Origin of the sequence: Cellulophaga sp. L1A9, assembly GCF_009797025.1 — a bacterium.
GTDB lineage: Bacteria > Bacteroidota > Bacteroidia > Flavobacteriales > Flavobacteriaceae > Cellulophaga.
Genome location: NZ_CP047027.1, coordinates 2,710,559 through 2,768,229, shown reverse-complemented (window position 1 = coordinate 2,768,229; position 57,671 = coordinate 2,710,559). Strand labels below are relative to the sequence as shown.

Sequence of the window (57,671 nt, the reverse complement as noted above, 5' to 3'; positions counted from 1 at the left end):
AAAGGGTTATGGTACAAATCACCCACTGGTAAAATAGTTGAAGCTGATGAATTAGCTAAAAACTTTTATGTAAGCCCAGAAGATGATTACCATGTAAGAATAGGAAGTAAAGAGTATTTTGAAATTTTATTTGACGACAATAAGTTTAAAGAAATTGACAGCAAATTAACGTCTAAAGACCCTTTAAAATTCGAGGATACTAAAAAATACGCAGACCGTTTAAAAGCAGCACAAGCAAAAACAGGTCTAAATGACGCTGTTAGAACCGGTATCGGTAAATCTTTCGGGAAAGATGTTGTCGTTTGCTGTATGGATTTCGCTTTTATTGGCGGATCTATGGGAAGCGTTGTTGGAGAAAAAATTGCACGTGGTATTGATTATGCTATCAAAAAGAAATTACCATTTGTAATGATTTCAAAATCTGGTGGTGCACGTATGATGGAAGCAGCACTTTCATTAATGCAATTAGCAAAAACATCTGCTAAACTAGCACAGTTAGCAGAAGCCGGTTTACCTTACATTTCATTATGTACAGATCCTACCACTGGTGGAACTACCGCTTCTTATGCAATGCTTGGTGATATTAATATTTCTGAGCCAGGTGCTTTAATTGGTTTTGCAGGCCCAAGAGTTGTTAAAGAAGCTACAGGAAAAGAATTGCCTGAAGGTTTCCAAACTGCCGAATTTGTAATGGAACATGGCTTTTTAGACTTTATCGTTCACAGAAAAAATTTGAAAAAGAAAATTAATCTGTATATCGATTTAATTCAAAACAACCCAGTTCGCAAAGAAGAGTTGAAATCTGCTTAAAAAAAATATCGCTATTTGTAATGATTTATTACAAATAGCGATTACTTTTTATAACGCAAAAATGCTCGCTCACTACACGTCTTAAGCTTTTTTGTAGCCATACTTTAGCACATTAGCAGTACTCAATTTTGCAAAACATCTTTGATGTAAAACTAAATTTATCACTCCTGCGCTCTATTAATTTCAAAAACACCTACAACCTCTTTTGACTTAGAATTAGGTTTTTTTTGATACTCATAAACTTCTAATTCTCTATAACCCTTTGTTGCTAAGATTAAATCTTTCTTTGAAAGCCTAAACACTTCTTTAAGACCAAAGGTATAAGTACTATATTTTTTGTCTTTCAAAAACTCAAAACCTACGGAGTCTCTTGAAATATAATTTACGCTATAATCTATTTTACTTGATGAAGAAAAATGTGACGGTTTATAGTTCACAAAATAACCATTTTCATCAGTAACTTTATCAAGGTAAATAGTTTTAAACGTATACAAATCATTTATTTGAGGATTCTTCACTAATTCCTTTTTTAAATCCACACGATTATTTTTCACAATATCTCCTTGAACTTCATCTATAATTTTATCTACACTTAGATACACACCAAACATAAAAAACACCAAGAAGGGTAACGTAATCAATATCAATCCAAAATAACTCCAAATCGGAGTGCGTTGTTTGATTAACTTTAAATCAATTGCAGCGCGCATCGTTGACGTAGTTTCTGTAATTTGCTTGCCCGTATGACTATCTTTTATGATCCAAAATTTATCTACTGGAATTAACGGGACAAACCAAAAATGAAGTATTTTTTGAAAAATAATGAATGTCATGTTAGCATGCGCATCTTTTAATCCAACCTCTTTAGCTGTATAAGATTTAATCTTAAGAGAATACGTTCCAAATTTTACAATAAACATAACTTATTTTTATATTTAACGCTATATTCATCTATTCTAGTACTTTACTTCCTTCTGGTTTTAAAAATCAACTCAAAACACCCCTTATCCGTAAAGAAATATTCAAATCCGCATACATACACCAATAGCTTTGGAGGTTGATTACGATGATGATTTAAATTTTCTATTTTCTAGAATAAGATTGTCGTAAAATAATTCTATATTTGCAAGCTGATTGAAAAAATCAATCATATACATAAAAATCATTTAAAAATAATATTGGAATGTATTTAACAAAAGAAGGAAAAGCTGAGCTTTTCAAAAAACACGGTGGCGAAGAAAAAAACACTGGTTCTGCTGAAGGGCAAATTGCATTGTTTACACATCGTATTGAGCACTTAAGTCAACACTTAAGAACTAACCGTAAAGATTATAACACGGAACGCTCTCTAGTAATGTTAGTAGGTAAAAGAAGAAGCTTATTAGATTATTTAATTAAGAAAGATATTGTAAGATATCGTGAAATAATTAAAGAATTAGGCATTAGAAAATAATTTTCGAAGGGGGAAAGCTTAGCTTCCCCCTTTTTTAATACAACAAATTAGTTTTTGATGTATCTTTACAAAAAGTCCTTAACTAACAATTTAAGGCAGCAGACAAAAAGCTTGCATATAGTTTTTCATTGGTCACACCACTACAACAGCACAACAACTGTCCGTCTTATATAAAAGACAAAAAGATCAAAGTTTAACTAACTTGTAAAAACAAGTTGCAAATCAATTTTATGATTCCAAAAGTATTTAAAGAGGTTATTGACCTTGGGGACGGTAGAGAAATTTCTATCGAAACCGGAAAATTAGCAAAACAGGCACACGGTTCTGTTGTTGTTCAATCAGGAAACTGTATGTTATTATGTACTGTAGTTTCTAATTACAAACAAAGCGATGTGGACTTTCTTCCACTTACTGTAGATTACAGAGAAAAATTTGCTGCTGCAGGTCGTTACCCAGGTGGTTTCTTTAAAAGAGAAGCAAGACCAAGTGATGGAGAGGTATTAACAATGCGTCTAGTAGACCGTGTTTTACGTCCTTTATTCCCAAAAGATTACCATGCAGAAACACAAGTAATGATACAGTTAATGTCTCATGACGAAAATGTTATGCCTGAAGCTATGGCTGGTTTGGCTGCTTCTGCTGCAATCCAATTATCAGATTTCCCATTTGAATGCGCTATCTCTGAAGCTAGAGTTGGTCGTGTTAATGGCGAATTTGTAATTAACCCAACAAGAGCACAATTAGCAGAATCTGATTTAGAGATGATGATTGGTGCTTCTGCTGATTCCGTAATGATGGTTGAGGGTGAGATGGATGAAATTTCTGAAGAAGAAATGGCTGATGCTATCAAATTTGCTCACGAAGCTATTAAAGTACAAATTGCTGCACAATTACGTTTAGCTGAAGCTTTTGGAAAAAAAGAGGTTCGCGAGTACGCAACTGCTGAAGCAAATGAAGAATTAGAAAAAAGAATACACGATTTAGCTTACGATAAATGCTATGCTATTGCTAAGAAGGGAACTTCTAAAGCAGAACGTAGTGCTGCATTTGCTGAAGTAAAAGAAGAAGTAAAAGCCTCTTTTACAGAAGAAGAAATGGCAGAATTTGGTCACCTTGTAGGAGGTTACTATAGTAAAGCTGAAAAAGAAGCTGTTCGTGAATTAACATTAAGCGAAGGTTTACGTTTAGACGGTCGTAAGACTGATGAAATTAGACCAATCTGGTGTGAGATAGATTATTTACCATCTACACACGGTTCTGCTATTTTCACACGTGGGGAAACTCAAGCTTTAGCAACCGTAACTTTAGGTACTTCTAGAGATGCTAACAAAATAGATATGCCATCTCACGAAGGTGAAGAAAACTTCTATTTACATTATAACTTCCCTCCTTTTTGTACAGGTGAAGCTAGACCACTAAGAGGAACTTCTAGAAGAGAAGTTGGTCATGGTAACTTAGCACAACGTGGATTAAAAGGAATGATTCCTAGTGATTGTCCTTATACTGTACGTGTTGTATCTGAAGTATTAGAATCTAATGGTTCTTCTTCTATGGCAACTGTTTGTGCTGGTACAATGGCTTTAATGGATGCTGGTGTTAAAATGAAACGTCCTGTTTCTGGTATTGCTATGGGATTAATTTCTGATGGTGATCGTTACGCTGTATTGTCTGATATTTTAGGAGATGAAGATCACTTAGGAGATATGGACTTTAAAGTAACTGGTACTTCTGAAGGAATTACTGCTTGCCAAATGGATATTAAAATTAAAGGATTATCATACGAGATTTTAGTGAATGCACTAAAACAAGCGCGTGATGGTCGTTTACATATTTTAGGTAAAATTACTGATACGATTTCTGCTCCAGCTGAAGATGTTAAATCTCACGCTCCAAAAATGGTAACTAGACGTATTCCTAATGAATTCATTGGTGCTTTAATTGGCCCAGGTGGAAAAGTTATTCAGGAAATGCAGAAAGAAACTGGAACAACTATCGTTATTAACGAAGATCCAGTAACAGAAGAAGGTATTGTTGAGATTTTAGGTGTAGGACAAGAAGGTATTGATGCTGTTTTAGCAAAAATAGATTCTATTTTATTCAAGCCTGAACTTGGTAAATCTTACGAAGTGAAAGTAATAAAAATGTTAGATTTTGGTGCTGTAGTAGAATATGCTGAAGCTCCAGGAAACGAAGTTTTATTACATGTATCTGAACTAGCTTGGGAACGTACAGAAAATGTTTCTGACGTTGTTAATATGGGTGATGTTTTTGAAGTGAAGTATTTCGGTGTAGATCCTAAAACTCGTAAAGAGAAAGTATCACGTAAAGCTTTATTACCAAAACCAGAAGGGTATGTAGCGAGACCACCAAGAGATGACAAACGTTCTGGTGGACGTGACAATAGAGGTAGAGATAATCGTGGACGCGATGACAGAAAACCTAGAGAAGATAAAAAAGAAGATTAATTCTTTTAACGCTTTATAAGTACAAAACCTCATAGCTACAAAAGCTATGAGGTTTTTTTATTATAGGCACCTTTAAATTTATTTTATAGAGGCTGCATCAATGATATTACTAAAGTGCGCTCTTTCTCCCGTAGCCGTCCAAAAGTTATACGTACTCTCTGAACTAGGGATACCTTGCTTAAAAAAGTCTTCTAGAGACGTTACAACTTCCTCTTTTTTAGTATCATCTATAGCGTTTTCAGGGCTAATAATTACCGTTAATGCCGTAAATTCCTTTTGAGCATCTTCATAAGAAGGCACCCTTTTACCATTTGCAGCTATTAATTCTTGTGCTGTATATGTTTTTATCTCATCTGCTGTAAATTCACCCGCTCCATTACCTGCAACCGGATTTATAGCCACTTGAATAGATGCTAATTCATTTTCAGGAATTAATCCCATTAGATATAATTCTACATTACTATAAGGAATACTATTGCCTCCATTAGCAAAAGTCCCAAAAGATGTTCTTCCAGCAACCGTTCCTTTATACGTATTATCACCTAAATCTTCAAGAGCATCAAAACCTCCTAACTGCCCACCCGTACTCGCATAGCCCCAATGACCACTTACCGTTGTCGCTATAAAACCTTTGTTCGCCCATAAATGAGCAATTTCATGTAAAAAAGGTCCAGATTGAACAAATTCTGTTCTAGGCATAAAAATTACTCCGTTTAGCCTACCCCCAGATCCGAAACTAGAAGTAGCATCAAATACACTCCCACCAAGTCCTTGAATGCTATTTTTAGCAGGAGTATTAATACCATAAGCAGTATCCTCTGCTTTTACGGTTTCTACCGCAAGAATAACAATTAGATCATAATCATCATTGAAATGATTATATATTTCTTTGGTGATGTCACGAACATCTCCTTCTTCATTAATATACTTCTCATAGTCGGCCGCTGGAAGTGTGTAATTTACAAAAGCCTTGCTGGCATCAACGATAAGATTATCGGTCAAAAAAATAGTTCCAGCATCATCAACAGTATCATCCTCATTAGCTGTATCCCCATCTGCACCTATTTCTTCTTGGGCTACAGGTTCATCCATTACATTTTCCCCATCACTACTGCATGAAAAATTAAACAACACAACAAGCAAAATTGCTGATAAACGTGTAAAATAAAAATTTAGAACTCTCATAAAATAGTGTATAAATGATAATTTTGTTACGCTCAATTTTGAAAATCGAAGGACTATACCACAACGAGAACAGAACTATTTTATTTCTTCATTACGGAAATTAACCTAAAATAATATGGTCTCTTAATTTGGTTTGATAGGCTTTTTCTATATTGCATTAATTTCACAACCATAACAATGCATTACCAGCACCATAAAAGATTTATAAGCAGAAAAACATACCTCCTATTTGTATTTCTTATCATAGGAATACATATTTCTACAGCACAGACACAAGAAGAGGTAGCTAAACATCAGCAGATAGAAGTACTATTACAAACATCTAAAAAATTAGCTCAAACTGCCATAGACAGTTCTTTCTTCTATGTTGATAAAGCACTACAAACAGCAAAATTAATTGGCAATGACACTTTACTAGCAAAAGCCAATATACAGAAAAGTAGCCTCCATATTTTTAAAAAAGAATTCAGTAAATCAGACGCTCTTTTACAAGAAAACCTTAAAAAAGAACTTCCTAAACATTTAAAGGGATTAACACTACACAATCTTGGTACCATACAGTATTACAAACAAGACTTTGAAAAAGCACTAAGGCTTTATTTACAAGCTGCAAAAATTTTGGAGCAGACAAAAAACAACCAACAATTAGTAAGTACTTATTCTAATATTGGGGCAATAAATGCTTCTTTAAAAAATTATAAAAATGCACAACTCTATTTAGAAAGAGCATTAACACTGAGTGATTTTAACGAAGTAATAAAACTTCAAATTCTGGTGAATCTCTCCAATATTTATTACAGTCAAGAACTTTTTGAAAAATATAAAGCGTCAATTTTTCAGGCAGAAGAAATTGCACTAAAACATAATTCTAAAAACATCCTTGCCACCATTTATACCAATTTAGCCATGTTTTATACGGATGAAGGTTCTGATTATGACCTTGCGGCTACCTATGGTAAAAAAGCTATCGCCTTAAGAAAAGAGCTTAGCACCACTAACGCACTTAACATAACTTACAATAATGTTGGACATGCCTATCTCAAAAAAAAGGAATACCATAAAGCGATTAGCTATTTAGATAGCGCAAGCATCGGAGCAAAAGGAATTGTAAAATCATACATCTATAACAATCTTAAAGAATCTTACTTAGGTTTAGAGCAATACAAAACAGCGCTATATTATGCCGATTTAAAAGATGCCATTAAAGATTCTATTACCAATGAACAACAGAAAGAAAGTGTTGCAGAATTGACCGAAAAATATGAATCAGAAAAAAAAGAACAACGCATTAATATTCTAGACACCCAAAATAAATTACAAGCCCTTACGATTCAACAGCAAAACTACCTACTCACAGGTTTAGCCGTCTTTGCATTACTCATCGTTGTTTTAGGGTATTTTGGATTTAAGAACTATAAGATCCAGCAACAATTAGACAAGGTCTTACTGCAGCAAAGATTAAGAAAAACGCAATTAAATCCACATTTCTTATTCAATGCTTTACAAAGCATTCAAAACTTCATACATCAAAATGATAAAGAAAAATCTAGCGCTTATCTTACCAGTTATTCTAAATTAATACGATTAGTTTTAGAGAAATCTGATGATGATTTTAGTACGATTGAAGATGACAGTACAGCCTTAGAATCTTATCTAAAATTACAGCTCTTAAATTATGACAACAAATTTGCATATACAATAAACATTGAAGATTCTGTCACTGAGGATTTTGATATACTCCCAACATTGATTACACAGCCTTTTGTAGAAAACGCCATCCTTCACGGATTAAAGGACAACACAAAAGGACTTATCAACATAACATATTTCAAAAAGAATAATATATTATTCGTTACCATTACGGACAATGGAAAAGGTTTTGAAATAAAAAAAGAAGATGCTAAAAGATTGCATAAATCTATGAGCATGGAGATTATTCAAGAGCAATTAAAAAACCTCAATAAAACTTCTAAAAATTTCAAAGGGACTATTGATATAGATAGTTCTTCTAAAGGAACACAAGTTACTTTAAGCTTTACTACCACTTAATTACAGTATATTTGAATTCCTATGAGCGCTATCTCTTGTTTTATTGTAGAAGATGATCCACAAGCATTTGCCTATGCTTCGTCTATTGTAAAAAGCTACCAAAACATAGCACTAATTGGCCATTCTGATAATATCAAAGAAGCATCTTTTTTAATAAAACAAATGAAGCCCGACTTTATAATTTTAGATGTTTTCCTGACCGATGGTACTGCTTTTGAATTTCTTAAGTTGTTTGAGGCGATCCATTTCAAGATTATATTTACCACTTCTTTTGCTAAATATGCCATAGAAGCATTTAAGTTTAGCGCTATAGATTACCTGCTAAAACCCTATGAAGAAAAAGAATTGATCTTAGCCGTAGACAAAGTAATTGCAGACATTAGTAAAACAAACTACCAGTCGCAGTTAACTACCTTACTCCATAATTTTTCTCATAATGACCAATCAAAAAAATTGGTACTTAAAAACACAGATGCTATTCATGTGATTACCATAGAAGATATATTGTTTGCAAAATCTGATAACAACTACACCTCTTTTCTTCTTACAAGTGGTAAAAGTATTTTAGTTTCTAAGCCGCTTAAATCATTTGATGAAAAACTTAGGAATCACAATTTTTTTCGGGTACATCAAAGTTTTCTCATTAACTTAACTTACATAACTTCTTTTGACAAGCGCAATGAAGAAGTTGTTCTAAATGAACAACACGCTATTCCGGTAGCACAAAGTAAAAAAAAGAGTCTACTTAACTATATTGATGCACTTTTTTAAAAGAGTTGTTTTTAGCAACACAAAGCATCACATCAAAAATAAATTCTCTTTGAACAAGGGGTATTACTAAATAGCTATCGTCTAATTCTCATTATCGAAAATAGTTCTAGCTATTAGGTCTAATTTTAATTTTTAGAAATGGTAATCCCATTTCACCTCTCAGAATATCACATTACAAATAATCTGAACAGCAATAACCACTATCTATTGAGAACTAGAGCAAATGGTTATTTAAATAAAAAAAAGGAACACTAAACGCTAATCACTAACAAAATGAAAAAATTTTTAACAAGTTTAACGCTACTACTATTTTGTACACTCCTTACCTCCTGTTATGTAGTAAAGAAATCTGATGATTTTTTCGGTATCGAAACATCTACTCGCAACACCTTGTACCTTATTGATATTTCCGGCAGCATGGAAGGCATAGATGAAGGCTCTATAAAGGACCAAGTTGTAAGAGAAGTTGGCGATGAAGCAGGCAACCAAGTAAGTAAAGTAATAGGTGGAAAAATTGGAGGTCTCCTTGGAAAACAAGTCTCTAAAGAAGCGACTAAATTAGGTGCTGTAAAACGCAAGTTAATACCTGCAATAAAAGGGCTCCCTGATGGCAAAAAATTTGTTGTCTTTTCTTTTAATAATGATGTAACCAAACAAGCCACTTCATTTAGAATAGCAGACAACACCACAAGAACCTCATCAAATATATTTGTAAAAAACTTAAAAGCCAATGGAGGCACCAATACGCTAGAGGGACTTCTAGAAGCCTTATCTACTTATGAAGTAGAAGAAATTGTATTAATGAGTGATGGTTTACCAAATAGTGGTCCAGATGCCGTACTTGATGAAATACGCAAAGTGAATACTAATAACATTATTATACACACTATTGCTTTTGGTGATGATGCCGATTTAGATTTTATGCGAACTTTGGCTCAAGAAAACAACGGCACTTTTATTACCTCTAAAATATAATGAAGCGAGCAGCAATAACCGCATTAAACGGTGGACGCTCTTATTAAAAGAAAAAGCGCAATACATAGAGTATTGCGCTTTTGCTTTTATAGCACACTAGTATAATTATCCTTTAAATTGCCAATTAATAAATGGCAATGAACGTTTAGAATTCTTATTCCACAAACCCAATTGAAGCCCCCTAAAATTAGTTGCTGAATTAAAAAGACCAATTTGCAAACCAGTTCCCTTTTCAGAAATGAAATTAGCGGCACTTATTTGCAATCCATTAAACGTATTGGTTGCGTTACCAAAGAGCGTACCTAGCATCATTCCATTCCCATGATACACATCATTACCACCATACGCTATCATCAATCCATTCCCTCGTTCAATGGTATTTGTTACTCCTGCAACTGCTATCCCATTATGTTTTCTACTATAATGTAAGAAAAGTGTGGTAGAAATTCCATTAACATCAATCTCTTCAAAAGAGCCTGTTGCAATATTTAGACCATTGATATGCTCAGAAGCGTTACCTTTTAAAGTACTATAATACTCTTCATTATAGGTAGACAAAGGACTTTTGGGTGCCATAAAATAAAAGAAAGACAAAGGAAAAGCCTCGACTCTTAGTCCATAGGTTCTAACAAGAGATTTATCCTTAGTCAAATCTCTAGGCACAAACCCAAAGGAAGCACCAACAATATCTACATCAGTATCGTGCGTAGTCCATAATGGCGCTCTAAACTTTCTATTTTTCAGCTCATTTTGAGCCTGAGCCTGTTTGCCTATCAAAAAAATTAAAACTATCAGAATATACTTCATAATTTCAAATATTAGTTACCGTCCAAAATTATTGCACATACCACAAATAAATTAGGTATATTCACATATACAGAAATTAATATTTGCGATAATCACAAATTTATGTTTCAAAAAGAACTGCTTACTCATGTTCAGGAGGTCTTACCTCCCCACGAATCTTTAATAGAAAGTATTGCTACAGCCTTAGAAATTAGTTACGATGCCGCCCACAGACGCACCAGCTTAAAAAGTAAATTTTCTTTGGACGAAACAATCATTTTAGCAAAATACTTTAATATCTCACTAGACAGCTTGTTTGGAAATGAAAAATCTAATTTCGTAGTTATTGAAAAAACAAAAGGAATTGATAAAGAAGAAGAACTACAACTGTACTTTGAAGATTCATATGCCTCTCTAATACCGTTATTAAAGCAAAAAGAGAGTAGAATTTTGTATTCTGCTAAAGATATACCCATATTCTACAACCTTTCTAATGATGAATTAAGTCGCTTTAAACTGTTTGTCTGGCTAAAGCTTTTAGACAAAACATTTAGCAATAAGACTTTTGAAGAATTTATCCCTACGCTCTCCCTTATCCAAGCCGGTAGCAAATTAGGAAGTTTGTACAACGACTTAAATATCACAGAAATATGGGACATCACCACGATAAACAGCACCTTAAAACAAATACACTATTACCACAAAGCAGGAATTATAACTACAGAAATTGGTTTAATTTTATGTGATCAACTTAAAAAATTAATTCAAAGTATTGCACATAAAATCACTTCAACGGGTACTAATTTTATGTTTTATTATAATGAACTCCATTTAATGAATAATACCATTTTGGTAACTGCTCCTAATCTAAAATCGCTCTATGTTCCTTTTACATTACTCTCTTATTATAAGACAAATGACAGAAACACCTGTGATCAAGCAGAAAAATTTATGATGCGTCAATTACAAATGTCAAAACTATTAAACAGTACAGGAGAAAAGGAACGGAATATTTTTTTCAATAAACTTTACGAAAAAATTGCTGCTCTAAAAAACCTAATTAAAGCCACACAACTCTTAGATTTTGAATAATAAACCCTTAAAACGGGTATTTTATCCAAAAAAATTAAAATAATCCATCACGTTTGTAACATTTTTTATTTTTCAACGTATAATCTAATGCAGCTAATGCATAACAATATAATATTAGAAAGGGATATTTAGATGAGACAGCTAAAGATTACAAAACAGGTAACCAACAGGGAGACCGCATCGTTAGACAAATATTTACAAGAAATTGGTAAGGTAGATTTAATTACCGCCGATGAAGAAGTAGAATTGGCTCAACGAATAAAAAAAGGTGATCAAGCAGCTTTGGAAAAATTAACCAAAGCAAACTTAAGGTTCGTGGTATCTGTTGCAAAACAATACCAAAACCAAGGACTTACGCTTCCAGATTTAATTAATGAAGGTAACCTTGGTCTTATTAAAGCCGCACAACGTTTTGATGAAACGCGTGGTTTTAAATTTATCTCTTACGCTGTATGGTGGATTCGTCAATCTATCTTACAAGCATTAGCAGAACAATCTCGTATTGTTCGTTTACCATTGAACAAAATTGGATCTATAAACAAGATTAATAAAACTTTTGCCTTCTTGGAGCAGGCGCATGAACGCCAACCTTCACCAGAAGAAATTGCAAAAGAATTAGACATGACTGTTGAAGATGTAAAACAATCATTGAAAAACTCTGGTCGTCACGTCTCTATGGATGCTCCTTTAATTGATGGTGAAGATTCTAACCTTTACGATGTATTGCGTAGTGGTGAGTCGCCTAATCCAGATAGAGAATTATTACATGAGTCTTTACGTACGGAAATAGAAAGAGCACTAGAAACCTTAACTCCAAGAGAAGCAGATGTCATTCGTTTGTATTTTGGACTTGCAGGGCAGCATTCTATGACCCTTGAAGAAATTGGTGAAACATTTGACCTAACAAGAGAACGTGTACGTCAAATTAAAGAAAAAGCAATCCGTAGATTAAAACATACGTCTAGAAGTAAAATATTAAAAACATATCTTGGATAATACTTCCAAGCATAAATTACTGTAAAACTTTTCCTAAATTGGAAATTTGGTACAAAAATTGTAATTTGTGAACTGTAACAACAGTTATCATGACTGTTCGTTTTTTGATTGATGAATAAACTCCGGCTGATTACCGGAGTTTTTAATTTTTAGGAGACAATATTATTCTTACTTGCCCATTGTATAATATCATCTTTTCTAATCGCAGCAGACATTAAGTCAGGAAACTTATCGGGCGTACATGCAAAAACTGGTATCCCTATTTCTGAAAATCGTTTCGCATTACCCGTATCATAATAAGGGCTTCCTTCATCATTCAATGCCAATAAGCAAATTACCTGCACTCCTGATGCCACAAGCTCCTCGGCTCTTCTCAACATTTCCTTTTCATTACCACCTTCATACAGATCAGTAATTAATACGACTATTGTTTCACTCGGTTTAGAAATAACACTCTGCACTTTCTGAAGGGCCAAATTTATATCTGTACCACCACCTAGCTGTACACCAAACAACAAATCTACAGGATCTGTCAAATCTTCTGTTAAATCGGCTACTTGAGTATCAAACACAAGCATTCGCGTCGTTACATTGGGAATAGAAGCCATTACTGCTCCAAAAATCCCAGAATACACAACAGATGTTCCCATGGAACCACTTTGATCAAGACAGAGAACAATATCTTTCATGGAACGTTTTGATTTTCGCCCATAACCAATACGTTCCACAGGAATTATCGTTTTATATTCTGGTAAATAATGTTTTAAGTTTTTACGAATTGTAGTATTCCAATTAATTTCTTTATACCGAGGACGTCTATTAATGGAAGCTCTATCAATAGCTCCTGTGATGGAAGATATGGTTTTCTGCTCCAACTTTTGCATTAACTCATCTACCACTTTTTTAACAACTCCCCTTGCCGTCTCTTTTGTTTTGTCCGGAATCAATTTTCCTAACTCCATTAATGTTGCTACCAAATGAATATCTGCTTCTGCTTGCGCCAATATCTCAGGTTCAAACATCATTTTGCGTTTGAGCTCTGGGTTTTTCATGGCATCATTCTGTAAAACCTTGACTACAGATTGTGGAAAATATTTTCTTATATCGCCTAACCAACGAGCAACTTGTGGATTAGACGTTCCCAAAGAACCTTTTCCTTTTACCTCATCGTAATCAAAAATTTGTTTTTTATCAAAATCATACAAAGCAGTTAATGCAACATCAATACTACTTAATTGATCATCTAATGACACTCCAATACCATCTGCTTCTCCGCTTCCGAGAATCATTCTCCATTTTTCTAGTGTTTCTTGATTTGGTTTCATAGTATATTTAATTATCCTTATACTCCTAAAAAATCTTGAATAGCGGGCAATATTGAAGAAGCCAACTCATCATCAAAATTTGAATTTACCACTTTAACTTCTGTCTGTTGACTATCATAACCCTTCTTTGCCTTATTCCCAATTTGTCTACGCTCCCCGTATTCAAATTTTGAAAATGCTCTTCTTAATGTTGGCAATAAAGCAATAAAGACATCTCTCCCTAAAGTTTCAACCCACTCATAAAGCAAATTCCATATCAAATGATCATAGATTAATATCAGGCCACTTCCTCTTAAAAAACCTTCTAACCAAAAGGCAACTTCTTGCGCTTCGTTTGTTGCCGTTAAATAATAGGACAATAATTTTCTTGAAGCATCTTCTGTCAAACGTTGATTATCTAACAATAGGCGCACCGTACACCCTACGATAACAAAATGTACACCGTCTTTCTTTAACACACTTTCCAATGCCTCGCACCATTGGTCTTCCTTATCTAAATCTTCTAGTATTTTAATTCCATTATGGACCGCTCCAATATGCTCAAACATCGCATTAGAACTTTCTTCGTCTAACCCATAACATGAATTTGCTAACGTCAAACATGTTTTATGAAAGAGCCTATCCAATATACTTTGTAGTTCACCAACATCTGATTTTCTTACATCACCATATTTTATAATTTGAATCATCCCTGGTAAGGCAATCATAATATCTCTTGTATCTGTTGCCAAGGCAGATTCGTCACTAATTCTATGAAGAATAGCATCAATTGCAGAAAAAAGTTCTGCAGGAATACAATCATTCAATAATTTAGTGAGACCGGAAATGAGTTTTTCCTCCTGTATAGACTGTACCACTTTCGCATTACAGGCAAGTGTTACCGTATTTCCAAAATAAGCATTATCTAAAATGGTAATAAGCATTTCTGGATTCCAAATCAACTCCCAGCTTTCTTTAAACGTTCCCTTGGTTCTACTATATGTAGGTCTTGCCCAAGTTATCCCTAGCAATTGCAATTGATGAAAGAATATGCTCCTTTTTAAATCTAATGGCTTTCTTAAATCTAAATCGTACTTTTTACTAAGATTAGTAATGTTTAATCGAAGTGATTTAGCGCGACTTTCAAAATCCAATTGTAGAGGAATTTTAGGTACATCATCCGGAATAGCACCTATTTTGTCACCTACTATTATGTGTTCTTCAATTAACTTGAACAGTATAGGTTCTCCCATGCACATAACTGTTTGCACGGCTTCGTTTAGTTCATTTAATGTAATTCGCGATTTTTTTCGAAGAGCAGCTAATGCTTCTGCCAGCCGATATGTCTCCATGATATGAGCTGTAGAAATATCTATTCCTTCTTTCCGAAAGGCCTTAGCCACCTTGGTTAGCCAACTTACCTCTATATTTTCTTGAGTCAACCACCTATGTTCATACCAACCAGGGGAAGTTAACCCTGCTCCATATCCAGAATATAAGGAAAGCCTTGAATTTGTCCAAGGTATCCAAGCTACCCCTACATTTGTTTGAGACTTTGGCAGCTTATTTAAAATCTTAGTATCTTTTTCGTCCCAACTACTTATAGCTTCCAAAGCTGGTCCATGCCATGCTCCACAAACTACCACAATAGTTTCATACATGTCTTGCTGTGTCTCACGTATAATTTGGCGCATATAAGCTTCCCGAAATTCATTTTCCTGATCTAAATGAGAAACAATTCCTTCATCCCTTAGAGATTTCATCACCAGTTGAACTGCTTCAAAATGTTGTACTGCAGAACCATCTATAGCACCGCTTTGCTCAAATTGATACTCCCACCATGCTTCACTATCTGCAAAACCAGCTGCCTCAGCAATGTAAGCCATTGGATTTACAAAAACAGGAGATGCTATTTCTTCTTTTAAAGGCTCTTTCTCTTCTCTTTTACTTTTTAACTGAGCCTGCTTCATACGTATCCCTGCAGGTAAATCTATAGCTTTGACGGGGATTCTATTTTCACTTGCATATTTAATGGCTATCAATTCTGGAGAAAATTCTGCAAAGGGATAAAAGGTAGCATTTGAGGGCTCATTTTCATCATAAACTAAAATAGCAACAGGAGGTTTCAAATCTTTATGAGAAGCCACTGAAAAAAGCTCAGTGAGTTCCGGAGGACCTTCTACCAAAACCATATCTGGCTTTAATTCTTCTAAGCGTTGTTGCACTCTTTTTGCAGAGCCCACTCCATGATGCCGTATTCCTAAAATATGTACCGCCATGTATTGTTTTCTTTATTTAAATAATTAAAGAGAAACCTCTTTGCAAGCTCTATAAATATCTTTCCACCCTTCACGAGGTTTTACAACTGTATCTAAATAATCTTCCCAAATTACTTTGTCCTGAATTGGGTCTTTAACAATAGCTCCAATTAAACTAGAGGCTATATCATGAGAATTTAATTTTCCGTCTCCAAAATATGCGGATAGAGACAAACCGCTATTCACTACAGATATTGCTTCGGCGGTACTCATTGTACTTGAAGGCGATTTAATTTTTATTCTACCGTCTTCTGTAACCCCCATTCTTAACTCTCTAAAAATAGAAACAATACGTTGAATATCTTGCAATGTGGGAAGTGCAACAGGAAGCTCTAGACTTTTAGCCATTTTAGCCACTCGTGTTGTCACTATATTAATTTCCTCTTCTGCTGTTTTAGGAGTAGGAAGGATGACCGTATTAAACCTCCTTTTTAATGCCGATGACAAATCATTTACACCCTTATCCTTGTTATTTGCAGTTGCGATTACATTAAAGCCTTTTTGGGCTTGCACTTCTGTATTAATTTCAGGTATGGGCAATAATTTTTCAGAAAGGATTGTAATTAAATTGTCCTGTACATCAGCAGAAATACGGGTTAATTCTTCTATACGAGCAATTTTGCCTGTTTTCATAGCCGCCATTAAAGGAGTAGATACCAAAGCATCTTCCGATGGACCTTCCGCTAATAACTTTGCATAATTCCAACCATATCGTATAGATTCCTCACTGGTACCGGAAGTTCCTTGGATTAAAAGTTTTGAATCACCAGAAATAGCTGCTGCTATATGTTCTGAAACCCATGATTTTCCAGTACCAGGAATGCCATAAAGTAAAAGTGCCCTATCTGTAGTTAGTGTCGCTACAGCTATCTCCATTAATCTACGATCACCTATATATTTTGGCGTCACGATAAAACCATTCGCTAGTTTTTTTCCCATAAGATAGTCTACCACTGCCTGTGGTGACAATTCCCAATTTGTAGGTCTACTTTCTTTATCTATTTTTTGAAGGGCCTGAATTTCTTCAAGAAACTCTACTTCTGCATGTTCTCTAAGTGTACTCATAGGGTTATTTTTGTTGAAAAGGATTTAACAGTTGCCTAATACTAGCGGTTTCATGAATAGGATCGTATAAATGCTTATCCCAAGACTGTTTATTAGTTAATTCGTTTGAAAGTTCTATATGTTTTTTTTCTAGTAACGGTAATGAATTGAAATTAAAAAATTTAGGTACTATTGAAGCTAACTGATAATTGAAATTAAACTTTTTATCAAAATTTCTCAAACTCCAACGCAACCATAATTCCGAAAATTCTTGAGACCAAATTCCTTTTGCTATCGGAAATGTATTTAAATAGTGGGGATCTAAATACAGCTCATTTTTTTTTATGTAATGTTCCCATTCCTCTTGTGGAATATGATTTAAAAGCATCAAAACATCATCTACATGTAATTGTTTTAACGTCAATAACTCTCTACTCACAAGAATATTTGGATATTTAATTGATGATTGTAATAAAGGACGTAATAAATAACTATTCGTAACACCCTTAATCGTATTTTGAAATTGTTTGTCGTTTACAAAAAAATCAATAACCTTAGGTATTGGAATATTTAAAATAGCTGCCCAGTTTAAAAGCGAGATATTTTCAACATAAAATGCCATTAGATAGGAAATTGAATTAGAAAAATAAGCAATATCAATACTAGTATCCGCAACACCATAAGACTTTAAAAGTCTTGTACTATTCCAAAAACCATCCTCTTCTGAAGGAAGCAATAAGAGACTATTAGAATCCTTAAACATTTTAGCCAATAATCCTTTTGGCGTTTTTATATATCTTCTTAAATTTTGACTTACTTCTGCATGTAATTTTGAATCTTCCAACGCAAGTAGAGCTCCTGCTATTGTTTGACGACAAGCACCATATGTTTTCTTTTCTTTCTCTGCATAAGCAAATTCATTTTCGAACACGTCCTCTAGGAATGGTATGTCGGTACTCACTAAAGTCGCAGCTATTATTTTTAGATATGCTAATTTATGAGTAATAGAATCTCCGTTCCATGTAGACAATAATAAAGCCAGTCCCCTTTCAGGATTCTTTTTTCTCAATGTTTCTAAATACTGTTTTTTAGCATCGAAACTCCCTTCATCCCATATATCTTCTGAACGAATCAAAACAGATTTCTCCTCTAATAAACTTCTGCCCTTATTCCCTATTACTTTTTTAATTTTATGCTGATTTTTTTTATTGGTAAGATTGTACCAAATAACAAGATACGGTATGGTAGGTTTGCTCGCCATCCAATTGTGTTGATGAAGTAGCTGTAAATATTCAACGAATAAAAATTCTTTTAAAATTTCGTTTTCTAAAAAATTATTGATTTTCAAAAAAACATGATGTAGTTCATCGGGTGCATACGTTTGTTGTTCTGTTATCCCTTCAAAAACAGGACTGCCATCATGCTTTAAAGGCAGCGCACCTGCTTTTTGGTAATACGTAATTATAGATAATAGACTTAAGAAAGCTGTCTCATTATTTTCAAAATCATTATCCTTATAAATCTGAGCGATATTAGGAGGTAAAAGAGAAATATCTATCTCTCTTTTTTCTGTGCCCAATAAGGCTACATCTTTTAGATGTTGCAATAGATGACTCATAATGGGTAATACTTTTGTTGGTTAAAAACACCTATGGGGTACACGCTATTTTCTTTTTCAATTACGGCGATATGAAAAGGCGATTCTCCTAAGAAAAGTGCTTTCATTAGCTTATCATTTGGAAAGTTTTCTATAATTGCTCTATAATTTTGTTCCTGATCAGAAACAATCCATTGATCATTTAATTTCAAAAAATAAACATTTTCAACAAGACTTATTTTATTATTTACCCAAGGATTAAGTTTAAGCCACGCTACTTTTTGGTGATGCGCAGCAATCCAGTTCAATTTAAATTTTGGAATTTTTATCAATTCTTGAGTTGTAGCCACCTGTCCTGTTATCACGGCTCTATGAGGTACTGGATCAGGATAAAAAACCAATTCTGCCTCCAAAATACTTCCATTAAATAAGGTTAGTTCAGTTGCCGTATTAAAAGGGGTCTCAAAAGCAATTAAAATAGCATCTTGATTTGTTTCTAAACCTAAAAGCCACGTATACGCTACAACTAATCTTTCTTTTTCTAACGCTTCTTTAATGGACCCTAACACCAACCATTGATCCTTTACGTGTAAAGCGGTTTCGTCTTCTAACAACTCCTTAGTAGAAAGGTTTTGCCCTATTAACCCTTTGAGCATTCCCTGTAAAGGTTTTTGTTTTTTTTGTAATGAATTTTGATAAGATTTTAAAAGTAGGTATGTTCTTCCAATACTTTCAATAACTTCATTTTGCCATTGATCTCCTAACGAATAATTAATAGCGGAAAGTTCACGAACTCTGCCTGCTAAACCAGAAGCCTTAGCATCAACCATTCTTAAAGCTACATTTTCAAAAAAACGATAGTCTTTATTTGGCAGGTCTAATATCCCTAAACGGACAACATCTCTAAGCCAAAGAATTAATTCCTCAATTCCTGAGTTTATAAATTTCTCTCTGTCTTTCTGACGTTTTACTTTTCCTTTTGCTCTTTTTTCAATTTGATCCTCCGTGAGTTCATCATTAGATACCTCCTTTGGAACTAGTTTAGCATCGCGCTTACCCAACCAGGCTTTAATATCATCTGGTTCTTCCTTAATTACAAAATCTCCTTTTTCTTGCACATACAAAAACAACAATGCTAAACCATGCTTACAAGGAAATTGACGTGATGGGCAACTACATTTATAGGCTAAATTTAAAATATCAACCTGTATGGTATATGGATTTTTCCCAGATCCTTTAATTGCACCCCAGATTACCCTATCACTTTTAGCATAAAAATCCCAACCAGATTTTGATGTTAATTTTTTGCCTGCCTTTATTGCCGCTGCATTCGCTGCTAAACCTTCTATTTGTTCTTCTGTAAACTGCAATTTTGTAAAGATTAAATCATTTAAAAATAGCTGTTTGTCAATGACAATTTATGCAGCTTAACGTACCATTAAAAATTACTCTTCAGCTTTTAAAACCAAAATTCTAAGATAAGCATTCATCACTATAATCGTTAATTTTCTCCATAAAAATAAAACGGAGACTATTTAATTTATAAAGTTGAAATAGAATATAGTGTTTTATACTTTTTGTTCTTGTCCTGATTATTAATAACTATTTTTGTAGTAGATGAATTCAGACGAAAACAAACAAGAACAACCCAACAATCCACTTCACGGTGTAAAACTTAAAGATATTCTTGAGTTTTTAGTAGAAAAATATGGCTGGAAAGAACTGTCCTTACAAATAAACATCAATTGTTTTAAAAGTAATCAGACCATAAAGTCTAGTTTAAACTTCTTAAGAAAAACACCTTGGGCTAGAGAAAAAGTAGAACATTTATACTTAAAATCGATTAAAAAATAATGCCGTTACATATCGTATTATTCGAACCAGAAATCCCTAATAACACCGGCAATATCGGACGTTTAAGTTTAGCTTCTGGCAGTCACCTGCATTTAGTAAAACCATTTGGATTTGAACTAAGTGACAAACGGGTAAAAAGAGCTGGATTAGATTACTGGCAGCACATCTCCCTAACCATATATGAGAGTATTGAAGATTTCTACCTAAAAAATACAGATAAAGAATTCGTATACTTTTCTAGCCATGGAAATAAAACCCATTGGGATATTGATTTTAAAGAGGACATGTTTTTAATTTTTGGCAAAGAATCTAAAGGGCTTCCAGAAGCAGTAACGACAAAGAATACAGATAAATTATATAAAATTCCTTTACACAGCAACCATATTAGAAGTCTTAACCTGGCAAACGCAGTAAGCGTTGTGGTATATGAAGGTCTCCGACAGCTAAGCCTTTAAATTGTTTTATTTACAAATGCTATGCACCCATATCGTTTATAAACACTTTTCACTTTAAAGTTCCCCATCAAATTCACTATTTTTGTATAAACAGAAAAGGATACATTTCAAATGGGAGATATAAAGATTGCACCTTCACTTTTAGCTGCGGATTTCGGCAACTTACAACGCGATGTAGAAATGATTAACAATAGCAATGCAGATTGGCATCATATTGATATTATGGATGGTGTTTTTGTTCCTAATATTTCTTACGGTATGCCTGTTGTAAAAGCAATTGCTAAATATGCTACAAAACCCCTTGATGTACATTTGATGATTGTAGACCCTGACCGCTACATTAAAACCTTTGCAGCACTCGGCGCTACGAACTTATCTGTACACTATGAAGCTTGCACGCATCTACACCGCACACTACAGGCTATTAAAGCCGAAGGTATGAAAGCGGGTGTGGCCTTAAACCCACATACCAATATTATGCTCCTTGAAGATACCATCAAAGATATTGATGTCGTTTGCATAATGAGTGTAAATCCTGGTTTTGGCGGACAGTCTTTTATTGAAAATACCTATGATAAAATTAGAGCTTTAAAAGCTTTGATAGACCGTAAAGGAGCCAAAACACTTATTGAAATTGACGGCGGTGTAACCGATAAAAATGCAAAAGCTTTAAAAGATGCTGGAGCAGATGTACTAGTGGCTGGTAGTTTTATTTTTAACAGCAAAGACCCTATAAAAACAATTCAAGAATTAAAAGATATTGCAGGATAATGAATAAATTTGATGTTATTATTGTTGGTGGAGGTCCTATAGGAATAGCCTGTGGGTTAGAAGCTAAAAAAAAAGGCCTTAGTTATTTAATTATCGAAAAAGGACCTATTGTAAATTCGCTTTTCCACTACCCTAGCAATATGCAATTTTTCTCATCCTCAGAAAAATTAGAGATAGACGAAATCCCTTTTATCAGTAAAGAGCCAAAACCAAAACGAGATGAGGCACTAGAATATTATCGAAGAATTGTAACCAGCAATCATCTTAACATTCAACTTTTCGAAAAAGTTGAAAATGTGGTAAAAACTGATACCTACTTTGAGGTTACCACCAACAAGAAAAGTTATTCTGCAAAAAACGTTGTTATTGCCACAGGCTTTTATGATTTACCAAATACCTTAAACATTCCGGGAGAACAATTAGAAAAAGTAAAGCATTATTATGACAATCCTCATTATTACGCACAGCAAAAAGTAGCTGTAATTGGCGCTAGTAATTCTGCCATAGATGCGGCCTTGGAATGCTATAGAAAAGGTGCTGAAGTAACCTTAATTATTAGAGGTACAGAAGTGGGGCAACGCGTAAAATATTGGGTTCGCCCAGATATTATAAATCGCCTTGAAGAAGGCAGTATTTCTGTATTTTACAATGCTACTCTTAAAGAGATAAAACATAACGAAGTAGTAATTAACACTCCTGAAGGAGTTAAAACCATTGAAAACGATTTTGTTTTAGCACTTACTGGCTACAAACCTAATTTTGAATTTCTTGAAAATCTTGGTGTTGCTTTATCTAACGATGAAAAAAGATTGCCAAATTACGATCAAGAGACCATGGAGACTAATGTTCCTAATTTATACCTAGCCGGTGTTATTTGCGGCGGTATGGAAACACATAAATGGTTTATAGAAAATTCTAGAGTTCATGCTAAAATGATTATGGATTCTATTTTAAAAAAATAAAAACCACTAACTCATTACAAATCACGGAATTCAGGGAGTGACCCAATAAAAAAAGTCAGTAGTTTTATCGTCTTTAAAAATTGAAGGTATTGATTTCAATTTTTGATAGTAACCCTCAATTATGCATTCAAATTATCAAGGTTTCACTGGCCAATCTCTATTTTTATTTTTTAGTCTATTATTTTTAAATGCTGCGATAGGTATATCTCAGGGAAAAAATAAAGACACTTCTAATATAGCACCGCTGGTCTATTTTGGATGGGCGCAGCGAACAACACCTAAATCCCTTGACCCTTATTATAAGGAATTAAAAACGGCAGAATATGGTATACAACGGTTTTCAATTATAGACCAATTATTAGATTTTCATATTAGAAAAACAAATACAGATTCTGTTGTTCACTATGCCAATTTATATTTAAAGGAGGTAAACAACTGGAGTCAGACCCCCAAAATAAAAAAAAGATATTCTTCTAAAGCCAATTATTATCTAGGGAAAGGTAATTTAATGAATGGCTTGTATGATAATGCCATAAAATGGTTTTTACAGGGACTAAAAGAGGCAGAAGAAACTAATTATACAGAGTTTAAATACAAGCACAAACTTGGACTAGCGAGAAGTTATATTTCACAAGGAAATATAGATAAAGGGATTAGCCTATTAGAAAAATCACTTTCGGAATTTACTCCTGAATTTCCTTCTTTAAAAACACAAAATTTCATTTTACTGGGTAAAGCATATCGGTTTAATGAAAACTACACGCAAGCCCAGAGGTATTACGACGAAGCATCTAAATTATCTAAAACTTTAGACGATGAAGAAACACTGCTTACCATTCGTTTAGAAATTGCCAAATTAAAAGAAGCTCAAAATGATTTTAAAGGAGCATTCCCTGAGTACGAAACCACGAGAAATGAAGCAAAAGAAAAGGGTTTTGACGCTATTTATTTTGAAGGTTCTCTTTTAATATCTCGTTTATATTACAAACAAGGATTTTACGACATTGCAGTTTTAGGTTTAACCACGGCATACATTAATGCAATAGATAGCGACAATCTGCAGTTTCAAAGAGAGTCTTTAATTCTTCAATCGCGTTGTTTTCAAGAACAGGGTGATTTTGAAAACGCTTATGCTTCCATGACGCAACTTTTTAGCGTTATTGGTGAGATTAATGAAAGGCAACAAAAAGCAATCATTAAAGAATTAGAAGTGCAATATGAAACCATAGAAAAAGAGAAAGAAATAAACACCCTAGAAGAAGATAAGCTTTTAAAAGAGGCAGAATTAAGTCGCCAAAAAACAATCAAAAATGCCTTTTTAATTGGATTTTTAATTATTCTAATTCCGATTATCGCATTACTGTTCGTGTATTATCAAAAATTACAAACCCAGAGTGAGCTTTCTAAAAAGCAAGAAGAAATAAATACGCAGAAAGTAAAATCATTAATCCAAGAGCAAGAATTAAATTTAATAAAAGCATCTGTTGAAGGGCAAGATGAAGAACGTAAACGTATTGCCCAAGAACTACATGATAGTATTGGTGGTAACCTCGCGGGTATAAAACTACAGCTCTCAAGTTTGGCAAAAGATTCTGATGCATTAAAAACAATTAATATTCAGATTGACGAAACCTATCAACTAGTACGCGATATATCACACACCTTAATTCCTAAAAAATTCAAACAAAATGTATTTACCGATTTGGTGCAAGAATTTGTAAATTCCATATCAAGGACCAATACAATTCAAGTAGCTTTTCACCCACATCCAAAAGAAAACATCAATAAAATTGATGAGAAAATACAGGTTGAGCTATTTAAAATTCTACAAGAGTTAATGACGAATACGTTAAAACATGCGAAAGCTAAAAATGTAGATATTCATTTAAATCTCATCGGGGACGAGTTATCTTTACTCTTCGAGGATAATGGAAAAGGATTTAATACGTTAGAAAAGGAAACGGGTATTGGTCTAAAAAATATTACCAGTAGAATTAAAAAATTAAAAGGAACTTTACATATTGATTCTTCTGAAAATAGGGGGACGGTAATTGCTTTAGAAATTCCTGATTTAAAAAAAACAGTACATGAACTATAATCTAATTATTGCCGACGACCATAAAATGTTTATTGATGGTTTAATCAGTATTCTAAATGAAGCTCCTGAATTTTCTGTGATTCTTACCGCTAAAAACGGGGCGCAAGTCGAAAAATATTTAAGTATCAATGGTGCTGAAAATATTCATTTGTTAATAACTGATTTAACGATGCCAGAAATGGGTGGTATTGAATTAAACAAAATAGTTAAAAGCAAATATCCTGCTTTAAAAACACTAGTGGTGAGTATGCATATTGATGGGATGATGATAGATAAACTCATCAAAAACAATGTAGATGGTTATGTCCCTAAAAATGCAGAAAAAGAAGAATTACTAACAGCTATTCGCAGTATTATCAAAGGCGATAAATATTTTTCTCCAGAAATAAAGAAAGCATACACTGATGCGATGTTTGAAAATAAAAAAATGGAAGAAATTTCATTGACTGATCGCGAGAAAGAAGTCCTTAAACTTATTGCTGAGGAAAATACAACTCAAGAAATTGCTGATAAATTATTCTTAAGCAAACATACCATTGAGAGTTATAGAAAAAATCTAATTTCAAAACTAAACGTAAAAAACCTTGCTGGCCTAACAAAGCATGCTTTAAAAATGGGCCTTTTAGATGAATAACATCTAATTTAAAAAACAATTTCTTGGCCTTATAAGTTAGGCATCCCTGAAAACAGGGGGTATCAATTTCACTTTTTTAGGTGTAAAAAAGAGAGTGCAATCGCTTGACCTTTGTATTGAACAAACAACAATACAATTATGAAGCACAAAATTATTTTAATCGCACTTACTACTTTATTTATTTCTTGCTCTAACGATAAGAAAACTTCTGAAACAGCTAAGCATGTAGCTATTATAAAATCTGACTTGCTCTTAACTAACAGTGCCGTAAAAGCATTTTCTGGTCAAAATAACACAGACACCTTAACCATCTTAATAAATGGAAAATCTCTTTTACAAAGCACCGCAACCTTAAAAGTTACGAATGATAAAGGAGAAGAATTACTATGTGATACCTTAGCCACAACACGATTATTAAACCCTGACTACCGAACTGCAAATTCTGCTTTAAAAGATGCTCAGATTAGAGAAACTGTTTCTAATTTATTTACCACAAACGAGTATTTAAAATATTTCAAACAAAAGGAAATAGCCAGTAATCAAATCAAGTAATTAACCGTCAACTTTATTCACTATGATCATCTACGGTACGCGTTCAGCACATTTACATTCCGTTCAAAAAGCAACCCCAGTTTGCCCTAATTGCGAAGAAAAAGGATCTTTATTGATTAGTATTTACAGGAAACATGCACATATTTTCTGGGTTCCAATTTTCCCTATGGGAAAGTCTGGCGTATCTCATTGTAAGAATTGCAAACAAGCATTACGCTCTAACGAAATGCCTGAACCGTTAAAAAAAGAATATCAAATAATTAAAAACGAAACTAAGGGCCCAATTTGGCAATTTTCTGGTGTATTCATCGCATTTTTCTTTTTAATCTTCGCAGGATTCACAAGTCAAAATAATAAAAAATTAGAACAAGAGTATTTGAATCAGCCTATGGCTGGAGACATTTATGAATACAAAATTGCCAATAAGCAGTTTTCTACTATGAAAGTAATTCAGGTAGATAGTGATAGTCTTTTTATTGCACTTAACGATTTTGAAATTAGTGAGGCATCTCGAATTTATAAAATAGACACTCCAGAGAATTATCCCAATGTTGTCTACGGGTATTCTAAAAAAGAAATTACAGCTATGTATACGAGCGGTAAAATCTTTGACATCAACAGAAATTAGCTTTAGTTACTTTAAGATATCACTTAAATTAGCAGGCAAACTATCTAAAACAGTTGAATCTGTCTTAATCGTTGCTGGAACAATCCCTTGTAGCGAATCTATAGGCACAGGTAATTGCGATAATATTTTTAGGGAATCCTGAATTCTTAAATTTTGGAGATATAAGGTATCTGCTTTAGCAAACTCAAAAGCTTCTTTAGCATTCATCTCTAAATAAGGCGGACAAGGGAAATGATCAAAATCATATTTAAAATTGGTAAGTATAGGTCTTTTCCAAGTGCTTAAATCTCTAAAAACAGAAGCTACCATAGGTAATGCTGTATTAGATCCAGACCCCATTCTTGTGGTTGAAAACTGCACTCGCTTATCATAGGTACCCACCCAAGCACCAATAACCAATTCTGGTGACGCTCCAATAAACCAACCATCTCCATTGTTTTGTGTCGTACCTGTCTTCCCAATTAAATTGTAAGGAATTCCGTAGCCCATTAAACGCACCCCCGTTCCACTAGTCACCACACCCTCCATCATTTTTTGCAATTGCTTAACATGAGTATACCCAGCTACGCGTCCTTGATATTCTGGTTTGGCCTCATATACAATAACGCCGTCTTCGTTTATAATTCGTTCTATAGTAAAAGGTTTTATCTTATTACCACCATTAGAAATGCTCGCGTAAGCAGTTGCCATTTCTAAAAGGCTAATATCTGCCGTCCCCAAAACAATAGAAGGAACTTCTGGAAGTGGTGCTTCAATACCCATTTTCTTCGCTTGCTCTAATACACGTTCTACCCCAACTTTTAGTTGTATGTTCACAGAAACTGTATTGACTGAATTTGCTAGCGCGCCATGCATACTATAACTCCCTCCATAGCCCCCAGAAGCGTTTCTAGGCTGCCAATCTTCGTATTCAGCATAAGTAACCAAGTTGTTATTATAATAACTACAAACGTCTTGCCCAACTTCTAAAGCGGCGAGATAGGTAATTGGTTTAAATGTTGAGCCTACTTGACGCGGGGTACGGATATTATCCGTCTGACTAAAACCATAATCAATTCCTCCAACATACCCCATAATTCTCCCAGAAGTAGTGCTCATGACAAATAAACTTGCATGCAATCTATTGATACTTTTTGCTATAGAATCTTCTAGAGACATCATCTTTTCTTCATAGCCCTTGCCTATCTCCCAATAGTTTCTTTTTTTCTTTTTATTTATAAAAGATGAGATTTCCTCCTCATTCTTTCCTTCCGCTTTTAATCTTTTTACTTCTTTAGTTTGATCTGTAATCTGTTGGAGCAAAGCTTCTTTACCACCCTCTATAGTTGCAGCATCCCAATATTGATCCATCAATTTTTGTAAACTTTCAATCTGACGGTTCAATGCTTTTTCAGCATATTCTTGAATTGATGTATTCAAAGTCGTATACACACTTAATCCATCCGCTTCTAAATCATAAATATGACCGTCTTCAGCAGGGTTTAACTCTGCCCATTGGGCAAATTCTTCTGCTACTAAATCTTTAAAATAAGATGAAAAAGCAGAGGTTTTCTTAGGCAATTGATAATCTAACACCAAAGGCTTCTTGGCCGCTTCCATTTCTAATTCAGTGATATAGCCATACTTTGCCATTTGACTTAATACTACATTTCTACGATTGGTTGCCCTTTCTGGGTTTATTCTAGGATTGTAGTAAGACGGCGCTTTCAATACCCCCACTAAAGTAGCACACTCTTCTAAGGATAGCTTTTCAGGAGGTTTATTAAAAAAACGATATGCTGCCTTTTCAATTCCATAAATATTTTCTCCGAAGGAAACTGTATTAAAATACAACAACAAAATTTCGTCTTTACTATAGATACTTTCTAAACGCTTAGCAATAAATAACTCTCTAATTTTATTTATTGGCGTTGAAAGGAAAAACTGCTTTTGCCTCCCGAATATATTTTTAGCTACCTGTTGTGTTACGGTACTTCCGCCACCAGCATTCTGCCCAAGCACTATTGATTTTACAAAAACACGACCATAACTTTTATAATCTATTCCGCCATGCGTATAAAAACGACTATCTTCTGTAGCAACCAAAGCTTCTTTTAAATGCTTAGAAATTTGAGTGCTATCTGCATTAGATCTATTTTGAAGAAAGTAGTATCCTATTGGCTCATTATTTGAAGCATAAATTGTAGAAGTAATAGGATTTTCTAGCTGCTTCAGATATTCCTTAGTTGGCAACTTCCCGAAAGCGCCAAAATAAATTAAAAGCAAAAAAACAAGTCCTAATAAAAACCCTAGTCCCATGAAATAAAAGAAGCTTTTAAAAGGATGTTTACGAGCAAACCTGAGCACTTTCTTAGCTTTTGCGGTTAGTGTATTTTTCAAGGATGTAATTTTTTCCATAGGCTTTGTTAGTAGCAACACTAAAAAAATTGAGCGCGCAAAATTAACTTTTTTTAATCATCTACATACAAATAGTCTAAAATACTATTGTTCATATGCTTACGACAATTAGAATACATGTGGAATTTACAAAAATAGAACAAGCAATAGCTTTTAAAACAAAAAAACCATTGTTTCGCAACAATGGTTTTTAGTGAATTACAAACTAAAATTAAGCTACTTGCTTAACATTATTTTCAGTGGTAATTAACTGATGAATAAGCAATTTCCATTTTTCAATTCTTTTAACCTCAAAATCTTCTGAATAATTAAGCGTTTCATCATAAAAATTAAGCTCAAAATGTTTGCCTGATTTAAGTGTTATTTTCAAGTCTAACTTCTCTAAATGAGAATCTTTTTTGTCTTTTACTTTAAAGAATTTTCTTTGTTCTAGAATTGTACACTCTTTAATAGCAGAAATAACCACCATACGCTCATACATCTCTTTTTCGGAGAATTTTAAAAACAATAGTTTTCGTTCATTTTCATCAATTCCAATATAAGAATTGCCCCAAAGCTCACTTTGAGAGATATTCAATTGGTTTTTTGCACTTACTGCTTGTGCCGCTTCTTTTACTTTTTTTGAAGTGGACTTACCTGATATGTTAAATAAAAAAAAGGGTATAAAAATTATGCCTACTAAAATTAGACACATGATTAAAACTGAAGTATCCATACTATATTATATTTTTAAAATGATATTATAAAAAAGCTATTAAATCGCTGTTATTACTACAGATTGATTTAATAAAGCCCATGAAAACACTAGTAAATGCCCAGTGCGTACTAGTGAAATAAAATCATTTAAAAATTATGGAAAAGAGTGAAAATGATACGCAATTCTATGGGTATCAAACTTAAGATCTATAAAACCACTTGAAGAAATGTATAGTAAAGCAATTTGATTCTTGCGAGCACATAAATATTGTATTGGATTTAAAGAAGAACCAAAAACTAAATTTACCGTGGTATCTGCATTTGAGGAAGTTGTATTTTCCCAAATAACATTAAGCCCATCAGCATTAATAGTAAACCTATCCTGTACTGCAGTTTGGTCAAGAATGATAGCTACATCTAAATTGTCATGCTTTGCCTCGATTTCAACAGCCGCAAAAGACCCTTGAAAACTGCTACACAACAGAATAAATAATAAACTTCTATACCACAACATCTTGCTCATCTAAAAAGATAAATTTAATGTACTTATTGCACCACAAAGGTACACTAATATTTAATCCACAATATTTTTTATAATTCATTTAACGAAACAATTATTCTTCTACATTTACGCGACTTTTTTTAGAAAAGATATTATTTTAATTCCTATATTAAATGAATGAACTTATAGTGTGTTTAGGCTTTTTTATTGCCGCCTATTCTGTTATTGCTAATGATGTTATACAAACACTGGGTACTTTTATTTCATCAAACAGTAAAACAAAATGGTGGTATCTATGGGCTTTTGCCGGTACCATATTAACAGTAACCTTATTTTTTGGCTGGTATTTTAATAATGGTGATGTCTCTTATGGTCGTCTTTCCCAAATACCACTCCCTGACCCCTTACCCTGGTGGTATCTTCTAGCACCACTAAGTTTATTAATTATTACTCGCTTTGGAATTCCTGTGAGTACCACTTTCATGATTTTAAGTGTATTCTCCTCCGGGCAATTAATTGAAAAAATGATTTTAAAATCTATTTTTGGGTATGTACTAGCCTTTGCAGCTGCATTAATACTATACCTGATTATTGCTAAGAAATTAGAATCCAAAGCCGCTATCCGATTAATGGATAAGAAAAAGCAAAAACCCTATTGGTTAGTTGCGCAATGGTTTTCTACTGGGTTTCTATGGTCGCAATGGTTAATTCAGGACTTTGCCAATATTTTTGTCTTCTTACCTCGACAATTAACTATTTCCGAATTGGGGATAGCCCTTATTGTTATTTTAAGCATCATGGCCTACATCTTTAATGTAAAAGGAGGAAACATACAAAAGATCGTAAATCAGAAATCTAACACACAGCATATCCGCTCTGCAACGATTATCGATGCTTGCTACGGGGTATTACTTTACCTATTTACTATTTTGAATGATGTTCCTATGAGTACCACTTGGACTTTCGTAGGTATTTTGGCAGGTAGAGAAATTGCCATAAAATATCTTTTAGAGAAAAAACAACTAAAGACAACCTATACCCTTATCATTAAAGATTTGGCAAAAGTGAATATAGGGCTTATGATAAGTATTTTGATTGCGTACTTAATTCAGTTTTTAAAAGCATAAATTATATTCATTGGTATTTACCGTTTTTAAACTTTAATACTTGATCTAGATTTGTAATCTTTTTTTCTTCAATGCAATCACCATTTGAAGCTTCTTTTCTAGTTGTTGTTTTCACAGTGCTTTTTACTAAAATATCAAAATAGCCATTTGTTTTTGTTTCCTTAAGGATTAACACTTTTTCAACGCCACTTAGGTCTGCTTCGCATTCTGAGTTCACTTCGCCACCATAGCTCATCATTTCAAAATTTTTCAAAACCTGTTTTAGGGTATTATTTTCATCAAAATATAACGAAATTGTTTCATGACTGTACGGATTCGGATGTGAGTTATTGTAATAATAAACCCGGATACCGAATGCCCTAGTGTCTTCTGAAAGAAGATAAGGAGCCGTATCAATCTTTATTTCTGCCAATCTAACTGCATCTGAATACCACTCGTTCGTTAATGAACCTTCAAAATATCTGGATTTTATTTTCCCTGTATTAGTTTCTATAATTAAAATATGGCTATTAAGCTCAAAATAATCCTCATCTTCTTGGACAATTTCTGGTATAACAACGATAGTTTCTTCTGAATTATCAGGCTTTACCTTAGCTACAATTAGATCTGTTTTACATTCAGACAAGTCTAATTCTAGCTGATTTAATATTGTCTCTAAATGTGGTATTTCTTGAGAAGCAACAATTATAGAACAAAAGAAGGCTATAAATACAGTAAGCAGTTTTATACTATCCTTAAAAAAATGCATCCCTCTAAACATCTATTTCATATAAAATTTCCTATCATTAAGAACTTAAGATAGCTATATTTATGCTGATGTTGAGAATAATACGTCTAAATAATTAATAATGTAAACTAAAAAACAAACTGCGTTGATCCATCAAAGCTCCGCTTTGAAAATAAAAAGTCTCATAAAATATACGCAAGTAAACATTAAAACCATATTCAACATTTTCACGAATAAAGGATGAACTGCGTTGATCCCTTAAAGCTCCGCTTTGAAAATAAAAAGTCTCACAAAATATACGCAAGCAAGCTTGTATATTTTATGAGACTTTTTATTTATTCGTGACCGCGAAGGGATTCGAACCCCCAACCCTCAGAGCCGAAATCTGATATTCTATCCAGTTGAACTACGCAGCCGTTACTATTTTCTTTAAAAATTCTCTACCACTTCCGGTTTTGAAATACTTTTCTCTTTTTCACTTTCTAAAACATAAACATAGTACTTCATACTATACTTGATATTCCCTGCCTGCCGGCAGGCGGGTATCCAGTTGAACTACGCAGCCGTTACTATTTTCTTTAAAAATTCTCTACCACTTCCGGTTTTGAAATACTTTTCTCTTTTTCACTTTCTAAAACATAAACATAATACTTCATACCTATACTTGATATTCCCTGCCTGCCGGCAGGCGGGTATCCAGTTGAACTACGCAGCCGTTATTATTTTCTTTAAAAATTCTCTACCACTTCCGGTTTTGAAATACTTTTCTCTTTGTATAGCTTCTTTCCTTGTTTCAAATAGTTCAAAATAAACCAATCTCCAAGGAACAAAACCTTTAGTTGATTTAGTCTTTCCTGAATTATGTTCCTTAATCCGTTTATCCAAATCTGCAGTATGTCCTTTATACCACCTTTTATCTTTCTCACTCTCTAAAACATAAACATAGTACTTCATACCTATACTTGATATTCCCTGCCTGCCGGCAGGCGGGTATCCAGTTGAACTACGCAGCCGTTACTATTTTCTTACTATGCCAATTTCTTTTTTACAATCATAGAAATGGTTTTACCATCTGCTTGACCTGCAAGCGCTTTAGATACCATTCCCATAACTTTACCCATATCTTTCATACCATCTGCACCAGTAGTTTCAATAGTTTGCAATACAACTTTCTCTATTTCTTCTTCTGTTAATTGCTCTGGCAAGAACTTTTCTATAACTGCCACTTGTGCCAATTCCGGCTCCGCCAAGTCTTCTCTACCTTGTTCTATAAAAATTGCAGCACTATCCTTACGTTGCTTTACCAACTTCTGAATTAACTGAATTTCTGCCTCTTCTGTAATAGCTTCTCCTGAGCCATTATCTGTTTGCATCAATAACAACGCAGATTTTATTGCTCTTAACGACTCTAAAGCTACTTTATCTTTAGCTTTCATCGCTGTTTTAATCTCGGTCATTACCTGATCCTGTAAGCTCATAACATTTTATTTTAGCGGCACGAAGATAAAAAAATAAACCCAAAAATACAGTGTATTTCTGGGTTTATACTATTCTAAAAACAATGTTTAATCTACATTATCATGTAAAAAAGAATTGTTAGTTCTTATTTGAATATCATCATTACTATCTTCACTTAATGATGTTCTAGAAATTTTGTTTTCTCTATTTACTTCATTCAAATGAACTCCCTGACGTTTGTACGCTGGGTGTTTTTCAATTTCATCAATATGCTTAGCATTATTGTTTTGAAATTTGTAATTGAAATCTTTTAACTTACGTTTTCTTTCTTCAGATCTACTTCTAAGAAGTTCCTCTAAAGGCATATCCATAGGGTCTACATGAGCAGCTTCTTCTACATGCTTAGTTTCCTTCTCAACCGTTTTTTGCTCAAAACGCATTTCTTCTTCTAAAACTTTAGGCTCCACTTTTTCTGCTTTAGACTTCGCTTCATTAAGTTTTCCCTCTAGCTCCATATAATCATCAAGACTATAGCGCTTTTCACCATCTTTATTATATTCTACTACTGGAATAACTTCGATAGGATCTTTTACATCCATATCTCTTACTTCATCATCCAAAGAAAACATCACGACGTTATCTTTCTTATTTTCTTTCATTTTTTCTGCCTCAGGGCCATCAAAACTGAAAAGAAATTGATCGTCTTCAATTTTTACTGAAGAAACAGTAATCGGATCGATAACTTCAAAATTATCTATCTGTGTTTTTGAATCTACGATAATGAAATCATCCCCTACATTTTCAGCTATTACTTCATCGTAGAATACATTAAAGTTCTTGATATAGCTAGAAGTCGGAATTAAATCCATCTCTGGCTTATCTTCCTCTAAAATATGTTTTACAATTTTAGGCTCTTCTTTTACTACCTCTTTTACTTTTTCCTCTTCTTCGACCAACTGAAAGACTACATTCTCCGAACCCATTAACAATTGCTCTGCCTTTTGGCTATCTTCAAGTGTATGGATTATTTTTTTAGATTCTGTATTTACAATAGTATCTTGCTGGTCTATATTAAAACCCGTAGCGATCACGGTTACAGCAATAGCTTCCCCCAGTGTTTCATCTTCACCAACACCCATAATGATGTTTGCACTATGGCCTGCTTCGCTTTGTATATGATCGTTGATCTCCCCTATTTCATCAATAGTGATTTCTTTAGTACCAGAAACGATTAATAATAACACATTTTTAGCTCCAGAAATTTTATTATCATTCAATAACGGCGAATCTAAGGCGCTCATAATAGCTTCATTTGCTCTGTTTGAACCTGATGAAGTTGAAGATCCCATGATTGCTGTACCACTATTAGATAGTACTGTTTTAGCATCACGTAAATCGATGTTTTGTGTATAGTGATGTGTTATAACTTCTGCAATACCTCTAGCAGCTGTAGCTAAAACTTCATCTGCTTTTGAGAAACCTGCTTTAAAGCCTAAATTTCCATAAACTTCTCTTAGTTTGTTATTATTGATAACGATTAGAGAATCTACATTGTTACGTAACTTTTCAATCCCTGCTTGTGCTTGCTTGGTTCTCATTTGACCTTCAAACTGAAAAGGAATTGTAACAATACCAACCGTAAGGATATCCAGTTCCTTAGCTTGCTTTGCTATCATTGGTGCCGCACCTGTTCCAGTACCACCGCCCATTCCTGCAGTAATGAAAACCATTTTAGTGTTGGTACCCAACATATTTTTTATTTCTTCCATGCTCTCAATAGCAGACTGCTCCCCAACTTCTGGGTTTGCACCAGCACCAAGACCTTCAGTTAAGGAAACCCCTAATTGAATTTTGTTGGGTACTGTACTATTATCAAGCGCTTGGGAATCTGTATTACAGATAATAAAATCAACGCCATTTATTCCCGCCAAATACATGTGGTTAATTGCGTTACTTCCGCCACCACCTACCCCGATGACTTTTATTACATTACTTTGATTTTTGGGCAAATCAAAGGAAATACTTCCAAATTCGTTACTGTTACTCATACGTTCTGTATTACTGGTTATACTGTGTTCTTCGTGCTTTTTTATTCCGCGTTATCCAAAAAGTCTTTTAACTTATCTGACCATTTGTCAAATATAGATTTACGTTCTCTATGGATTTCCGGTTGTACTACTGTAGTTTCTCCATCAGTAGTATCATCATTCATTTCATTTTCTGGCAATTGACTTTGCAGTTCTTCCTCCTCAGCCTCAATTGCCTCACTCTTAGCTTTTGTTTTCAATGCATTCATTAAAAGCCCAACTGCTGTTGCATATAATGGACTCGCAATTTCCTCATCAGAATCACCAGCTAAGTGTTCGTTTGGATACCCAATTCTGGTATCCATACCTGTAATATATTCTACCAATTGCTTTAAATGTTTTAACTGGCTTCCACCACCCGTTAATACAATCCCTGCAATTAATTTTTTCTTCTGCTCGTCATGACCATAATTCTTAATCTCAACATATACTTGTTCTACAATTTCCACAACTCTTGCATGAATAATCTTAGATAAGTTTTTAAGCGTTATTTCCTTTGGTTCTCTCCCACGTAATCCTGGTATCGAAACAATCTCATTTTCTTTATTCTCGCCAGGCCATGCAGAACCAAATTTTATTTTCAATAATTCTGCTTGCTTTTCGATAATAGAGCAGCCTTCTTTGATATCTTCCGTAATAACATTTCCCCCAAATGGGATTACTGCCGTATGGCGAATAATACCATCTTTGAAAATAGCCAAATCTGTTGTACCTCCTCCTATATCAATTAAAGCTACACCTGCTTCTTTTTCTTCTTGACTCAATACCGCATTAGCTGATGCCAATGGCTCCAATGTAATGCTCCCTAAATCTAAGCCTGCACTCTTAATACAGCGTCCTACATTTTTTATTGAGGACACTTGACCTACAACTACATGAAAATTAGCTTCTAAACGAGCGCCATACATTCCCATTGGTTCTTTTATCTCTGCCTGACCATCAATTTTATATTCTTGTGGTAACACATGGATAATTTCTTCACCAGGAAGCATGATCAGTTTATATACTTGATTACATAACTTATCTACATCATCCTCATTGATAACCTGTTCAGAATCATCCCTGGTTATATAATCGCTATGCTGTAAGCTACGGATATGCTGACCTGCGATACCTACAACTACAGAACCAATTTTTAATCCTGAATTAGATTCTGCTTGCTCTACAGCCTGCTGAATAGATTGTATCGTTTGCGTAATATTATTAACAACACCTCTATGCACACCAAGACTTTTAGATTTTCCAATCCCTAAAATCTCAATCTTCCCATATTCATTCTCCTTACCAATAATGGCAACTATTTTAGTAGTTCCAATATCTAAACCAACTGAATATTTACCTTGTTCCATATCTTAAATTTTGGTGCACACTACTTGATTATTATACTCTAAGCTCACTAAACTATATTGCGCAAGCGAATTATCTTTTTTCCCTTTTTTATAAAAAGCTCTAAATTTGTTAAACTTCTGACTTAACTCCTCTGCTTTTCCAAGGTTTACTACAAAACTTTCTGTTCTAAATTTTAACTGATATTTTCGGTTATTTAATACCTGAATACCTATTACATTTTTATGCAAAAAATCATCTCCATTGATATAGTCTAATATAAAATGTACTTCTTTTAAACTATCGTCGGTAATGTTTCCTGTAATAACAGGTACCCTCGCGGAATGATTTCTAGATAGCGGCATACGCTTTCCTTCATCATCCAGATAATATATTGTACCACTTTCCACACGACCAATGGGGTTACGTTGAGCGATTTTTGTCGTCAATTTTCCATTTACCGTGAGGTATACTTGTGCCTTTTTAACCATTTCATTGGCCTCAATGGCCTTTTCCATGTTATTCAAAACTAAATTTTCTTTAGGTACCATATCAAACCCTTGGAAACTTTGTATTAACAATTTATTAACCATGCCCGTAGTCACGTATAAATTATTCTCATCTGTGAACATTACATCCAGTTCTGAAATTGGTTTTTTGCTATGTCTATTATTAGAAAATGCAAAAAGCCCTGTTACCGTGAGCAATAAGATTATTGCCTTTACAATGTTCCAATTAATTTTCATTTGCTATAGCTTTTTGAATTTTCACAACTTCTAAACCTATATCACCAGCACCCATAACTATTAATACTTCCGGAGCTTGTTTCTGTATCTCTGTAATTAATTCTGTTTTCTTTATTACTTTTTTATTCTGACACGTTATCTTTTGCAACAACCATTCCGATGTAATACCCGTTATTGGCTTTTCTCTCGCCGGATAAATATCCAACAACAAAACATTTGCAAATTTCGACAAACTTTTAGCAAAATCATCAGCAAAATCCCTCGTTCTTGAAAATAAATGTGGTTGAAAAACCGCCAATACTTTTTTATTCGGATGCATTTCTGTAACCGCCTCAAATACAGCATTTATCTCGGTCGGATGATGCGCATAATCATCAATAAACACAAAATTACCATTCTTTATTCTATAGGAAAAACGACGCTTAACCCCTTTAAAACTTTCTAAGGCTGGAAATAATTTTTCTGGCTTTGCATTTGCCTCTAAGGCCATCCCTAAAGCTACAATAGCGTTTAACAAATTGTGTCTCCCTGGTTTCTTAAAACGTATCCCTTTGTATAAAACTGTAGGCGTTTGAAGATCAAAAACATAAACACCATTAACTATAGCTACATTTTTCGCACAATAATCAGCATCATCTTCAATACCATACGTAATACCCTCAATAGGCAATCCTTTTCTAATAAATAATTTACCACCTACTTTTAATCGAGCAGCAAATTCTCTAAAAGACTTCTCTAATTCTTCTCCTGTGCCGTATATATCTAAATGATCTGCATCCATAGACGTAATACAAGCTATATCTGGCGATAATCGTAAAAATGAACGATCAAATTCATCTGCCTCTACCACCGAAAATTCAGCTCCTTGAAAATAAAAATTACTCCCAAAATCTTCAGAGATCCCTCCTAAAAAAGCGGTCATTGGCAATTGCGCTTCTTTTAAAATATGCGCTAAAATACTAGAGGTTGTTGTCTTACCATGTGTACCCGCTACTGCCAAACAAAAAGTCTCATTGGTTACTAGACCCAAAACTTCTGAACGTTTCTTTATTTCAAATTTATGATCAATAAAATAATTTAATTCTGAATGATCTTGAGGAACCGCAGGCGTATACACAATTAAACAAGTCTCCTTATCTAAAAAATTAGGCGCTATTAAGGTCACATCATCTTCATAATGAACAGCCATACCTGCCGCTTCCAATTCTAAGGTAAGCGGTGAAGCCGTTTTATCATAACCACCCACAATCTTACCTAAATACACAAAATACCTAGCTAAGGCCGACATTCCTATGCCGCCTATCCCTAAAAAATATACGCTATGTATCTGATTCATGTTCATAATTATTACCCAAGTTACCTTAAGGCCTATTTTATTTTTTTAATAATTTTTCAATTTCATCTACAATATCACTTGTAGCATTTGGCATCGCCATCTTTTTACTATTTACACTCAACTCCTTTTGTTTTTCTTCGTCTTTGAAAAGGACGGAAAAAATACTTTCAAATTGTGAAGCCAAATCACTTTCTCTAACCATCAAAGCAGCATCTTTCTCTACTAAAGCCATGGCATTTTTAGTTTGATGATCTTCTGCTACATTCGGCGAAGGAATATAGATGACTGGTTTCCCAACAATACACAATTCAGACACCGAACCTGCTCCTGCTCTACTAATCACAAAATTAGCTGCCGCATATGCAAAATCCATTCTATTTAAAAAATCAAATACTTTTACGCTATCTGATTGATATTTTTTATACTCTTCATAATACAACTTACCACATTGCCATACCAATTGTATTCCTAATTCTTCAAAGAATCTTAATTCCTTTTCAATAAGCTGATTTATTCTTCTTGCTCCCAAGCTCCCTCCTAGGACGACTAAGGTTGGTTTAGACTCCTCTAATCCAAAGAAAGCCAATGCTTCTTTCTGCGTTGCTGCCATAGTTACCAAATCTTCTCGAACAGGGTTTCCTGTTTTTACAATTTTATCTGCTGGAAAAAATTTTTCCATGCCATCATAGGCTACACATATTTTCCTAGACTTCTCTGCCAATAGTTTATTGGTAATTCCTGCAAAAGAATTCTGTTCTTGCAATACACAAGGCACTCCTTTTCCTGAGGCTCTTTTTAAAAGCGGTCCACTTGCAAAGCCACCTGTTCCAATGACAACATCTGGCTTAAATTTTTCAACTATGCCACCAGCTTTTACCAGACTACTAATTAACTTAAAAGGAAACATTAAATTCCTAAAAGTCAATTTGCGTTGTAACCCAGAAATCCATAGACCTTCTATTTTGTACCCCGCATTAGGCACTTTTTCCATTTCCATTCTATCTTTTGCACCCACAAATAAAAACTCAGCACTAGGGTGCCTGCGCTTTAATTCATTCGCGATTGCCACTGCCGGATATATATGTCCGCCTGTGCCACCTCCAGATAGTATAAATTTATAATTGCCCACTCAATACTTCTAAAGGGTTCGTATCATCTATTTCTGCACTACTTGATTCTTCAATCGTTTCCTTATTACTCGCACTTAATATAATACCTATAGCCAAACACGTCATCCAAGTAGAGGTTCCTCCACTACTAATAAGCGGTAATGTTTGCCCTGTTACAGGAAACAATTCTACAGCCACAGCCATATTTATAAATGCCTGAAAAACGATAGGCAATCCTACACCAACGACTAATAACTTTCCGAAAATTGTTGTATTTCCATTAGCAACTACCACAATTCTAAAAAGCAATAACAGGTAGAAAAAAACCAAAACCATTCCTCCTACAAGCCCATATTCTTCCACAATAATGGCAAAAATAAAATCGGAAGAACTTTGTGGTAAAAAATTCTTTTGAATACTCTTACCAGCACCTTTACCTATTATTCCTCCAGTAGCAATAGCAATCTTTGCTTTTTCAATTTGATAATCAGCATCACTATCTTCGTCATTTGCAAAATTTTCTATTCTATTTTGCCATGTGTTTACACGGTTAGGAAATAAATCTGGAGCCGCTTTAGCGACTAAGATAAAAAGGGTTAATGTTAAAATACCACTCCCTATAATCCCTAATAAGTACTTAATAGGATATCCTCCTAAAAAACACAGGACCATTACCATAAAAAAGATAATTGCCGCGGTTGAAAAGTTGGCCGGCAATATTAATATTAACACCAAAAAAACCGGCAACCATAAAGGCAAAATACTTTCCTTAAAGCCAATTGTCTTATCTTTTATTTTCGTCAAATAACGCGCTACATAAGCCATCAAGACCACAGCGGCTAAATTTGATGTTTGAAACGTAAAACCTACTAGCGGCAAACGAATCCATCTACTTGCATTTGCTCCTCCTATAGTTGTTCCCTGCGCCAAGGTATATACCAATAGCAATAAAACGATAGGCATTGCAATTAACGAAAGTCCTTTAAAGAAGTGCGTCGGAATTTTATGTACACCATAAATAATTCCGAAACCTAATGCCAATAAAAGACCATGTTTAAATAAAAAGCTTAACGTAGTACCTGTACCATTCCCAACAACGTATACCAGATTACTGCTTGCGCTGTAAACTGGTAAAAAAGAAAACAAGGCAAGTAAGGCTACTATAGCCCAAATTGCTTTATCTCCGCTTATTTTGTTGAAAAATTCCATCTGTTATTATAAGTTTTTTACTGCTGCTTTAAATTGATTTCCACGATCTTCATAATTATCAAAAAGATCAAAACTTGCACATGCTGGCGACAACAAAACAGTGTCACCTCTTTCCGCCATTTTATAGGCAATTTTTACGGTTTCCGACATATCATAGGCTTCTACAATAAGGTCTACCACATTACCAAAAGCTTCAATTATTTTTGTATTGTCTTTTCCAAGACAGATAATTGCTTTTACCTTTTCACGAACTAAAGGCATCAATGATTTGTAATCATTACCCTTATCTACACCACCAACGATCCAAACTGTTGGAGTTCTCACACTATCTAAAGCATAATAGGTTGCATTTACATTCGTAGCTTTAGAATCATTAATGTATTCTACATGATGAATCTTTAATACCTTTTCTAAACGGTGTTCAGCACCTTGAAAATTGGCTACACTGTTACGAATAGTTTCTTTTCTAATACCAATAAGTTTTGACGCTGTAGAAGCTGCCATTGTGTTTTTAAGATTGTGTTTTCCTTCTAAGGATAAAGAATCTGTTTTCATTTTCAGTGTGTCGTTGTTAGTTGTAATCGTTATGTCTTCGTTTGTACTAAATGCGCCTTCTTCTATCGTTCTCTCAATGGAATAGGGCATTAATTTTGCTTTAACAGGGTGTTTTTCTAACCAATCCGTTAAGTCTTTATCATCCGCATCATAAATGAAATAATCATCTTCTGTCTGGTTTTCTGCAATTCTAAATTTTGATGCGATATAGTTTTCATACTTATACTCATACCGATCTAAATGATCTGGCGATATATTGGTAAGAATTGCTATATGCGGCTTGAAATCTACAATACCATCTAATTGAAAGCTACTGATTTCCAATACGTAATATTCAAAATCATTTTCCGCCACCATTTTCGCATAGCTATCGCCAATATTACCTGCCATTCCCACATGCAAGCCTTCACTTTTTAAAAGATGATTAACTAACATTGTCGTGGTAGTTTTCCCGTTGCTACCTGTAATTCCAATAATTTTTGCATCCGTATATTTATATGCAAATTCTATTTCCGATATCACAGGAACGCCTTTCTCTTTTAATTTCTGAATCAACGCAATCTTATCAGGAATACCTGGACTTTTCATAACCACATCTGCATTCAGAATTTTTTCTTCTGTATGCTGCTGGTCTTCCCATTCAATTTCAAAATGCTCAAGAACTTTTCTATAGTTATCTTTAATTGTCCCTTTATCAGAAACAAAAACTTCATATCCTTTTTTCTTCCCCAAAATGGCGGTTCCTACGCCACTTTCTCCTCCACCAAGAATTACCAGTCGCTGCATCTTATCGCACTTTTAAGGTTACCACAGTGATTACCGCAAGTAAAATTCCAACAATCCAGAAGCGCGTCACAATTTTACTCTCGTGATACCCTTTCTTTTGATAATGGTGGTGCAATGGAGCCATGAGAAAAACACGCTTTCCTTCTCCAAATTTCTTTTTAGTGTATTTAAAATACCCCACCTGTAACATCACAGAGATAGATTCTGCGAAGAAGATTCCACATAAAACAGGAATCAATAATTCTTTACGGATGATAATTGCAATTACGGCAATTACTCCTCCAATCGTTAAACTGCCTGTATCTCCCATAAATACTTGAGCAGGGAATGCATTGTACCATAAAAACCCAACCAAAGCACCCACAAATGCAGCAACAAATACCACGAGTTCACCTGCTCTAGGAATAAACATAATGTCGAGATAATTGGAGAATATAATATTCCCTGAAATCCACGTAAAAATCCCTAAGGTGAGGACAATAATAGCCGATGAACCTGCGGCTAAACCATCAATACCATCTGTTAGATTGGCTCCGTTTGATACTGCCGTTACAATAATAATGACTACAGGAATAAATATTAACCAAGCATATTCTTTAGCACCATCACCCATCCAACCAATGAACGACGTATAATCTAACTCGTTATTCTTAAAGAAAGGAACGGTAGTTCTTACGGATTTGACTTCTGCACCTGCCACTTTTTCTAATGTGTATGCTGTTGTAATCACACTCTGACTACGTTCTTTCATAGTCACTTCTGGATGGAAGTACAGTGTAGTCCCTACAATTAGCCCCAAAACAACTTGCCCTAAAATTTTGAATTTTCCTTGTAAGCCCTCCTTATCTTTTTTAAATATTTTAATATAATCATCTATAAAACCTATGATTCCCATCCAAATAGTAGTAACTATCAAAAGAATGACATAAATATTATCAAGCTTAGCAAATAATAGTACCGGAATTAAAGTAGCTAAAATGATAATTAAGCCACCCATTGTAGGCGTACCTGCTTTTTGCTTTTGCCCATCTAAACCTAAATCACGAACAGTCTCTCCTATTTGCTTTTTTTGAAGAAAAAGAATTATTTTTTTACCATACACCGTTGCAATCAAAAGCGAAGTTAATACCGCTAATGCTGCCCTAAAAGTGATAAACTGAAACAGTCCAGCACCTGGTATTTGGTAATTTTTTTCTAAAAATTCAAACAAATAGTATAACATACTCTAATTTGTGTCTTTTTGGTTTACAATTACTATACTAGTAATTCTAGTTGTTTTATTTATTTAAGTTCTTCAATAAACTTTGAACCATTTCGTAATCATCAAAATGAGCTCTCACACCGTTAATCTCTTGATAGGTTTCATGACCTTTTCCTGCGATTAAAATAATATCATTGGAATTAGCCAATTGACAAGCGGTTTTTATTGCTTGCTCTCTATTTTCAATAGTCAATGTTTTTCTAACATTTTGAGCTTCTACCCCTGCCTCTATCTCTTTTAGTATATCTTCTGGCTTTTCTGTTCTTGGATTATCAGAAGTAAAAACCACTGTAGTACTCATTTCTGAAGCAATACGCCCCATAACCGGACGCTTAGACCTATCCCTATCGCCACCACACCCTACAACAGTGATTACGTTTTCATTTCCTGTTCTCAATTTATTAATAGTATCAAGCACATTTTTAAGTGCGTCTGGCGTATGCGCATAATCTACAATTGCCGTAATTCTTTCTTTAGAAATAAAGTATTGAAATCTACCATCAACATTCTCTAATTCACTCAAAAGCCGTAATATTTCAAGTTGCTCCAAACCTAAAAGGTGTGCCGTACCATAAATTGCCAACATGTTATAGGCATTAAAATCTCCTATTAATTTTGACCATACTTCATGACCATCAATTTTTAAAAGCTGTCCATTAAATTGATTCTCTAATATTTGAGCTTTATAATCGGCATACGTTTTTAGCGCATAGGTATACTTTCTTGCCTTTGTATTCTGCAATATCACTAGCCCATTCTTATCATCAATATTGGTAAGGGCAAAAGCTTTTTTAGGAAGATTATCAAAAAGTAATTTTTTAGTATCCCTATACTCCGCAAAGGTTTTATGATAATCTAAATGATCATGAGATAGATTTGTAAAAATAGCTCCTTCAAAAGCTAAACCTTCTGTACGTTTTTGGTGTATCCCATGAGAACTCACCTCCATAAAACAGAATTCAACCCCCACATCATTCATCAATTTTAAATGATGATTTATTGTCATAGCATCTGGCGTCGTATGGCTCGTTTTATATTCAGTATCGTCTACCATGATTTTTATGGTAGAAATAAGTCCCACCTTAAAACCTGCTTTCTTAAATAGTTGATACAACAAGCTACTTACCGTTGTTTTCCCGTTTGTTCCTGTAACACCAACTAGTCTTAAATTTTTAGACGGATTGTCATAAAAATTAGACGCCATAATTGCCAAGGCTTTATTTCCATTATCTACGGCGACATACGTAACACCATCGACAATAGTTACTGGCATTTCCTCACAGATAATTGTCTTTGCGCCAAGCGAAATAGCCTTAGCTATATACTCGTGTCCATCAGTAATAGTTCCTTTTATTGCAATAAAAACATCATCTACAGTTACGATACGCGAATCGAAGCAAATAGAATTTACCACAACAGAAGTAGAACCGCTAACCGCAGTAATACTTACCCCAAACAATATGTCTTTAAGTGCTCTCATGATAATTCCAATACAATTACTCCTGCTGCGCTAATATTTACGCCTTTTGCAGACTGTTTTTTTACTTTACCGTATCCGGTAACTCTAACTTTTAATCCTAAATTTTCTAAAATTGCAATAGCATCCATGCCACTCATACCTTCTACATTTGGCACTTTGCTATATTTTTTTGACGCTTCAGCATAATACTGCTCGTACTTTTTCTCCAAACCAGGATCACTAATTTCTAAACCATCTACCTCATCTACTAAAGGAGAAGTGGTATATATTTTTTGAGCGACAGATTTAAATACTGGACCGGCAACATCTGCCCCGTAAATACCTACTTTTCTATCTGGCTCATGAATCACTACGATACAAGAATACTTAGGGTTGTCCGCAGGAAAATAGCCTGCAAAAGAAGAGATATATTGTAATTTATCAGGATCTTTAGCTACATAATTCTTCTGTGCTGTTCCTGTCTTACCGGCCATAGAAAAGTTTGGCGAATACAAGCTGTGGCCTGTACCATACTTTTTCTCTACCACATTCTTCAACATTTCTTTTACCTTTCCTATCGTTTCTTGCGAACAGATAGATGGATTTATTACTTCTTTATCAAACTTAAAAATACTTTTATCCCACTCTTTTACCTCTTTTAAAAGTCGCGGTTTAACCATTTCCCCATCATTTGCAATCGCATTATAAAATGTAAGCGTTTGCAAAGGCGTCAGCGAAACTTCATACCCATGAGACATCCATGCCAAAGAAATACCAGACCAACCTTTATCACCTGGATAGCGAATTACAGGAGCCCCTTCTCCTTTAATAGGAAGATCAAGCTTTCTATTCAGCCCCATATTCATTAAGCGATTGACATATTTTTCTGGGTTATCCTTATAGTTATTATAAATGATCTTAGCGAAAGCGGTATTTGAAGAAACCTCAAAAGCTTTAGCTGCAGAAATTTTCCCATAACCACCCCATTTAGAATCTCTTACTGTTTTATTGTACACTTTAAATAAGCCTTTTTCCGTATCAATAACTGTACTGGTATCTATAACATTATCCTCAAGCGCCACTACCATGGACATTAATTTAAATGTAGACCCAGGTTCATGTGACTCTCCTATAGCATAATTTAAACGTTCGTAATATTTATCACCCTCTGTTTTCCCTAGGTTTGAAATTGCTTTTATCTCACCTGTCTTGGTTTCCATAACAATCACACAACCATGATCTGCCTTATACTTTTCTAATTGCGCCAATAAAGCATGGTGGGCAATATCTTGTATATTTACATCTATAGTAGAATATACATCATACCCATCTTTTGGTTCTACAATGTTATCCATCCCAATAGGTTTCCATTGGTTTTTTGCTATTTTCTGCTTAAGACGACTTCCTTTGATTCCACTTAAATATTCTGTAAAAGCGCCTTCTAAACCAACACGAGTCGCATAGCCATTTTTATCAAATCTTTCATACCCTACGCTCCGCTCCGCTATCTTACCTAAAGGATGCTCGCGAACCGTATTTTGTTCTACAACAATACCACCACGGTTAGGTCCTTTTTCAAATAACGGAAATTTCTTAACCTGTATATAATCTGAATAATCTAGGTTCCTAACCACTAATGCGTACCTATTTTTATTTGCTTTTGCTTTGCGAAAAATCTGCTCGTAATGTGCTGCAGGCTTACCTAATAATTTTGATAAGGACTGGCATAAGGGTTTAATATTTTCTTTAAAATCCTTATCCTTTACGGTTACCGCATCAAAACGAATATTAAAACGAGAAACAGAGGTCGCTAATAAACTACCGTCTGCAGAATATAAATTTCCACGGTTAGGAGTAATCGTAAAAACCCTTTCCGTACGATCTTCAGCCAATTGACGGTACTTATCCCCATCTACCAACTGAATACTAAAAAGCTTTACAACCACTGCAACAGCGAATAGCAGCAGAAATACCGCTACTACATATAGTCTTGTTAATATTTTTTTATCTGTAACCGCCATTATTCAGCCGATTTAACTCTTATTTTATATGGTGGCGTTTCCGAAGGATACAACCCATCTTCACGCACTGTTTTTAATATTTCCGATTCAAGCTTTAATTTCTGAACATCTGTTTGCCCATCAATAAACTCACTTCGCAATTCTTTTACCTCTTCATTCAAAGCTGCTATTTGATGCACCTTACTATCCGCACCATGAGAACTAGCAATCATCACTGCTGCTAAAAAAGAAGTGAAAATGATAAAAATCCAATTTTTAGGAGCGTCCCCACTCACTAAAAACTTTCCTTTTAAGATATCTAACAAGCCCTTTCTCATGACTATTTTTTTGCTTTTGCTTTTGCCGCTATTCTTAATTTTGCACTACGCGCTCTATTATTGCTAGCAACCTCTTTTTTTGAAGGAACTGTTAATCCCCCTATTTTTTTAAGTGGTAGATTCATGTTTCCATAAAAATCCTTATCCGGCTCCCCTTCAAATTTTCCAGATCTAAAAAAGTTCTTTACCAATCTATCTTCCAAAGAATGATAGCTAATAACACTCAACCTACCTTCTTCGTTCAACAAATCTGGTACTTGCAACAAAAACTCTTTAATTACCTCAATCTCCTGATTCACCTCGATACGAATCGCTTGATAAATTTGAGCCAATATTTTATGCTCAACACGTGCTGGCAAAAACTGCTTTAATCCAGATTTTAACTGATCTGTAGTCTTTATTGGCGCTTCTTCTCTGTTTGCAACAATTGCAGTTGCTATGGCATTTGCATTTCTTAAATCACCATATTGAAATAAGACTCTACGCAGATCATCATACGTATAGTTGTTTACCACCTCAAAAGCAGAAACTGCATTTCGCTTACTCATTCGCATATCCAGATCAGCATCAAAACGAGTAGAAAACCCACGTTCTGCAACATCAAATTGGTGCGATGACACTCCGAAATCGCCTAAGATTCCGTCTACTTTTTTCACACCGTAAAACTTCAAAAACTGTCCAATGAATCTGAAATTTTCATGAATTAACACAAACCGTTCATCATCAATAGCATTCTTAAGCGCATCTTCATCTTGATCAAAAGCATACAACTTTCCTTTCTCACCCAAACGGCTCAAAATTTCTTTTGAGTGACCTCCACCACCAAAAGTAACATCCACGTAAATGCCGTCACTTTTAATATTTAGCCCATCAATAGACTCCTTTAATAAAACTGGATTATGATAATTCATCTTCGTCTCCTCCCATTACTTCTTCTGCCAACTCCGCAAAGTCAAGAGTGGTATCCTCCAACACTTTTTCGTAGCTGTCTTTATCCCAAATTTCAATAATATTTATAGCTGAACTTAACACTACCTCTTTTGCTATATTTGCAACATCAATTAAGTTCTTAGGAATTAATAATCTTCCCGTCGCATCAATCTCTACCACTTTAACACCCGCAGAAAAACGACGTATAAAATCATTGTTCTTTTTGATGAAGCGATTTTTTTTATTCATTTTCTCCATTAAAAGATTCCACTCTTTCATTGGATACAATTCTAGACAAGGCTGAAAGACAGAACGCTTGATTACAAAACCATCTGTTAACACCGGAGACATCTGGTTTTTAAGCGCAACAGGCAGCATTACCCTACCTTTAGCGTCCGCTTTACAATCATATGTTCCAATGAAATTGATCACTTTATTGTCCTTGTTTCAAATTATAACTCAAATATATTGATTTTATTACCACTATTTACCACTATTTACCACATTGTTAATAAATTCTAATATATTAGAGGTCTAATAACTTCTGAAAAAGACTCAAAAACCGACATTTAATTTTCAGAAAACAATAATTCAAGGCATAAAATTGGATTGTTAAATGACATTAAAACAAGTATAGATGTATTATTAGGAAATGTCTATATTTGCCATTACAGAATACAACCTACATTAATGGAAGAAGAGTTAATCACGGAAGGCAAATACAAGTATATTGAAGTAGGCGAAGGCACTCCAATAATCGTTTTACATGGGTTAATGGGTGGTTTAAGTAATTTTGAGGGAGTTCTGAATTATTTCCCAGATAAAGGATACAAAATTTTAGTGCCAGAATTACCGATATACGAGAAACCCCTTTTAAAAACTACAGTTAAAAGTTTCGCTAAATTTGTTGATGAGTTTATAAAACACAAAGGACTAAAAGATGTTATTCTTTTAGGAAATTCTTTGGGTGGGCATATTGGTTTATTACACACAAAATTATACCCAAAAAACGTAAAAGCCTTAATCATAACAGGAAGCTCTGGATTGTATGAAAGTGCAATGGGAGATGGCTACCCAAGAAGAGGTGATTATGAATTTATAAAGAAAAAAGCCCAAGATGTTTTTTATGATCCTGCGGTTGCTACGCCAGAAATTGTCGATGAAGTTTTTGCGACTGTTAATGACCGAATAAAGCTTGTAAAAACCTTGGCTATTGCAAAAAGTGCAATACGCCACAATATGGCAAAAGATTTACCTAAAATGACAACACCTACGTGTATTATTTGGGGTAGAAATGACAATGTTACACCTCCTGATGTAGCTGTTGATTTTCATAAATTATTACCTGATTCAGATTTATTCTGGATTGACAAGTGTGGCCATGCAGCAATGATGGAACACCCTGATGAATTTAATACCCTATTAGAAGCTTGGCTAAAAGCCCGAAAATTCTAAGAGAAAAAAAATACTCCATGAAAGTAAAGTCTGCCGAGTTTGTAATGAGCAATTCCAATGTGACCAACTGTCCTAAAGAAGCTATTCCTGAATATGCTTTTATAGGAAGGTCTAACGTAGGAAAATCTTCATTAATAAACATGCTAACCGACAAAAAGAGCTTAGCAAAAACATCAGGTAGGCCTGGAAAAACACAGCTAATCAATCATTTTAAAATCAATGATAGTTGGTACCTGGTAGATTTGCCTGGGTATGGGTATGCAAGAGTATCCAAAAGAGATAAAAAAACATTCCAGAGATATATTACTGATTATTTTAGAGAACGCAAGCAATTAGTTTCTGCTTTTGTGCTCGTAGACATTCGCCATGAACCACAAAAAGTAGATCTAGAATTTTTAGAATGGATGGGTGAAAACCAGATTCCGTTTTCCATTGTTTTCACAAAGGCGGATAAATTGAAACCAAACGTAATTCAGAAAAACGTTCAAACCTATATTGACCATTTACTAGAAAGCATGTGGGTAGAGGCGCCAAATTACTTTATTACTTCTGCTTCAAAAAATATTGGACAGGATGAAGTTCTTGATTATATAGATCTTATGAATGAAAATTTCAAAAAAGACAACTGGGCAGATTTCATCTAATCACCCTTAATTTAAAGTAGCCAAAACTTCACTCATTAAACTTTCAACGTTTTTCAGTGAATTCATTTTCTCAGTGGTCACAACCACTTCAAAATCCTCATCGGTCTCTGCAAGAACAATTGGAAATGTATATTTTTTGCCAAATTTAGAACTGTACATCTTCAAAAACTCATCTCTGTGAAGAAACTCCATTGGCGTAGTTGATTGTGCTCTAAATTTTCTCCAAACCTTGTTTTCTGTAAAAATACCAAAGGTGATATCACACAAGCTACATTCATAGGTACTTGGACTAAAAATTTTGTGCGCTGTATCTAATACCGCATTGTGTGTTCCTGAATTTGCATTATAAACAAAAATCAACTTTTCTACACTTACCTTTTCCATACTTCAACAACATTTATCTGTAGCCCAACAATACATTTCATTATGAAAAAACTAGACTATATATTATTTTCACAATCTTTATTACTGTACTTAAGTCTCAAAAATAAATTATTGCTTACAGCTCTGAAACGTTAAAAATAATACAACTACCGAAAAACACCTTCAATACATTACTTATATTGAAAACAATGATTATAAAAAATTACTTACCTAGTGAAGCAATGCTTTTTTTGGTAGCTGTACGCTAAAAAACTTGAATGACACCAAAAGGAATCATGGTGATATTAATCTTAAAGAATGGAGTAACACGATACCGAAGATGAAACAAAAGTATCCTGATTTAAAACTAATAATTCCTGGTCACGGAGATGCCGGTGGCCAGGAATTATTAAACTATACTATTGAACTATTTAAATGATCTTATTTTTTAAGCTCTAATTTTTCTGCAAAATAGTCGCAAAAATCTTTCATGGTTGCCGTCATTTTCTCATCCTGAGTAGCTTTCATAAAAGTATCAGACAAAGAAACTAAGGTTTGATGAAAAAATGTTTTCATTTCATCTACAGGCATATCTTTTGTCCATAAATCTATTTTAAGCGACTCTTGATTTTTACTATCCCAAACAGATAATAACATTGCCTTTACTTCTTCATTTTCAATACCGCCATCTTGAGCAGACCAATTAAGCGTTTCAGGCACCCTGTTTTCATCTAAACCTACGCGTAAAGTTATTTCTGATGTATGTAATTCTGCCATTATTTTCTAGGTTTGTAATTTGATTTATTAAAAATTTCTTCTGTAGGTATGGTTAGTAATTGCTGTAAGGTTATATCATTATTTGCCATGAACGCACGCACTATTTGCCACCCCATATACTGTCCTATACGACCAGGTGATTCATTATCTAACTCTAATTGAAATTTTGAAAATGGAGCCGGTTCTATAAATCTTGGTTGCAATTGTTTTTCCGTACTATACAGGAGTTCTCGCTCCACAAAATAACGCCAAATTTGCTCTTCATTAGCTTCTGCCCATTCTAATTGCTCTTGAGAATACCCAATACGTTGCGCTTCTGACTTAAAAGGCAATAACTTATCTTTTAAGTACAATTCTTTACCGTAATACACCAATTGATCTAAAAAAGTTCTTCCTATCTGACGCGGCATTACTGTGGCACTAAACTCTGAAGCTACATCACTGATAATATATTGCTTATCTAGTCCGTTTGAAATATAATTCTGAAAGCCTTTATAAAATTTATGTTCCTTGCCTAAATAGTTATCCAACCCAATTAACAACAGCGTATCTGCTAAAATAACCCTACTACCATAACTAACATCTGAAGTTAAGGTAACCACTCTTGGAATTGGAAACTTTGGAAAATAATACTTTACATGTTGAAAAAAGCGTGTTAACTCTTCTGTTTCCGTATCAAAGTTTGGAAATACTTTTTCTACTTCTGTATTTAATTCTATTTGAATCGTATCCTGCAATTTTAACATCCAAACACTATCTGCATATTGCTGCGGAAATAAATAAGGATATTTAGCTTTGGTTGCCCCCAGGTTTTCTACTGTTGTTTTCGCAAACTCCTGATCAAAACGATCTACTTGAACATCCACCGATATTTTATCAATCTCTTGAGCTACCTTATCTTCTTCCTCACAATTGTAAAAAAAGAATGATATAACTATTAAAAGAGCAAAAATTAACTTCTTCATATAAAGTAATTTCTATTAAGTTTTATTTATTAGTACTTAGGTTTTATTTTTACGAAGCAAAGTTAATTGTTTTCAACTTAAAAAAATAGCGCAATGCAAACGGAAAAAGTAATAAGTCACATCGTAGATTGGTTAAAAGATTATGCAACAAAGGCTAATATGAAAGGATTTGTCATAGGAATATCTGGCGGAATAGACTCCGCTATAACATCTACCTTATGTGCAAAAACAGGGCTAGACTTACTTTGTTTAGAAATGCCTATTCACCAAGCTGAAAATCAAGTAGGAAGAGCATCACGTCATATATCATGGTTACAAGAGAATTTTAATACTGTACATAGAAAAGAAATAAACCTTACTCCTGTATTTGATAGTTTAGTTGCCGCGATGCCAACTGTTGAAAATGAAGAAGAGCGGTTTATGTCTTTAGCAAATACGCGCGCCAGACTTAGAATGACCAGTTTATACTATTTTGCGGCCTTAGAAGCATATTTGGTTGCAGGCACTGGAAATAAGGTGGAAGACTTCGGTGTAGGATTTTACACCAAGTACGGAGATGGCGGAGTAGATTTGAGTCCGATTGCTGATTTGCTAAAAACAGAAGTTTGGGAAATTGCCAGAGCTTTAGGAGTAAACGAAGAAATAATCAACGCAGCCCCTACTGACGGCTTGTGGGGTGATGACCGTACGGACGAAGATCAAATTGGAGCATCATACCCTGAGTTAGAATGGGCTATGGAAATGATAGAAAAAGGTAAAACTGTAGATGATTTTACTGGTAGAAAAAAAGAGGTTATTACCATCTATAAGAGATTTAATACTGCAAACAAGCACAAAATGCTCCCCATCCCAGTTTGTAAGATTCCAAATGCATTAAAATAACCACTCACCTTATAATCAAGTGAATAAAACGAAAAAACCTGAAAAAATAGGGTAGTTTCATAAAAAAATATCAAATTTACACTAGAAATCAGATAAATAAACTTTACATTGCATGTCAGAAATTATTGGCTTTTACGTGTAATAAGTTGAATATCAATAAAAAATAAGGAACATGATCAAAGTATTAATTGCTGATAACCATCCAGTTGTAAGAGCGGGAATTAAGTTTGTATTAGATACAGCATCGGATTTTGAGGTTATTGCAGATGTCTCAACGACAACAGAATTGTTTGAAAATTTAGAAAGAATAAGCCCAGATGTAGTCATGTTAGAGATGGACATACCCGAAATTAACGGTATTGCCACTTTAAGAAGAATTAAAGCTGAGTATCCTGATGTAAAAGTTCTTATTTATAGTGGTCAATCTGAAGACGTTTACGCCCTTAGCACTATTAGAGCAGGAGCATATGGTTACTTATCCAAAGCTGCTGATTTAGATTATATTATTTCTGCTGTAAGAAAAGTAAGCAAAGGCGATATGTTCATTACCAATGAACTTGCACAGAGACTTGCTTTTGACGAAGGCACAAAAAAGCCAAGAAGATTTTTCAGAAAACTATCTACTAGAGAAGTTGAAGTTTTAAAAATGTTAGCTAGTGGTAAACGTAACAAAGATGTTGCTATTGGCTTAAACTTAAACGAAAAAACAGTTAGTACCTACAAAGCACGTTTAATGCGTAAACTTAATGTAGACAACTTAGTAGATTTATTACAACAAGCAAAAGCCTTGGAGTTATATTAATTCTAAAAACACATTATATATCATAAAAAAGCCTAGCATTGCTAGGCTTTTTTATTTTCAAATAAGTACCTTTTAAGATAAAACTCTATTTAACTTCTTATTCAACAATGTATTTAAATGAATGTAATTCATAATCTCCTCAAGGATTTCTCTATGATCATTCTCCAATTTCGTTGTTTCGCTTTGCAAGGCATTAATTCTGCGTTTAATTAAAAAGCAACGTAGTGTTAAAATAGTTTCATTGGTTAACTGCGCTATAGAAACTTCTTTCTTCTTTGGATAAATCTCTTTACGCGCCCAATCATGCAACATGTATTTTTCTTCCTCCATTAAAATGGAAGATATCTCAGAAACCATTTCCTGATCTAAGGGAGCAATGAATGTATTAATACTGAAATTATCATTTTCGTTAAGTTCTTGTATTAACTTGCTATAGATATTTCTAAACTTTTCATTACTCAATTCTATTTCATCATCTTGAAGATCTAAAAATATTTTCTCATAGACTTTTGATTCAATTTTTTCTGGCTCTAGCTCTAAATCTCCTTTTTCATTTTCTTTTAAAATAAGATCTTCAAACTCTTGAGGAGAATTCCCGTAGAGCAATAATATTTCAATAATTTTTCGCTCCAATTCAAATTGCACATCCACTTTCTGTCCAACCTCTTCATCCTTTACAACATTAAAGACTTGCGCTTTTTGTTCTTCCTTTACTTTCTTATGGGAATCGGAAACGTCTTTTTTATCAATCTGAGCTAAGGTGTTAAAAAGTACAGATTCAGATATGTTCATGATCTGAGCACATTCTTGAATGTAAATTTCTTTTTGGATGCGATCAGGGATTTTCGAAATACTATTAACGATATCACGAACAGTATCCGCTCTCTTTACAGGATCACTCTCTGCTTCTTTTATCAACAAAGAAGCTTTGAACTGTATAAAATCTTTTGAATTAGTCTTCAGGTACTCCAGAACCTCTTCAAGGGTATTAGCTCTAGCAAAGCTATCTGGATCTTCTCCTTCTGGAAACGAACAGATTTTTACATTCATCCCTTGCTCCAGAATTAAATCAATTCCACGTAAGGATGCTCGTAATCCTGCCGCATCACCATCAAACAAGACTGTAATATTCTTTGTCAGCCTATTTATCAAGCGAATTTGCTCTGGAGTTAATGCTGTCCCACTAGAGGCCACTACATTCTCAATTCCTCGTTGATGAAACTGTATTACATCTGTATACCCTTCTACCAAATAACAATTATCTTCTTTCGCTATCGCTTGCTTTGCATGGTAAATACCATACAACACTTTACTCTTATGGTAAATATCGCTCTCGGGTGAATTTAAATATTTAGCAGCCTTTTTATCATTCGTTAAAATACGTCCCCCAAAACCTAACACACGGCCGCTCAAAGACTGAATAGGAAACATGACACGCGCTTTAAAACGATCAAACTTCTTAGAATTCGCTGGGTTAGCAGCATCTTCCTTTACAATTGTGAGCCCTGTACCCGATAAATACTTTACTTGATAACCTTTCTCCAATGCCGCATTGGTAAAAGAATCCCAATTATCCAAGCAATATCCTAAAGCGAATTTTTTTATAGTTTCATCTGTAAAACCCCTTTCTTTAAAATACGAAAGACCAATTGCCTTACCTAATTCTGTGTTCCATAGAATATCTGTAAAGTATTTTTGAGCATATTCCGAAACCAAGTACATACTTTCCCGTTCATTGGCTTGTTCTTTTTGCTCATCATTCTGCTCTGTTTCCTCAATCTCTATATTGTACTTCTTTGCTAAGTGCTTAATAGCTTCAGGATATGTAAAATGTTCATGCTCCATTAAAAAAGCAACCACATTACCCCCTTTACCACTACTAAAATCTTTCCAAATTTGTTTTACAGGACTTACCATGAAACTAGGTGACCTTTCATCTGTAAAAGGACTCAAGCCTTTAAAGTTAGAACCTGATTTTTTTAATTGTACATAGTCGCCAATTACCTCCTCTAAACGAGCAGTTTCATACACTTTATCAATGGTAGATTTTGATATCAATTTTCAGTAGGGTTTATTTCAATGCTTTTTACACACTGGTTAAAGCACAAAGATAACAAACATATCACTGTTTTCAGGGGTTACTTTTTAGCTATCAATAGGGTTAAAAAACCTTCATAATTGCCGCAACTTTGTACCAGAAATAATAACAAATAAATAATTAATCTTTTTAAAACTAAACATTATGATCTGGGGAATTACACTCGTATTATTAAGCATCATCGCAGTACCATCTTTAATCTTATCAAAAAAACCAAACGCTAAAGAATTATTAGAAAAAATTGAGCCTTACCAAGCATGGATCGGAATGGTATTCTGTTTCTGGGGAATTTGGGGAATAATAAGTGCTGTATTAAATATTGGATGGTTAACAGTAGCGCCAATATGGTGGATTACTTTCTTAGCAGGAAATATAGTTTCTGCTGCACTAGGGTTCATGTTAGGATTTGGATTGATAAACAAATACGTCCTTTCTAAAAATGAAAATGCAAAAGAGAAAGCAGATAAAATACGTGCTAAAATTGCTCCGAAACAAGGAAAATTAGGCGTATTAGGCCTTATTGTAGGTGCTTGGATGATTGTTGCCTCTTTTCTTTTCGCTGTCTAACAACAGCATAAACTGCTGTAAATAAAAGCACTATGAAAAAATATATTATTCAAACCTTTATTTTACTATTCACTATGACTGCAATGGCTCAAACGACCCCACCAAGTATAAGTGTTAACGGAACAACAACATACACCATTAAGCCTACATTTATTGCTAAAATGATTCTTAGCTTAAACAACGTGTATTACGATGCTCCTGGGATGACTTTTCCAGAATTAAAAGAAAGCTACTTCGCTGCTTTAAAAAAGCACGGTATTGACCTTAAGG

55 protein-coding genes and 1 tRNA gene (2 of these 56 running past the window's edge) are annotated in these 57,671 nt (G+C 34.2%); 24 read left to right on the top strand and 32 right to left on the bottom strand.

The annotated features are described in order from the left end of the window. Window positions 1-810: the 3' portion of an acetyl-CoA carboxylase, carboxyltransferase subunit beta gene (gene accD / locus GQR94_RS12035; RefSeq protein WP_158975734.1), read on the top strand. The gene continues 69 nt to the left of window position 1, outside the view; the window shows 810 of its 879 coding nt (coding positions 70-879); its start codon lies beyond the left edge, outside the window; it ends in the stop codon at window positions 808-810. 161 nt (window positions 811-971) lie between these two features. Here the strand turns inward: accD and GQR94_RS12030 are convergent, their stop codons facing one another. Beyond that, complete coding sequence (locus GQR94_RS12030) at window positions 972-1,730, bottom strand: hypothetical protein (RefSeq protein ID WP_158975733.1); 759 nt, start codon at window positions 1,728-1,730, stop codon at window positions 972-974. A gap of 263 nt (window positions 1,731-1,993) precedes the next feature. Here GQR94_RS12030 and rpsO point away from each other — a divergent pair, with 263 nt between their 5' ends. Continuing rightward, window positions 1,994-2,263, top strand: a complete 270-nt coding sequence (gene rpsO / locus GQR94_RS12025) for a 30S ribosomal protein S15 (RefSeq protein ID WP_013551010.1) — start codon at window positions 1,994-1,996, stop codon at window positions 2,261-2,263. A gap of 230 nt (window positions 2,264-2,493) precedes the next feature. After that, the gene (locus tag GQR94_RS12020) at window positions 2,494-4,728 is read left to right on the top strand and encodes a polyribonucleotide nucleotidyltransferase (RefSeq protein WP_158975732.1); all 2,235 of its coding nucleotides are present in this window, start codon (window positions 2,494-2,496) and stop codon (window positions 4,726-4,728) included. A 78-nt stretch (window positions 4,729-4,806) separates the two neighbouring features. Here GQR94_RS12020 and GQR94_RS12015 read toward each other — a convergent pair whose 3' ends face one another. Continuing rightward, entirely contained in the window at window positions 4,807-5,913 is a 1,107-nt protein-coding gene (locus GQR94_RS12015) for a hypothetical protein (protein ID WP_158975731.1), read from the bottom strand. 177 nt (window positions 5,914-6,090) lie between these two features. Here GQR94_RS12015 and GQR94_RS12010 point away from each other — a divergent pair, with 177 nt between their 5' ends. From GQR94_RS12010 to GQR94_RS12000, 3 genes are all read left to right on the top strand, one after another. Further along, the gene (locus GQR94_RS12010) at window positions 6,091-7,962 is read left to right on the top strand and encodes a tetratricopeptide repeat protein (protein WP_158975730.1); all 1,872 of its coding nucleotides are present in this window, start codon (window positions 6,091-6,093) and stop codon (window positions 7,960-7,962) included. Between the two features lie 21 nt (window positions 7,963-7,983). After that, window positions 7,984-8,733, top strand: coding sequence for a LytTR family DNA-binding domain-containing protein (locus tag GQR94_RS12005; RefSeq protein WP_158975729.1), 750 nt, complete (start codon window positions 7,984-7,986; stop codon window positions 8,731-8,733). Window positions 8,734-9,006: 273 nt separating this feature from the next. Beyond that, complete coding sequence (locus GQR94_RS12000; protein WP_158975728.1) at window positions 9,007-9,708, top strand: VWA domain-containing protein; 702 nt, start codon at window positions 9,007-9,009, stop codon at window positions 9,706-9,708. Between the two features lie 105 nt (window positions 9,709-9,813). On the opposite strand, the gene GQR94_RS11995 is transcribed toward GQR94_RS12000, so the two are convergent. Beyond that, window positions 9,814-10,515, bottom strand: coding sequence for an LA_2272 family surface repeat-containing protein (locus tag GQR94_RS11995; protein WP_158975727.1), 702 nt, complete (start codon window positions 10,513-10,515; stop codon window positions 9,814-9,816). A 102-nt stretch (window positions 10,516-10,617) separates the two neighbouring features. On the opposite strand from GQR94_RS11995, the gene GQR94_RS11990 reads away from it, so the two are divergent. After that, window positions 10,618-11,586, top strand: a complete 969-nt coding sequence (locus GQR94_RS11990; RefSeq protein WP_158975726.1) for a hypothetical protein — start codon at window positions 10,618-10,620, stop codon at window positions 11,584-11,586. Between the two features lie 132 nt (window positions 11,587-11,718). Then, the gene (locus tag GQR94_RS11985; protein ID WP_013551006.1) at window positions 11,719-12,582 is read left to right on the top strand and encodes an RNA polymerase sigma factor RpoD/SigA; all 864 of its coding nucleotides are present in this window, start codon (window positions 11,719-11,721) and stop codon (window positions 12,580-12,582) included. Between the two features lie 149 nt (window positions 12,583-12,731). Here the strand turns inward: GQR94_RS11985 and GQR94_RS11980 are convergent, their stop codons facing one another. The 5 genes from GQR94_RS11980 to GQR94_RS11960 are packed head-to-tail and all read right to left on the bottom strand — an operon-like array spanning window position 12,732 to window position 20,215. Next, window positions 12,732-13,907 (bottom strand): VWA domain-containing protein, encoded by a 1,176-nt coding sequence (locus GQR94_RS11980; RefSeq protein WP_158975725.1) that lies wholly within the window; start codon window positions 13,905-13,907, stop codon window positions 12,732-12,734. A 17-nt stretch (window positions 13,908-13,924) separates the two neighbouring features. Then, window positions 13,925-16,165 carry a DUF5682 family protein gene (locus GQR94_RS11975; RefSeq protein WP_158975724.1) on the bottom strand — a complete coding sequence of 747 codons (2,241 nt, stop codon included), beginning with the start codon at window positions 16,163-16,165 and terminating at the stop codon, window positions 13,925-13,927. A gap of 24 nt (window positions 16,166-16,189) precedes the next feature. Further along, on the bottom strand, window positions 16,190-17,269 hold the full coding sequence (locus GQR94_RS11970) for an AAA family ATPase (protein ID WP_158975723.1): 1,080 nt from the start codon (window positions 17,267-17,269) through the stop codon (window positions 16,190-16,192). Between the two features lie 4 nt (window positions 17,270-17,273). Next, window positions 17,274-18,866, bottom strand: a complete 1,593-nt coding sequence (locus tag GQR94_RS11965; protein ID WP_158975722.1) for a DUF5691 domain-containing protein — start codon at window positions 18,864-18,866, stop codon at window positions 17,274-17,276. Next, window positions 18,863-20,215, bottom strand: a complete 1,353-nt coding sequence (locus tag GQR94_RS11960) for an SWIM zinc finger domain-containing protein (protein ID WP_158975721.1) — start codon at window positions 20,213-20,215, stop codon at window positions 18,863-18,865. Before GQR94_RS11960 ends, GQR94_RS11965 begins: the two co-directional genes overlap by 4 nt. 247 nt (window positions 20,216-20,462) lie before the next feature. On the opposite strand from GQR94_RS11960, the gene GQR94_RS11955 reads away from it, so the two are divergent. From GQR94_RS11955 to GQR94_RS11920, 8 genes are all read left to right on the top strand, one after another. Then, window positions 20,463-20,699 (top strand): VF530 family DNA-binding protein, encoded by a 237-nt coding sequence (locus GQR94_RS11955; protein ID WP_158975720.1) that lies wholly within the window; start codon window positions 20,463-20,465, stop codon window positions 20,697-20,699. Beyond that, window positions 20,699-21,154 carry a tRNA (cytidine(34)-2'-O)-methyltransferase gene (locus GQR94_RS11950; protein WP_158975719.1) on the top strand — a complete coding sequence of 152 codons (456 nt, stop codon included), beginning with the start codon at window positions 20,699-20,701 and terminating at the stop codon, window positions 21,152-21,154. The genes GQR94_RS11955 and GQR94_RS11950 overlap by 1 nt, the downstream gene beginning before the upstream one ends. A 111-nt stretch (window positions 21,155-21,265) precedes the next feature. Further along, window positions 21,266-21,925 (top strand): ribulose-phosphate 3-epimerase, encoded by a 660-nt coding sequence (gene rpe / locus GQR94_RS11945; RefSeq protein WP_158975718.1) that lies wholly within the window; start codon window positions 21,266-21,268, stop codon window positions 21,923-21,925. Continuing rightward, complete coding sequence (locus GQR94_RS11940) at window positions 21,925-22,887, top strand: YpdA family putative bacillithiol disulfide reductase (RefSeq protein WP_158975717.1); 963 nt, start codon at window positions 21,925-21,927, stop codon at window positions 22,885-22,887. Before rpe ends, GQR94_RS11940 begins: the two co-directional genes overlap by 1 nt. 121 nt (window positions 22,888-23,008) lie before the next feature. Beyond that, complete coding sequence (locus tag GQR94_RS11935; RefSeq protein ID WP_158975716.1) at window positions 23,009-24,985, top strand: ATP-binding protein; 1,977 nt, start codon at window positions 23,009-23,011, stop codon at window positions 24,983-24,985. Then, window positions 24,975-25,619: a response regulator transcription factor gene (locus GQR94_RS11930; protein ID WP_158975715.1), complete on the top strand. Its 645-nt coding sequence runs from the start codon at window positions 24,975-24,977 to the stop codon at window positions 25,617-25,619. The genes GQR94_RS11935 and GQR94_RS11930 overlap by 11 nt, the downstream gene beginning before the upstream one ends. A 138-nt stretch (window positions 25,620-25,757) precedes the next feature. Continuing rightward, window positions 25,758-26,171 (top strand): hypothetical protein, encoded by a 414-nt coding sequence (locus GQR94_RS11925; RefSeq protein ID WP_158975714.1) that lies wholly within the window; start codon window positions 25,758-25,760, stop codon window positions 26,169-26,171. Window positions 26,172-26,193: 22 nt separating this feature from the next. Beyond that, on the top strand, window positions 26,194-26,799 hold the full coding sequence (locus GQR94_RS11920; RefSeq protein ID WP_158975713.1) for a zinc-ribbon domain-containing protein: 606 nt from the start codon (window positions 26,194-26,196) through the stop codon (window positions 26,797-26,799). Window positions 26,800-26,805: 6 nt separating this feature from the next. Here the strand turns inward: GQR94_RS11920 and GQR94_RS11915 are convergent, their stop codons facing one another. The 3 genes from GQR94_RS11915 to GQR94_RS11905 form a co-directional block, all read right to left on the bottom strand. Next, window positions 26,806-29,196, bottom strand: a complete 2,391-nt coding sequence (locus GQR94_RS11915) for a transglycosylase domain-containing protein (RefSeq protein ID WP_158975712.1) — start codon at window positions 29,194-29,196, stop codon at window positions 26,806-26,808. A gap of 211 nt (window positions 29,197-29,407) precedes the next feature. Next, complete coding sequence (locus GQR94_RS11910) at window positions 29,408-29,911, bottom strand: hypothetical protein (RefSeq protein WP_158975711.1); 504 nt, start codon at window positions 29,909-29,911, stop codon at window positions 29,408-29,410. A 135-nt stretch (window positions 29,912-30,046) separates the two neighbouring features. Then, a complete protein-coding gene (locus tag GQR94_RS11905; RefSeq protein ID WP_158975710.1) occupies window positions 30,047-30,415 on the bottom strand; it encodes a hypothetical protein in 369 nt (122 codons plus the stop codon). A 152-nt stretch (window positions 30,416-30,567) separates the two neighbouring features. Here GQR94_RS11905 and GQR94_RS11900 point away from each other — a divergent pair, with 152 nt between their 5' ends. Further along, window positions 30,568-31,521, top strand: a complete 954-nt coding sequence (locus GQR94_RS11900) for a hypothetical protein (RefSeq protein ID WP_158975709.1) — start codon at window positions 30,568-30,570, stop codon at window positions 31,519-31,521. A 7-nt stretch (window positions 31,522-31,528) separates the two neighbouring features. Here the strand turns inward: GQR94_RS11900 and GQR94_RS11895 are convergent, their stop codons facing one another. The 17 genes from GQR94_RS11895 to mraZ all read right to left on the bottom strand — a co-directional run bounded on the left by GQR94_RS11895 (window position 31,529) and on the right by mraZ (window position 49,280). Next, window positions 31,529-32,269, bottom strand: a complete 741-nt coding sequence (locus tag GQR94_RS11895) for a hypothetical protein (protein ID WP_158975708.1) — start codon at window positions 32,267-32,269, stop codon at window positions 31,529-31,531. Window positions 32,270-32,590: 321 nt separating this feature from the next. Further along, window positions 32,591-32,664 (bottom strand) — tRNA-Arg (locus tag GQR94_RS11890). Between the two features lie 289 nt (window positions 32,665-32,953). Further along, on the bottom strand, window positions 32,954-33,202 hold the full coding sequence (locus GQR94_RS11885; RefSeq protein ID WP_158975707.1) for a GIY-YIG nuclease family protein: 249 nt from the start codon (window positions 33,200-33,202) through the stop codon (window positions 32,954-32,956). A 74-nt stretch (window positions 33,203-33,276) separates the two neighbouring features. Further along, the gene (locus tag GQR94_RS11880; RefSeq protein WP_158975706.1) at window positions 33,277-33,726 is read right to left on the bottom strand and encodes a GatB/YqeY domain-containing protein; all 450 of its coding nucleotides are present in this window, start codon (window positions 33,724-33,726) and stop codon (window positions 33,277-33,279) included. Window positions 33,727-33,813: 87 nt separating this feature from the next. After that, window positions 33,814-35,754 (bottom strand): cell division protein FtsZ, encoded by a 1,941-nt coding sequence (gene ftsZ, locus GQR94_RS11875; protein WP_158975705.1) that lies wholly within the window; start codon window positions 35,752-35,754, stop codon window positions 33,814-33,816. A 41-nt stretch (window positions 35,755-35,795) separates the two neighbouring features. Further along, entirely contained in the window at window positions 35,796-37,142 is a 1,347-nt protein-coding gene (gene ftsA, locus GQR94_RS11870) for a cell division protein FtsA (protein WP_158975704.1), read from the bottom strand. Between the two features lie 3 nt (window positions 37,143-37,145). Beyond that, the gene (locus GQR94_RS11865) at window positions 37,146-37,865 is read right to left on the bottom strand and encodes a cell division protein FtsQ/DivIB (RefSeq protein WP_158975703.1); all 720 of its coding nucleotides are present in this window, start codon (window positions 37,863-37,865) and stop codon (window positions 37,146-37,148) included. Beyond that, the gene (gene murC / locus GQR94_RS11860; protein WP_158975702.1) at window positions 37,855-39,207 is read right to left on the bottom strand and encodes a UDP-N-acetylmuramate--L-alanine ligase; all 1,353 of its coding nucleotides are present in this window, start codon (window positions 39,205-39,207) and stop codon (window positions 37,855-37,857) included. The genes GQR94_RS11865 and murC overlap by 11 nt, the downstream gene beginning before the upstream one ends. 31 nt (window positions 39,208-39,238) lie before the next feature. Continuing rightward, window positions 39,239-40,330, bottom strand: a complete 1,092-nt coding sequence (gene murG, locus GQR94_RS11855) for an undecaprenyldiphospho-muramoylpentapeptide beta-N-acetylglucosaminyltransferase (protein WP_158975701.1) — start codon at window positions 40,328-40,330, stop codon at window positions 39,239-39,241. Then, the gene (locus GQR94_RS11850) at window positions 40,317-41,519 is read right to left on the bottom strand and encodes an FtsW/RodA/SpoVE family cell cycle protein (protein ID WP_158975700.1); all 1,203 of its coding nucleotides are present in this window, start codon (window positions 41,517-41,519) and stop codon (window positions 40,317-40,319) included. The genes murG and GQR94_RS11850 overlap by 14 nt, the downstream gene beginning before the upstream one ends. A gap of 6 nt (window positions 41,520-41,525) precedes the next feature. Next, window positions 41,526-42,860 carry a UDP-N-acetylmuramoyl-L-alanine--D-glutamate ligase gene (murD, locus tag GQR94_RS11845; protein WP_158975699.1) on the bottom strand — a complete coding sequence of 445 codons (1,335 nt, stop codon included), beginning with the start codon at window positions 42,858-42,860 and terminating at the stop codon, window positions 41,526-41,528. Between the two features lies 1 nt (window position 42,861). Then, window positions 42,862-44,082, bottom strand: a complete 1,221-nt coding sequence (gene mraY, locus GQR94_RS11840; protein ID WP_158975698.1) for a phospho-N-acetylmuramoyl-pentapeptide-transferase — start codon at window positions 44,080-44,082, stop codon at window positions 42,862-42,864. 55 nt (window positions 44,083-44,137) lie between these two features. After that, entirely contained in the window at window positions 44,138-45,601 is a 1,464-nt protein-coding gene (locus tag GQR94_RS11835; protein WP_158975697.1) for a UDP-N-acetylmuramoyl-L-alanyl-D-glutamate--2,6-diaminopimelate ligase, read from the bottom strand. Beyond that, window positions 45,598-47,601 (bottom strand): penicillin-binding protein, encoded by a 2,004-nt coding sequence (locus tag GQR94_RS11830; protein ID WP_158975696.1) that lies wholly within the window; start codon window positions 47,599-47,601, stop codon window positions 45,598-45,600. Before GQR94_RS11830 ends, GQR94_RS11835 begins: the two co-directional genes overlap by 4 nt. After that, on the bottom strand, window positions 47,601-47,918 hold the full coding sequence (locus GQR94_RS11825) for an FtsL-like putative cell division protein (RefSeq protein ID WP_158975695.1): 318 nt from the start codon (window positions 47,916-47,918) through the stop codon (window positions 47,601-47,603). Before GQR94_RS11825 ends, GQR94_RS11830 begins: the two co-directional genes overlap by 1 nt. 2 nt (window positions 47,919-47,920) lie before the next feature. After that, the gene (rsmH, locus tag GQR94_RS11820) at window positions 47,921-48,829 is read right to left on the bottom strand and encodes a 16S rRNA (cytosine(1402)-N(4))-methyltransferase RsmH (RefSeq protein ID WP_158975694.1); all 909 of its coding nucleotides are present in this window, start codon (window positions 48,827-48,829) and stop codon (window positions 47,921-47,923) included. Next, window positions 48,816-49,280 carry a division/cell wall cluster transcriptional repressor MraZ gene (mraZ, locus tag GQR94_RS11815; protein ID WP_158975693.1) on the bottom strand — a complete coding sequence of 155 codons (465 nt, stop codon included), beginning with the start codon at window positions 49,278-49,280 and terminating at the stop codon, window positions 48,816-48,818. Before mraZ ends, rsmH begins: the two co-directional genes overlap by 14 nt. 258 nt (window positions 49,281-49,538) lie before the next feature. Here mraZ and GQR94_RS11810 point away from each other — a divergent pair, with 258 nt between their 5' ends. Together GQR94_RS11810 and yihA are read left to right on the top strand one after the other, a co-directional pair. Then, window positions 49,539-50,303, top strand: coding sequence for an alpha/beta fold hydrolase (locus tag GQR94_RS11810; protein WP_158979590.1), 765 nt, complete (start codon window positions 49,539-49,541; stop codon window positions 50,301-50,303). 17 nt (window positions 50,304-50,320) lie between these two features. Then, window positions 50,321-50,947: a ribosome biogenesis GTP-binding protein YihA/YsxC gene (gene yihA, locus GQR94_RS11805; RefSeq protein ID WP_158975692.1), complete on the top strand. Its 627-nt coding sequence runs from the start codon at window positions 50,321-50,323 to the stop codon at window positions 50,945-50,947. Between the two features lie 6 nt (window positions 50,948-50,953). On the opposite strand, the gene GQR94_RS11800 is transcribed toward yihA, so the two are convergent. Then, the gene (locus GQR94_RS11800; protein ID WP_158975691.1) at window positions 50,954-51,331 is read right to left on the bottom strand and encodes a GTPase; all 378 of its coding nucleotides are present in this window, start codon (window positions 51,329-51,331) and stop codon (window positions 50,954-50,956) included. Window positions 51,332-51,584: 253 nt separating this feature from the next. Between GQR94_RS11800 and GQR94_RS11795 the strand changes: the two genes are divergently transcribed. After that, window positions 51,585-51,749 carry a hypothetical protein gene (locus tag GQR94_RS11795; RefSeq protein WP_158975690.1) on the top strand — a complete coding sequence of 55 codons (165 nt, stop codon included), beginning with the start codon at window positions 51,585-51,587 and terminating at the stop codon, window positions 51,747-51,749. A gap of 2 nt (window positions 51,750-51,751) precedes the next feature. On the opposite strand, the gene gldC is transcribed toward GQR94_RS11795, so the two are convergent. Together gldC and gldB are read right to left on the bottom strand one after the other, a co-directional pair. Continuing rightward, entirely contained in the window at window positions 51,752-52,087 is a 336-nt protein-coding gene (gene gldC / locus GQR94_RS11790) for a gliding motility protein GldC (RefSeq protein ID WP_158975689.1), read from the bottom strand. Continuing rightward, window positions 52,087-53,052 (bottom strand): gliding motility lipoprotein GldB, encoded by a 966-nt coding sequence (gene gldB / locus GQR94_RS11785; protein WP_158975688.1) that lies wholly within the window; start codon window positions 53,050-53,052, stop codon window positions 52,087-52,089. The genes gldC and gldB overlap by 1 nt, the downstream gene beginning before the upstream one ends. Window positions 53,053-53,145: 93 nt before the next feature. Between gldB and nadE the strand changes: the two genes are divergently transcribed. Together nadE and GQR94_RS11775 are read left to right on the top strand one after the other, a co-directional pair. After that, complete coding sequence (nadE, locus tag GQR94_RS11780) at window positions 53,146-53,934, top strand: NAD(+) synthase (protein WP_158975687.1); 789 nt, start codon at window positions 53,146-53,148, stop codon at window positions 53,932-53,934. 172 nt (window positions 53,935-54,106) lie between these two features. Next, on the top strand, window positions 54,107-54,736 hold the full coding sequence (locus GQR94_RS11775) for a response regulator transcription factor (protein ID WP_158975686.1): 630 nt from the start codon (window positions 54,107-54,109) through the stop codon (window positions 54,734-54,736). A gap of 72 nt (window positions 54,737-54,808) precedes the next feature. On the opposite strand, the gene dnaG is transcribed toward GQR94_RS11775, so the two are convergent. Further along, window positions 54,809-56,794 carry a DNA primase gene (gene dnaG / locus GQR94_RS11770; RefSeq protein WP_158975685.1) on the bottom strand — a complete coding sequence of 662 codons (1,986 nt, stop codon included), beginning with the start codon at window positions 56,792-56,794 and terminating at the stop codon, window positions 54,809-54,811. Window positions 56,795-56,978: 184 nt separating this feature from the next. Here dnaG and GQR94_RS11765 point away from each other — a divergent pair, with 184 nt between their 5' ends. Beyond that, window positions 56,979-57,401: a hypothetical protein gene (locus tag GQR94_RS11765; protein ID WP_158975684.1), complete on the top strand. Its 423-nt coding sequence runs from the start codon at window positions 56,979-56,981 to the stop codon at window positions 57,399-57,401. Between the two features lie 32 nt (window positions 57,402-57,433). Further along, window positions 57,434-57,671: the beginning of an SIMPL domain-containing protein gene (locus GQR94_RS11760; RefSeq protein ID WP_158975683.1), read on the top strand. It continues 368 nt past the right edge of the window; the window shows 238 of its 606 coding nt (coding positions 1-238); the start codon lies at window positions 57,434-57,436; its stop codon lies beyond the right edge, outside the window.

What these genes read in the sequence shown, in the direction of transcription:
- GQR94_RS11990 (WP_158975726.1), top strand. Translation starts at nt 10,618, where the DNA reads ATGTTTCAAAAAGAACTGCTTACTCATGTTCAGGAGGTCTTACCTCCC.
- GQR94_RS12015 (WP_158975731.1), bottom strand. Translation starts at nt 5,913, where the DNA reads ATGAGAGTTCTAAATTTTTATTTTACACGTTTATCAGCAATTTTGCTT.
- GQR94_RS11885 (WP_158975707.1), bottom strand. Translation starts at nt 33,202, where the DNA reads ATGAAGTACTATGTTTATGTTTTAGAGAGTGAGAAAGATAAAAGGTGG.
- GQR94_RS11850 (WP_158975700.1), bottom strand. Translation starts at nt 41,519, where the DNA reads ATGGAATTTTTCAACAAAATAAGCGGAGATAAAGCAATTTGGGCTATA.
- GQR94_RS12000 (WP_158975728.1), top strand. Translation starts at nt 9,007, where the DNA reads ATGAAAAAATTTTTAACAAGTTTAACGCTACTACTATTTTGTACACTC.
- ftsA (WP_158975704.1), bottom strand. Translation starts at nt 37,142, where the DNA reads ATGGAACAAGGTAAATATTCAGTTGGTTTAGATATTGGAACTACTAAA.
- GQR94_RS11985 (WP_013551006.1), top strand. Translation starts at nt 11,719, where the DNA reads ATGAGACAGCTAAAGATTACAAAACAGGTAACCAACAGGGAGACCGCA.
- GQR94_RS11970 (WP_158975723.1), bottom strand. Translation starts at nt 17,269, where the DNA reads ATGAGTACACTTAGAGAACATGCAGAAGTAGAGTTTCTTGAAGAAATT.
- murC (WP_158975702.1), bottom strand. Translation starts at nt 39,207, where the DNA reads ATGAACATGAATCAGATACATAGCGTATATTTTTTAGGGATAGGCGGC.
- gldC (WP_158975689.1), bottom strand. Translation starts at nt 52,087, where the DNA reads ATGGCAGAATTACATACATCAGAAATAACTTTACGCGTAGGTTTAGAT.
- GQR94_RS11950 (WP_158975719.1), top strand. Translation starts at nt 20,699, where the DNA reads ATGCCGTTACATATCGTATTATTCGAACCAGAAATCCCTAATAACACC.
- murD (WP_158975699.1), bottom strand. Translation starts at nt 42,860, where the DNA reads ATGCAGCGACTGGTAATTCTTGGTGGAGGAGAAAGTGGCGTAGGAACC.
- gldB (WP_158975688.1), bottom strand. Translation starts at nt 53,052, where the DNA reads ATGAAGAAGTTAATTTTTGCTCTTTTAATAGTTATATCATTCTTTTTT.
- GQR94_RS11905 (WP_158975710.1), bottom strand. Translation starts at nt 30,415, where the DNA reads ATGAGCAAGATGTTGTGGTATAGAAGTTTATTATTTATTCTGTTGTGT.
- GQR94_RS11995 (WP_158975727.1), bottom strand. Translation starts at nt 10,515, where the DNA reads ATGAAGTATATTCTGATAGTTTTAATTTTTTTGATAGGCAAACAGGCT.
- GQR94_RS11830 (WP_158975696.1), bottom strand. Translation starts at nt 47,601, where the DNA reads ATGGCGGTTACAGATAAAAAAATATTAACAAGACTATATGTAGTAGCG.
- GQR94_RS12005 (WP_158975729.1), top strand. Translation starts at nt 7,984, where the DNA reads ATGAGCGCTATCTCTTGTTTTATTGTAGAAGATGATCCACAAGCATTT.
- yihA (WP_158975692.1), top strand. Translation starts at nt 50,321, where the DNA reads ATGAAAGTAAAGTCTGCCGAGTTTGTAATGAGCAATTCCAATGTGACC.
- GQR94_RS11880 (WP_158975706.1), bottom strand. Translation starts at nt 33,726, where the DNA reads ATGAGCTTACAGGATCAGGTAATGACCGAGATTAAAACAGCGATGAAA.
- GQR94_RS11975 (WP_158975724.1), bottom strand. Translation starts at nt 16,165, where the DNA reads ATGGCGGTACATATTTTAGGAATACGGCATCATGGAGTGGGCTCTGCA.
- GQR94_RS11810 (WP_158979590.1), top strand. Translation starts at nt 49,539, where the DNA reads ATGGAAGAAGAGTTAATCACGGAAGGCAAATACAAGTATATTGAAGTA.
- GQR94_RS11775 (WP_158975686.1), top strand. Translation starts at nt 54,107, where the DNA reads ATGATCAAAGTATTAATTGCTGATAACCATCCAGTTGTAAGAGCGGGA.
- GQR94_RS11980 (WP_158975725.1), bottom strand. Translation starts at nt 13,907, where the DNA reads ATGAAACCAAATCAAGAAACACTAGAAAAATGGAGAATGATTCTCGGA.
- GQR94_RS12030 (WP_158975733.1), bottom strand. Translation starts at nt 1,730, where the DNA reads ATGTTTATTGTAAAATTTGGAACGTATTCTCTTAAGATTAAATCTTAT.
- GQR94_RS11865 (WP_158975703.1), bottom strand. Translation starts at nt 37,865, where the DNA reads ATGAAAATTAATTGGAACATTGTAAAGGCAATAATCTTATTGCTCACG.
- GQR94_RS11965 (WP_158975722.1), bottom strand. Translation starts at nt 18,866, where the DNA reads ATGAGTCATCTATTGCAACATCTAAAAGATGTAGCCTTATTGGGCACA.
- GQR94_RS11825 (WP_158975695.1), bottom strand. Translation starts at nt 47,918, where the DNA reads ATGAGAAAGGGCTTGTTAGATATCTTAAAAGGAAAGTTTTTAGTGAGT.
- GQR94_RS11835 (WP_158975697.1), bottom strand. Translation starts at nt 45,601, where the DNA reads ATGAGAGCACTTAAAGACATATTGTTTGGGGTAAGTATTACTGCGGTT.
- nadE (WP_158975687.1), top strand. Translation starts at nt 53,146, where the DNA reads ATGCAAACGGAAAAAGTAATAAGTCACATCGTAGATTGGTTAAAAGAT.
- GQR94_RS11800 (WP_158975691.1), bottom strand. Translation starts at nt 51,331, where the DNA reads ATGGAAAAGGTAAGTGTAGAAAAGTTGATTTTTGTTTATAATGCAAAT.
- GQR94_RS12010 (WP_158975730.1), top strand. Translation starts at nt 6,091, where the DNA reads ATGCATTACCAGCACCATAAAAGATTTATAAGCAGAAAAACATACCTC.
- GQR94_RS11915 (WP_158975712.1), bottom strand. Translation starts at nt 29,196, where the DNA reads ATGGAAAAAATTACATCCTTGAAAAATACACTAACCGCAAAAGCTAAG.
- rpe (WP_158975718.1), top strand. Translation starts at nt 21,266, where the DNA reads ATGGGAGATATAAAGATTGCACCTTCACTTTTAGCTGCGGATTTCGGC.
- GQR94_RS11925 (WP_158975714.1), top strand. Translation starts at nt 25,758, where the DNA reads ATGAAGCACAAAATTATTTTAATCGCACTTACTACTTTATTTATTTCT.
- GQR94_RS11930 (WP_158975715.1), top strand. Translation starts at nt 24,975, where the DNA reads ATGAACTATAATCTAATTATTGCCGACGACCATAAAATGTTTATTGAT.
- GQR94_RS11920 (WP_158975713.1), top strand. Translation starts at nt 26,194, where the DNA reads ATGATCATCTACGGTACGCGTTCAGCACATTTACATTCCGTTCAAAAA.
- GQR94_RS11900 (WP_158975709.1), top strand. Translation starts at nt 30,568, where the DNA reads ATGAATGAACTTATAGTGTGTTTAGGCTTTTTTATTGCCGCCTATTCT.
- GQR94_RS11895 (WP_158975708.1), bottom strand. Translation starts at nt 32,269, where the DNA reads ATGCATTTTTTTAAGGATAGTATAAAACTGCTTACTGTATTTATAGCC.
- GQR94_RS11940 (WP_158975717.1), top strand. Translation starts at nt 21,925, where the DNA reads ATGAATAAATTTGATGTTATTATTGTTGGTGGAGGTCCTATAGGAATA.
- GQR94_RS11765 (WP_158975684.1), top strand. Translation starts at nt 56,979, where the DNA reads ATGATCTGGGGAATTACACTCGTATTATTAAGCATCATCGCAGTACCA.
- GQR94_RS11955 (WP_158975720.1), top strand. Translation starts at nt 20,463, where the DNA reads ATGAATTCAGACGAAAACAAACAAGAACAACCCAACAATCCACTTCAC.
- ftsZ (WP_158975705.1), bottom strand. Translation starts at nt 35,754, where the DNA reads ATGAGTAACAGTAACGAATTTGGAAGTATTTCCTTTGATTTGCCCAAA.
- GQR94_RS11935 (WP_158975716.1), top strand. Translation starts at nt 23,009, where the DNA reads ATGCATTCAAATTATCAAGGTTTCACTGGCCAATCTCTATTTTTATTT.
- mraY (WP_158975698.1), bottom strand. Translation starts at nt 44,082, where the DNA reads ATGTTATACTATTTGTTTGAATTTTTAGAAAAAAATTACCAAATACCA.
- GQR94_RS11910 (WP_158975711.1), bottom strand. Translation starts at nt 29,911, where the DNA reads ATGGATACTTCAGTTTTAATCATGTGTCTAATTTTAGTAGGCATAATT.
- GQR94_RS12020 (WP_158975732.1), top strand. Translation starts at nt 2,494, where the DNA reads ATGATTCCAAAAGTATTTAAAGAGGTTATTGACCTTGGGGACGGTAGA.
- rsmH (WP_158975694.1), bottom strand. Translation starts at nt 48,829, where the DNA reads ATGAATTATCATAATCCAGTTTTATTAAAGGAGTCTATTGATGGGCTA.
- rpsO (WP_013551010.1), top strand. Translation starts at nt 1,994, where the DNA reads ATGTATTTAACAAAAGAAGGAAAAGCTGAGCTTTTCAAAAAACACGGT.